Below are 57,671 nucleotides of genomic sequence, written 5' to 3' on the forward strand. Positions count from 1 at the left end.
TCGAAACATAGCTTATGGTTTCTGCGCTATCAGTTAAATCACTACGCCAATCCAGTTGCAATCGCTCAGGTTTACCTTGGATCTGCCACTGGGAGCGAATAACCCCCAATACATTAAGTAACCGATTATGCTCGACTTGAATACTCCGTTGGCCAACTTGATTTACGCCACCAAAGTAACCAAACGCTAAGTAAGATAATACTAACAACAGTATTACTAGCGCAAAGACCCTCTTAAAAAGGGTCAGTAGTTCACTATCTGCCTTCTGTTGACTAAGCACTAGCCACACTCTGTTCAAGCATCAGTTTCCGCCCTTAACGACACTCAACATGTCCCACATAGGCAGGTAAATACCTAACGCTAGCACCAGAACGATACAAGCAACAAAACCGATTAATATCGGTTCTAGTTTAGCGGTTAGGTTTTTAAGATCGTAATCGACTTCGCCTTCGTAAAAATCTGCCGCATCGTTGAGTAGCTGATCAATTTGCCCCGTCTCCTCACCAACTGCAACCATCTGTAGCACCAATGGGGTAAATAGCTGGCTACTATTGTGTACTCTTAACATGGAGTCACCGGATTCGATACCGCGGCGCATAGCCACAATACGGTCATGCATGTAAGCGTTGTCCACCGCATCCGCCACTAGGCTTAGGGCTTGCGTCATAGGCACGCCTGCACTCAGCATCATCGAAAAGCTACGGCAATAGCGAGAAAGCGTTGAACGCTCAATAATACTGCCCACCGCAGGAATATTGAGTTTCCAGCGGTCCCATTGTCGTTCACCTTTGTCAGTGCTGTGCCAGTAACGAATCCCCCCAAAAGATGCAATTAAAATCACGATCATCACTGCCCAATAATTGACAAAAAGGCTCGATGTATTGATAAGCAACTTGGTTGCCCAAGGCAGATCGGCGCCAAAACGTGAGAACATTTCCGCAAACTTTGGGATCACCATAATATTGAGGATCACCATCGCGATAGCGATAGCGATAAGTACGAATATTGGATAGCGCATGGCCGCTTTAATCCGCCGCCGCGTCTCCTGCTCGCGCTCTATATAGCCAGATAGCTGAATAAATGCATCTTCTAATTTACCGGTGTTTTCACCCACATGGATCATCGATATAAACAGTGCATCAAATACATCAGGGTGTTGGTTCATCGCTGATGAAAGCGGCCTGCCAGAGGTGAGCTGCTCTGATATATCGTTTAGTGCATCTTTCATACGCTGTGAATGGGTAGTCTCAGAAAGACCCGCTATCGCGCGTAACATTGGAATACCAGAGCGTGTTAATGAATACATTTGCCGGGTAAAAATTTGTAATTCATCAAGTGCTACCTTGCCTCTAAATAGCGACTTAAGATTAAACTCCTTCACCTCTTTTGCAGGAGAAAGCTCAAGTGGGATCACGCCGCGAGACATCAGTTGATCAGCCGCAGCGCTTTCTGAACTAGCATCTAACTGCCCAGTAACTTGCTCTCCTTGCGCACTGCGTCCGCGATACTGATAGCTAGGCATTATGAGCCCTCACCAACATTAAGCGTGTCATCGCTGACATCTTCAACCAGCTTGGCCACCTCTTCGATAGTCGTCATACCTTGCGCTAAATACGCTAAGGCAGAATCTGCTAACGGGGTAAAGTTAGGGCTACTGTAAGCTGCGCGAGTAAACTCCTGCGGATTACCTGAACGCATCGCTTCAACCATAGGTTCATCTAACTCTAGGATCTCAAACACGCCGATACGGCCGCGATAACCACTACCGTTGCAACTTTGACAGCCTGTTCCTGCTCTAAATGTCGCCTTTGAGATATCAATTTTACTGACGGTTGTAAGCCATACCTTATCCTGCGCAGTTAACGTATAAGGGCTGGCGCAGTTTTGACAGACCCGGCGCACCAACCGCTGGGCGATAATCACTCTTAAGGCACTTGCGACTAAGTAAGCCGCAGCGCCCATGTCTAACAGTCGTAACGCACTGGTTACCGCATCGTTGGTATGCAGTGTTGAAAGTACAAAGTGACCCGTTAAGGCACCACGTAGACCAATCTCAACCGTCTCTTGGTCTCGCATCTCACCCACCATGATTATATCGGGATCTTGACGCAAGGTAGTTCGTAGCACATTAGAAAAGTCGAGGCCAATCTTGTGATTAACTTGCACCTGATTTATACGCGGTAGTTGGTACTCGACAGGATCTTCGACGGTGATAATTTTTCTGTCAGCTGTATTGAGCTCACTAAGCACACCATACAAGGTGGTGGTTTTACCGCTACCCGTTGGCCCAGTGACTAGAAGCATCCCGTGAGGACGCTTAATTTGCCGACGAATACGTGCCAGCATTTCAGCTGGCATACCCGTTTCGTTCAGGGTCAGTAAGCCGGCAGACTGATCAAGCAGACGCATTACCACCGACTCACCATGGTAAATAGGCATAGTCGACATACGCACATCGATCTTATGACCCTTGATCTCCATATGAAAACGACCATCCTGTGGCAAACGCTTTTCAGATATATCGAGTCCTGCCATCAGTTTCAAACGCAACACCAAGGCTGCGGCGATATTCACTTCGGGGAGTATATTTTCATGCAGTTGACCATCAATACGCTGGCGGATCCGTAATGCATTCTCACCAGGTTCGATATGGATATCTGATGCTCGCATCTGCACTGCATCTTCAAATATTGACTGCAATAACTTGACCACGGTGGTTTCATTGTCACCGTCACCGTCAGTTAAGCTTGCGAGATCGAACAGCTCGTCAGCCGCATACTCCTCCTCTAACTTACCGGCTATTTCCGCGATCTCGTCAGTACGACGATAAAGATTATCAAAAGCATCAAGCAGTTGATTTTCAGTCACTACCGCGATGCTAATACGTTTAGGAACAAGCAGCCCCTCTAGCGTATCCATTGCCTGTAGATCGGCTGGATCGCTCATAGCCACTAAGACCGAATCACCATTATCTTCAACCACTAGGGCACGATAACGTCGGGCCTGTACCTCAGGCAGAAGTCCGACAACCTTTGATGCAATTGCACGTTTACTGATATCTAAAAAAGGGATATTGAGCTGCTGGGACAAGAACTTGAGCAACTGCTCTTCTGTGATCGATGAAAGATCGATTAACGTACGTCCAAGCTTTTTGCCGCTATTACGCTGCTCACTCAGCGCCTGGCCGAGCTGGTCATCGGTAATAATGTGCTCTTGAACGAGAAGATCACCTAAACGCATTTTTAACTTAGGTTTCACTGGAATGCTCCTAACTGCACCAATCGATTATCAACATAGGCTTGCGCTTGAGAAGAGAGATTCCCTTGTGCCAAAGCTTGCTTGTAGGCATTTTTGGCCTCTGTATAGTTTTTCTGAGCATCGAGTGCATAACCGAGCCCCATCCACCATCGCCCCTGGCTAGGCTCATTTTTGGCGAGTTGTCTAAAGCTTTGCTCCGCAACGGCAAAGTCTTGCTCTTTTTGTGCTAAATCACTTTGTTGATGCCACTTTTTTAAAGCCAATACACTCGTGTCGGGAATTAGCGCCAAGCTGGCCAACGCTTGCTGGTTCTGCCCTGCCGCCTGCTGTACACGCGCTAATAGCAGTGAATACTCATACTCTTCAGGGAATAAGAGTTGCCCTTGCTTTAATAGTTGAGCTGATTCTGACAACTTGTTTTGCCCATAATAAAGCGCTGCAGCCTGCTTTCTGGCTTGATGTAGAGCGGGGTTATAAGACAAAGCAGCCTTATAGTAAGTGAGTGCATCGCTATGCAGCCCCTGCTGCTGCGCATCATTTGCCAATATCATCTGCTTCTGTGCCAACTGCGCGGGAGTTAACTTGACCTCTTTTATCGCCATATTACTGCCGCTATAAGAAGCTCTAGTCGCCCGCTTCGTCGCTTCAATACTCATTGAGCCAGCGCCTTTGCTAACCGGCGAACTAGCAGGGTTTTTAGTGGCGGTCACTGTGTTCACATCAATGTTAGTTTGGCTACTAGCGAGCGCACTGTCAGCAGGGCCTGTGGTACTTTCGTCAGTCAGGCCTTCAGCTAACACTTGCACAGGGCTAACCGCTTGCGGCGTCAATTCAGGTGGTGCGGATTGCTCATCATTACTGATACTGACGGCACTGGTCACTGCAGTCTCGCCTATTACCACTGGCTCTGTTAGTTGATCAGCAATCTGCTTACTTGGCACTTTACTTTGCTGAGCCGCTACCGCATCATCTTTGGCGCTTAGATTGCCGAGCTCAATAACAAAAAAGACAATCAAACCACCAATCAGCAATGACAGCAAACTGGTCACGACGATAGGTAGCTTAGATTGACGCTGAGGTAACAGCGTACTTTGTGGCTTTGCCATTCTCTCGATGCCGTGAGGTTGTTGTCGCTTGTCTAAATCTTTGAGCATTTTATTGATTACGCTCATACAACACCTCCTTTAAGCCAATATAGAGCCGCTAACACCGTGCTCGTTAATACAGCTGCAGCCAATGCCCAACCCGCTAATGATTGCTTCTGAGCGGATGCATCTTCAGTATCAGCAATAGCGGCATCAACATGATGCTTTGAAATTTTTATCACCCCTTCACCAAAACAAACCAGTAGCGCTTTATGAGACAAAATATTGATCAAACGTGGGATCCCTCGCGCCGCTTTCGCGATACGCTTAGCATTGAAGTCTGTAAACAATGCCTCATCTTTACTTCCTGCCACTTTTAATCGATGTTGAATATAAGCGGAGGACTCATTTAATGTGAGGGAGCGAAGACAGTAACTGAAGGTAATTCGTTGCCTAAGCTGCCTGAATTTGCTCATGGCAAGACGTTCATCTAACTCTGGCTGAGCAAATAACACCACTTGCAATAGTTTTCGACTCTCTGTTTCTAGGTTAGTAAATAACCGTAATGCCTCTAAACTATCATCAGGTAGTGCTTGGGCTTCATCCAGTACTAAAATAATTGAGTGGCCATGCGCACTTAGCGCCATTAACTGTTGCTGAATTAAGCCGGTGAGCTGCTGCTGCCCCATCTGGCTAGAGTGCTTAAGTCCAAGTTCCATCGCTACTGCCCACCGAAGTTCGGCGGGGGTAAGATACGGGTTAGGCAAATAAGCACAGTGAAAACGCTCTGGCAGCTCATTAATGAGCTTTCGACAAATCAAGGTTTTTCCAGTACCAACTTCGCCGGTAACCTTGATAAAACCTTCACCTGTCTGTAACGCCGTTTGCAGCACTTGCAGGGCTTCCACGTGCGGTGCTAAGCCAAAAAAGAACTCTGTGTTCGGTGTCAGTGAAAACGGTGTTTCAGTTAACCGAAAGTGCTGCAGATACAAACCTACTCCTCCTCAGGATACCAACGGTCGAGTAGGTCTTGCGAGCGCTTAAGCTCGCTCTCCCAGGTATCAGCACCAACAACGATAGGTTTCAAGAGGATAACCAATTCAGTCTTTACGGTGGAGTTAGCGCGGTTAGTAAATGCCTCACCAATAAATGGAATATCCCCAAGTAACGGTACCTTAGAAACCAGCTCAATGTTCTCACTCTTCATCAAGCCACCGATGACGACGACATCGCCACTTGCAGCTCGGATGACAGTATCGGACTCACGGATCTCACTTTGCGCCAATGGGAGCTCCAGGGTGCTATCGGAGATCTTAATCGTTTTAGTCTGCTCTTTAATATTAATGACCGATGGGTGGATATGTAATAGCACATTCCCTTCTGCATCGATTTGCGGAGTAACATCGAGTGCAATGCCTGAGAAAAATGGCGTAAGCTCAACTTCAGGGCTAGTGACAGGTGTGGTGCCAGCAATCGTCGTCGAAGAAACATCGGTGACAAAGTATTCGTCGGTACCCACTTTAATCACGGCTTTTTGATTATTTGACGCGGTAACACGTGGGCTCGATAGCACGTCAACATCACCTTGCGTATCAAGTAAGCTAATCATGGTGCTAAAATCAGAGCCTTTAAGCTGAATAGAGGTAACCCCACCGAGTGCACCAGTGATAGGATCCGTTAAGCCGGTTGATGGACTGGTCCCAAAGGTAATATCTGTACTACCTGCATGACCCAATACACTTTCCCAGTGGATCCCTTGCTGGTAACCATCAGACAGTGTCACTTCAAGTACTTTTGCTTCGATAATAACTTGGCGCTGCAAGTGACTTTCAGCCGTTTTGATAAAATTACGCACTTGTCTTATTTCATTAGGATAGGCACGAACGGTGACGAGTCCAGCCTGTGGGCTAATGACCACCTGACGACCGCCGCCACTTTCACCCACTATCGAGACCAATGTTTCTTTTAACTCGCCCCAAAAATCAGATTTAGTTTTTGAGCGGATAAAAGTACCGTTGGTTTGTTCGCTGCTACTGTTGCTAGAATTTGAATCACTATTGGAACTGTTACTCGAATTATTATTGCCGCTATTGCTGTTATTGCTGTTATTGCTGCCACTGGAGCTGTTGTTATCATCAGAAATACGCCCAGAATTAACTGAGGTCAACGACAATCCTTGACGCTCCATATAGAGGTAGTTGAGTGAAAAGGTTTCGGTACGCATACCGGCAGGGTAAATACGTAAAATCCGTCCCTCTCGACTCACTTCATAACCGTAAATATCTTCAACAACCTGCAAAGTTTCGTTAAGGGTAACCCCTTTTAATGAAAGAGAAATCAGTCCAGAGACATCGGGATGCACTGCCACACTTAATGGTGTGCCCTGCACTAGGCTGGGGAAAAATATTTTCGCATCGACTTCATGGGCAGACACGTCAAAACGACGCTCAGCTCTTTTAGCTGGCGTAAAGCCAGCCAGTAAACTGTCTGATGCGAGCTCTCTTTGCACATCTTCAGGTAACACTGCAGGCGGTGGCGCTAAAGTGGCCGTGCCAGCAGTAGTGATGGACTCAGCCAAAGCTTGTTTTGACTCTACTGGGTTCGGCCGGTCAACAGTTTGGCAAGCCACTAATAGCAATGTCAGTAAAGGGGTTATATATCGTGTTGAGCGCATCTGTTTATTGTCCCTTAATCTCTGTAATCGCTTTAAACATTGTCAGTTTACGGCCATCCGCTAACGACACTGTATCCTTGCCAATATGCACAATCTTTACACCTTGCACTCGTTGACCCTGCTTAAAGATTTTATTATTAATCACTGCTAAAGAGCCATCTTGTTTAATTAAAACACTGTTCAATGTCAATGACTTATTCACTGACACTGTTGCGGTATTGCTTATACTTGCACCTGCACCAGGTAACGTTGGATCACGTAAACTAGCGGCACTTAAGTTAAAACAATAACTGCCTGCGACGATTAGCAGTACTAAGCGACTAATTTGTTTTAGCAACACTAATAAAGTCCTTATTTATGCTTAGGGTATACAGCTCTAACGTGATTGCAGCTTTGGGATAGGCATCCACTTTATAATCCATGCTGCGCCAATAGAGTTTATTTGGCATGTTCTCAACAGCTTCAACAAAGCGTAATACCGAAAAATAATCGCCAGTAAACTCCAGCCGGATCCCATGGCTATACAAATTCATTTTTCTCTCTTCACCGACTTCCAATAATGCGGTCGGTGCGATTGAAGTAAAGCCAATCAATTTAATGCCTTTTACATTTGAAAGTAGCCCAGCGAGTAGAGCCGGCATATGATCTGCTGGCACCATATCTACCATTTGAAAAGACAGTTCTTCATCTATTTGATTCGTTTGCTGAATAATATTAGCTAAGCGCTGGCGATACTCGGTGTCAGGGTCGGTCGCCAAACTTTGCTCATAGAGCGCTATCTGCTGCTGTGAAATATTGTTGTCACTCTTTAAAGAGGAGATCTGCTGGCTTAACTGAGTATGCTTGGTTAACAGTGACTCCAATGGCAGATAAAAAAGCAATCCCGCAACGATAAGCACCGCTGCCGCAACTAACACCCTCTCGCGTTGGCTAAGCGGATCAAACTTATTAGCTACATCATACCAGCGCTGCTTCATTGTTGAGTCTCCACGGCATTGGTGCCCGTTTCGGCATCACTGGTTAATTTAAATGCCAGCGGCTGGTTTTCACCTAGGCTCATGGTCATTGATGCAAATGCATGACCTTTCAATGTTGTGGTGGTTTTAAGTCTATCAATCCAATTAGGAACACTTTGTGGGCTAGAGGTGTAGCCTTCGAAGATATAGCGATTCTCGTTAACCTGAATACGCTTCAGCCAAATGCTGCGATCAGCCACGCTGGCTAAATCTGTCATCAACGGCGAGTAACCAAAACTTGTCAGCGCTTCTTGTTGACTCAATTTACCCATTAACATCTGCTTGAGTTCTAACTGTTGCGCTTTTAATTCAACTTCAGCAACCAGCGCTGCACTTGGCTGTCTTTTGGCAAGTTCACCTTCGAGCTCAGTTTTCTGTCTATCTAAAGTGGTTTTAGTTTGTTGCAATGCACCTTTTTCAGACTGCAAGCTCGACACCAATCCATAGGCAACAGCACTGCTCAGTAGCAACACTAAAACCAAGCCTGCAAGTAGTTGGTTCAATCGTAAAAAAGATAAACGTATTTCAGCTGGAAATAGGGACTCCGAGTAGAGGTTAACTCTTAATTTCATATCGTTTCACCTCGCGAAAACTCGGCCAACGCCATCTGAGAGAAAACACCTTCTACCGACTCAGCTTGGAAAGGCGTCACACTTTGACTGAAGTTTTCACTCACTAACGCAGCTAATTTGTCACGGGCACCCAACATCAGCAAGTCAATTGAGGCGACGGGGGCCTCACGCAGTTGGCTTTCAAAAAAGTCCATTGAACGCTGGATCTCTAAACTCAAATTGTCAGCATGACCGAAAGCTAGGTCATCAGCGGCTATGCTATCGAGCTGTAAAAACCCTCTGACTCTGCGCTGCATAAATAGCTCGCCATTCTTTACCACAGCAAGCAAAAGCTCGCCGCCAGCTCGGTGACTGAGTAACAGCCTTGCTTGGCTATCATTAAACAGATTGGTAATAGCCATCTCTTCAATCGTTACGCCGCACGTTTCAATACCCGCCACTCTTGCGGCTAGTAGTAAGCTTGTGAGTTGTTTTTTTCCAGCAACAACAACACTGACTTTGTTAGTCGTTTGCTTAGATGATTCGAAGTAATCTAAATGGATGTCGGTTACCGGTTGGCTAACCAGATCTTTTACCGACCATAACAACGCAGCATTCATCTCTTCTGGTTCGACATTTGGCCTGTCGACCTGCATCACTTGATAAAACTCAGCAGATAAAACGATCTGAATTTTTGCTGTACCGAGCGATTTTACGATCTGCTCGAAGGCATCAGTCCAATCAAATTTTTTGAATGTGAAAGCGAATGAATTGGCGGCGAACTTTTCAGTTGCCTCTTGATATACATATATTTTCTCGGCACAAACATATAATCCCAACTCTATTGTTGGAACGGCTTTCCGCCAAAACTGGAGTTTACTTAACAAGCTACCTTCCATTCATCCATGCCTTAAATACTGTCAATTTCTACCGAAAAAATATCACATTGCCGCATTATTGATAACGACTTGTTAATTAAATACTAATGGCACACATTCAAGTTATGAACAATAGTCTTCTTATGACATTAGTGTAACCACTAATAGCTGAATATTATAGAAAAACATCCATTATACCGTTAGATTATCTGCTTTGATGGAAATCAAAACTGTTTATGTCTCCTCTACCGGCTCACTAAAGAAACTTCCCTGCCCCGCACTCACCCCTAGGATTTGTAATGTCTGCCACTCTTCAAAAACTTCAACACCTTCAGCGCAAATCTGTACATCAAGACGATACAGACCAGCAATGAGGCTTCGTACAAAGAGTTGATTCTCCGCTCGCAAGTGGATTTGATTGACAATAGAGCGATGCAGTTTAATTAGAGATATGGGGTAGCGTTGAAAGTACTCAGTACTAACAACCTGTTGTCCAACCCTATCAACACAGATCCCCGCACCCATTTTACTGAGCATGTCGAGTGGCTCATTGAGCACATCTTGATTATTCACTAAGATATCTTCATTTACCTCAAAGATAATCCGTGGCACTAAATGTCGATACTCCAATAATGTGGTTTTTAACCAGCGTACAAATGCGCGGCTGGTTAATGTATCTAAACTCAGGTTTATACTGAACTTAAGGCTAGTATCCTTTTGTTTTGGTAACACATCAAACAACACCATCTCGATAACTTGTCTCTCAATTTGAGGAGTGAGGCCGCATTTAATTGCCATCGGTAAAAAAAGTGTCGCACGGACCAGATTGCCTTGAGTATCCCGCAGTCGGCAAGATACCTCCTGATGATGCGCATTGAAATCACCATCAACAACTGGCTGCGAGAATAAGTACACGCGCTTGCTTACCAGCACACTCTCCAAAAAGCTGCGCCAACGCACTGAGCCTTTGGACAAGTCACCATCAACAGCGCCCTTATCATACATAAACCAACTACTACCGCCCTGGAATTGAGCAGATCGCAGAGCGAGTTCAGCCTCTTCGACTAACGCATCTTTATCATCACCCACCTTGAAATAGGCACCACCTAGATGCAGAAAATCATCTGGCGTGTCGAGCAAACTATCAATCTGGCCCAAACTTGCCCGTAATAGCTTAGCCGCTAATTGGTCCGCTTCTTTTTGTGAAATTTGTGGCACAACGACCGCGAACTGGTTATAAGATCGGCGCGAAAAAATGCTATTCGCTTTACTCAGCAAAATTTGATTTATGGTGGCGATGACTTGTGAAAGTGTCTCATTGACCTCCTCTTCACCAATCTCTCGGGTTAACAGGTCTAGATCTTCCATCTCAAACAGATACAACACCCCCGGTGTCATCATGCCGCTATTATTACTTAGCGCATCCAATCGATTTTTAAGGAACAGACGGTTACCAACGCCCGTTTCAGCATCAAGAAAAGTGTTGGCACGAATAAACTGATCAAATCTTGCGCGCTCTTTATGCGCATCATGCAATTCAAGCAATAACTGCGTTATGGCACGATTTATCATTCTAGGCCTGCCATGCCCCTTCTCAGCTAAGGCCTTATCACGCTTGCCACTTAAGATGAGGTTGGCTCGTTGTGCCAAATCTTCAATACCATTAAGTTCGTCCGACAACCACCTAAAGCCAAACCGAACAAATAGTATTACAGCAATACAGCCGACCAATATAATCAACCATTCATAAGCCCCCATCTCATGCTTATTAAATGGCTGTGGCAACACCAGTTCCATGACTAAACCATCGCCAAGCTCACTGCTGTAGCGCACCCCTGCCGACTGCGGATTTTCAGACTGGAACTCAAAAAAGGTAGCCTCATCTTTAGTCAGAATAAATGACTGCGCTTGGTATGCGTGCAGCAGTGGCGGCAACCAATTATTAAGCTGCCACTTAGCTTCAGGTGCTACAGATACCGCTAACTGCTGTTGCAACATACTCTCAAGTTCCGACACTTTTTGCTGTTGAAATGCATAGGTCAACTGAAAGAAACTGAACATAGCGGTTAAAAAGCCGATAAAGGCAACTCCAGCTAACGACATTAGCCAAAAGCTAGTGAGTTTCTTAGTAAGAATTCGAGTAAGTATCATATGTCCGCTTCCTGCAGGATCTTATTTTGATTTAGATATCCCGCATGTAGCGGCTTATTGAGGATTATTAAACAGCGGATGGTAAAAGGCAAAATAAAAACGATAGAAAGCAAAAAAGGGCCCTAAGGCCCTTTCATTAATCAGTGTAACAATACCTGATTACGACTCCATATAACCGACAGGTAGCGTCGTAATATGGGCAACACCTGATTCAATAGCTGCAATCGCTACGGCTTTGGCAACATTCGGCAGTAAGCGTGGATCCATTGGTTTTGGAATAACGTACTCAGCACCAAACTCAAGCGAGTGAACATCTGGATAGGCAGCAAGCACTGATGCTGGAACAGCTTCTTTTGCTAAGCTTGCAATTGCATGCACTGCGGCAATTTTCATCTCATCATTAATCTTTGATGCACGCACATCTAATGCACCACGGAAAATGAATGGAAAACACAATACGTTATTAACTTGGTTTGGATAGTCACTGCGACCCGTTCCCATAATTAAGTCTTTACGTGTTTCATGCGCAATTTCGGGTCTAATCTCAGGGTCTGGATTTGAACAAGCAAAAATCACTGGCTTTTCAGCCATCAAAGCAACATCTTCAGCGCCTAGGACATCTGGTCCAGACAAGCCTAAGAAAGCATCTGCACCTTTAATTACATCTTGTAGCGTGCGCTTATCAGTGTTGTTCGCAAACAACGCCTTATACTCGTTAATGTCTTCGCGACGGGTATGGATAACGCCTTTTCTATCTAACATGTAGATATTTTCGCGTTGCGCACCACACTTAACGATCATGGTCATACAGGCGATGGCAGCTGCGCCAGCGCCCATACACACAAATACAGCCTCTTCAATCGACTTACCTTGGATCTCTAACGCATTGATCATGCCGGCGGCAGTCACAATCGCTGTACCATGCTGGTCATCGTGAAAAACTGGCACATTGCAGCGCTCAATCAATATTTTTTCGATCTCAAAACACTCTGGCGCTTTAATATCTTCAAGGTTGATACCACCGAATGTATCGGCAATCGCTTCAACGGTATTTATAAACTCTTCAGAAGTTCTGTGCTTCACTTCGATATCTGTCGCATCAATATTGGCAAAGTGCTTAAACAAAAGCGCTTTACCTTCCATGACAGGCTTAGAGGCCAACGGACCTAGATTACCTAAACCTAAAATGGCGGTACCGTTAGAGATCACAGCAACTGTGTTTCCTTTACCGGTATAGCGATATGCATTTTCAGGGTTTGCCGCAATTTCACGAACAGGTTCAGCCACACCGGGGCTATATGCCAGTGCAAGATCCATGCTAGTTTCTGCGGGTTTTGTTAGGCAAACTGCTGTTTTACCTGGAACGGGTAATTCATGATAATCGAGGGCTTGTTGACGAAGATCGGCCATTTTTCTAATCCTGAGTGCGACTAATAATATCCAAAGCGAAAGGTCGACAGCTAAACGGTTATTAAGGATTGTTTAGATTAAGGTCAGTATGATGTAAACCTAAACAAAAAAACCTAAGCTGATAGACGCTAAGATACTCGAATATAGGAGCATTTCAAATAAGATCTTTGAAAATTCCGACTTTATCGCTATATATTATTTCAAGTTGTCTTTTTCGACGGTTATCTGTGACAAATCAGTGCCATTTACGCACCACTTTCTGTAAGAAAAGTACACGTTACGCCCTACTACTAGCTGGCCTTGGGGCAGACCAAGATTCAAAATATTGCTAAACTTACTAATATCTTGCTTAGGTATCATCAAAAGCAACTTATTATCGATTAACCGCGCAAAAACCTGACCTTTTCTTTCACATCCACTCACCACCCTTTGATCTATCGTCATCGGTTGGCATTATCTGCCGGAGGCCTTTCTGCTGAGTTGACTTGATAATCGATATGACGCCAAAAATTGGTCTTATTTGGCCAAACATCTTGTCTATTTCCACGAATCATAGCCAAATAAGTCATTTTGATAAACCCTTGCTTTAGCAAAGCGAGTCGCTACTCAATGGCAGGTTATTAACAGAGGGGATGTCGATAGTAAGAATAAAGGACTGAGGGTTAAACCCTATTGCCGTGTTATTAGTCGAGCAATTAAGAAAGGCCAAGTTCAAGATAGCAAAAAGGCGCCATAAGGCGCCTTTTTTAAATTCATTGCAGAAGTAATTACTTCTTGCCAAGTGCACCAAAGCGCTTGTTGAACTTATCGATACGTCCGCCGGTATCCGTAACTTTCTGGGTACCAGTGTAGAATGGGTGACATGCACCACAAACGTCTAAATGTAAGTTTTTACCTACAGTAGAGTTAATTTTGATGATGTTACCACAAGTACAAGTTGCAGTGATTTCTGCATAATCAGGATGAATGCCTGCTTTCATTGGAATTACCTCAAGTTTAAGGCCATGTCGCTCTTCCAACCCGAAGTCGGACACCACATGCAGTTAATAATAGTTTAAGGCGCAGGATGGTACAGCATCTAACCAATAGATTCAATAGATCCGCAGTCTATAATCACTATATATAAACACAGCGGACGCACTATTTTAGCCTAAATTGCCATATATCTAGTACATTGAGTCAAATAATTTCTCGGCAGCCCTAGCATCGGCATATTTATCCAGTATCGTTATAGAGGGACATTTCAATGATGCATCCGACTTTAAGCCATTGATGTTGTTATTTTTAAAAGCCGCTGAATTAGCCTCATAAATGGCAAGTATTGCACCATAAGTGTTGATGCCCCACACTTTAGACTGACGCACACCAATACGCCAAAGCGTTTCGCTGCCATTAAAATCGATCTTGCAGTTATCTTCGATATTGGCTGCAATAGTCGTCGTACTAACCGGTAATCCCTCAAGCGCACCACTATTGGCCTTCTCATCCACTTTTACTGGCATTGGAGAGGGTTCAGCATATGCCGTTTTTGGCAAATTGTTCACAGCGTTGTCACCGAATAAACTGAGTACAGTCACTTCTCGCCAACGGTTTATTTTATGCTCTTTCACCACCAATACCGCCTCACTATCAACCACATCGTCAACGCCCGTGACTAATACCAGAAAGTTATTTAGCGGCGAACTAACAAGGCGCTCTTCTCCTGTCGACTGGCGTAAGAAGTACTGCACTTTATTAGGGTTAGTATGGCTTGAAACGATATTCAGTTTCAGTTTGGGATACTCTCCCAGCTCAGATAATCGTTGATTTATGCTGACATGAGATACTTCGGCAGTAACAGCTGTGCAAAACAGAGCTAACGTCGTTAATGCTAAAATTACTATTCTTTTCATCGTTTCCCTTCCTAGCTCTCAGGCTTAGCAGTTGAATCGCGATATAAGTTAAATCTGACTAGCTCTCCAAGACCCGCCTCGGTACACTACAGGCTTATCTTCTATCGAAATAGAGTTTTATGCCTTTGTTTGTTGAGGTCGCACTGCCTGTTCCAATGCGGCAAACCTTTAGTTATCAAGTTCCGGATCATATCGTCATCGCTCCTGTAAAGGGTATGCGAGTACAAGTGCAGTTTGGCCGTCAGCAGCTTATTGGCCTTATTACGGCCATAACGGATACTTGTAAACTAACCCCTAAGCAAATAAAGCCTATTATTAGCATTTTAGACGATGCACCGCTATTACCTGATTCACTCTATAAATTAACTGCTTGGGCTGCAAGATATTACTTCTGTAGCTTAGGACAAATGCTCTCACAAGCAATACCTGTTGCCCTTAGAAAAGGCGCAGAAGCCAAAGCCGCAACTGTATGCTATTGGAGTCTAACTGATGCTGGACGTGAGGCAGATGTCAACCAACTTAACCGCGCCCCCGCTCAACGAAAGCTGTTTAATACTCTAATTGAACGAGAGCTCGAGCAACACGAAATAACAACGTTAGAACTGAGTAAAGCAGCGCTAAAGGCGCTCGAAGACAAGGGCTGGATAATAAAGAAGTCACGCATAGGTACTGTTGATCTAAGCTGGCGCACCGCTCTTGAAATGACCGAGGAGCCTCACCGACTCAACCCTGAGCAAGCCATTGCCGTCGCGACACTCACCCAGCAATCAGGCTATAACTGTACTCTACTCGAAGGTGTTACCGGTTCAGGTAAAACAGAAGTCTACTTAGCTTTATTAGAAACAATATTAAAGCAGGGCAAACAAGCGCTAATTCTGGTACCAGAAATTGGTTTAACCCCACAGACCATTAGTCGCTTCAGACGGCGCTTTAATGTAAAAGTGGCAGTCATTCATTCAGGTTTAACCGACAATCAACGCTTAGATGCATGGCGTAACGCCAAAACAGGTGAAGCGGCAATTATTATCGGCACCCGCTCTGCACTATTTACCCCGATGGCTTATCCTGGGGTGATCATTTTAGATGAAGAGCATGATTCCAGCTTTAAGCAACAAGAGGGTGTGGGTTACCATGCGCGCGATCTTGCTGTCATGCGTGGTCATTTAGAAGCAATCCCAGTACTTTTGGGCACAGCAACACCGTCACTTGAAACCTTACAGAATGCCCTTAGTGGCCGATATCATCATCTACAGCTAGGTAAGCGCGCAGGCAATGCGGAAAAAGTACGTCAAGGCATTGTCGATATTCGCAATCAACCACTGCGCTCAGGGATGTCGCATGCATTATTAAATGAGATGCGTATTCACCTTGATGCCGGCAACCAAGTCATTTTGTTTCTTAACCGACGTGGCTTTGCACCTGCGCTTATTTGCCATGAATGCGGCCATCTGCATGAATGCGATCGCTGTGATGCTTTCTTTACTGTACATCAAGCCTTAGGTGAGATCCGCTGTCATCACTGCAGTAACCAGTATGCTATCCCTAAGCAGTGCCATCAATGTGGTAGCACCATGCTCGCGGGCCAAGGTGTCGGTACAGAGCAACTCGCCACCTTCCTTGAAAAAGAGTTTCCTAACCACCCAGTGGTGCGCATTGATCGCGATACCACCCGTAATAAAGGCTCACTCGAGGGGCATCTCAACGCGATCCATAAAGGTGAATACAAAATTTTAGTCGGCACCCAAATGCTAGCCAAGGGACATCATTTCCCCGATGTCACCTTGGTTGGTCTGCTCGATGTCGACGGCGCTCTGTTTAGCGCTGACTTTAGAGCACCAGAGCGTTTCGGCCAACTTTATACTCAGGTATCAGGTCGTGCTGGTCGTGCGAATAAGCCCGGCACAGTGTTACTGCAGACGCACCAAAGTGACAATGCCATGCTACGAGAGCTGATGCATAAAGGTTACGGCGAATTTTCACGTAATCAGCTAAATGAACGCAAGCAAGCGTTACTGCCACCCGCTTGGCATATGCTCCTCATCCGCGCCGAAGCTCACCTTGCAAGCGACGCCGATGCACTGCTCAGCCAAATAGCTGCACTACTGCCGCAAAACGAAGAGTGTGAAGTGATTGGCCCTATGCCAGCGCCGCTCGATAGAAAAGCCGGTAAATATCGTCGCCAACTACTGTTTCAGACTAAAAACCGCAATCAACTACAGCAAGCGTTTGAACAAGCGTTGCCACAAATTGAGCAACTACCTCTGGCTAAAAAATGCCGTTGGAGTCTAGATCGTGACCCACAAGATCTGCTTTAAATCGACTTTATTATAACTAAAGCAGAAAAAGTTCATTAGAGGATAGTAATTGGGCACGACAAACGGCTAAAATAGTCGGTTAGCCCCTATTATTTTTCTCTACTTGTAAGTGCCGATTAAACGCCAATGAAATCACATACTGAATCTTTACTCGCTGAATCGTTAAATGCCCTTAAACAACAAGGTGTTGTTCCTGCTGATTTTGAAGCTCGCATTCAAGTAGACCGAACAAAAGATAAGAGCCACGGTGATTTTGCCACCAACTTAGCGATGATGTTAACCAAAGCAGCGCGTAAGAACCCACGTGAGATCGCTCAACTGATCATCGACAACCTGCCAACATCTAGCCATGTTGAAAAGGTTGAGATCGCAGGCCCTGGTTTTATCAACTTCTTTATCGATGACAATGCCCTTGCTAATCAGCTGATGCAAGCACTGGCAAGCGACACTTTAGGTGTTACCTTGCCTGAGTCGCAAACAGTTGTGGTTGACTACTCGTCACCAAACCTTGCCAAAGAGATGCATGTTGGTCACCTTAGATCGACTATTATCGGTGACAGTATCGTACGCTCACTTGAATTTATGGGTCATAAGGTTATCCGTCAAAACCACGTCGGTGATTGGGGAACCCAGTTCGGTATGTTACTCGCCTATATGGAAGAGTTGCGTGCAGCCAATGGCGAACAAGCGCAGATGGAGCTTTCAGATCTTGAAAACTTCTACCGCGCCGCAAAAGTCCGCTTCGATGAATCGACAGATTTTGCCAATCGTGCCCGCAAGCTTGTAGTTTCACTACAGTCAGGCGATGAATACTGCAATAAGTTATGGCGTGAATTTAACGACATTTCACTAAGCCATTGTCACGAAATTTATCAGCGTTTGGGTGTGAGTTTAACTCGTGAAGATGTTCGCGGTGAAAGCTCATATAACGCTGACCTAGAGCAAGTGGTTGCTGAACTTGATGCACAAGGCTTATTGTCAGAAAGTAACGGCGCTAAAGTTGTTTTCCAGGAAGAGTTTAAAAACAAAGAGGGTGAGCCACTACCTGTTATTATTCAAAAAGCAGATGGCGGTTACCTATATGCGACCAGTGATATGGCAGCAATGCGCTATCGTTCAAACGTATTAAAAGCCGACAGAGCACTGTACTTTGTTGATCTGCGCCAAGCACTGCACTTCCAGCAAGTGTTTAAATTGGCTAAAACAGCCAAGTTTGTTCGCGAAGAGATGAGCTTCGAACATATGGGCTTTGGCACAATGAACGGTGCTGATGGTCGTCCCTTTAAGACTCGCTCAGGTGGCGTGGTTAAGCTGATTGATCTGCTTAAAGAAGCTGATATTCGCGCACTTGATTTAGTTCGCAGTAAAAATCCAGATATGGATGAAGCCGAGTTGGCAGAAATTGCGCGTGTAGTCGGTATTGCTTCTGTTAAATATGCTGACTTATCTAAAAACCGTACTAGCGATTATATCTTCAGCTTTGAGCAGATGCTGAGCTTCGAAGGTAATACAGCACCCTACTTACTCTACGCCTACACGCGTGTAGCTGGCATCTTCAAGCGGGCACAAGACGTCGACTTGAGCGATGCGACTATCGTACTTGAGCACGAGAGAGAGAAAGCACTTGGCACCAAGTTAGCCCAGTTTGGTGAAGTGATGAACCGCGTTATCGGTAAAGGCCAACCACATGCACTCTGTGCTTACCTATTTGAACTGGCGGGTGCGTTCTCTAGCTTTTATGAAGCATGCCCAGTATTGGCTGCTGACACCGAAGCACAGAAGAAGAGCCGTTTACTGCTGGCGAAGCTGACAGCGAAAACACTCAAGCAAGGGCTTAACTTGCTAGGACTTGAAACTCTAGAGCGGATGTAATCATAACCCCATGACGAGTCGTGACTACGCAAACCGTAAACCCACGCGTAAAGGCAATGCCAACAAGCGTGGTTCTAAAGGGAATCAGCCTAAGCGTTTTCCCTATTTAGTACTACTGATAACCATCGCTGGTGTAGCTGGCTTTGGTTATTTGTTGTGGTTGTTAAACAGCACTGATGAAGCAGTTACAACGCCTGTGGTAGTTGAAACACCAAAGAAAACAACGGTTAAAAAAGATCCAAACGCGCTACCACCAGCTCCACAAGAGGAGTGGACCTATCTTGAAGAGCTGGAAAATAAAAAGGTAGAAGTGGATCTGCCAGAGGTTTCAACCAAACCTAAACGACCTTACCAGATGCAATGCGGTTCATTTAGAAAGGAATCTCAAGCAAACTCGCTCAAGGCGATGATTGCTTTCCAAGGGTTAGAAGCCCAGGTACGTAAAGTTAAAGGCACCAGCGGGATCTGGTACAAGGTTGTACTCGGGCCTTACGACAAAAAGCGTGACGCAGAAAGACAGCGCCACGTACTGCAAAACTCTGGTACTAACGGTTGCCAAATCTGGTTCTGGGAAAGTTCGTAGAACTTAATCTCAACAGGGCTAACTCTATAAAGCGCTGCTCATGCAGCGCTTTTTTATTGGCTGTCGCGGAATAGTCAATTGGGATTTCCACTGAATTTGAATGCAGTGAGCATTAACATGCTAATCGAGTTACTCTATTAGAATTTGAATGCAGTGAGCATTAACATGCTAATCGAGTTACTCTATTCAGTGCGTTGCTTAATTTGGCGTAGTAACATCAAAAACGTTAATACTTTTAATTTTTTCTCTTTCTGAAGCAATAGTTTCTTACTCTAATTAAAAGTTAGGGTAGACTAAATTTAGCATTAAAAATCAACCATTATAGGACTAAATAATGCGCCACTTTTTACACGCGCTTAAATGGATTTTGTTAACGGCACTTGCCATCCCACTCACGCTCTACTGCATTCTGTTGCTTATCAATATACGAGATGTGGCCCCTTCTGAGCAGTCAAAGTACTACCTTGCTCAAATAGAAGAAACTGATCGCACCCTGGCTAATAATCTCAATGATAATGCGTACATTTTTGCATTAGGATTTGGTGCGCCAAAAGGCGAGTTGCCAATGACAACGGGACTAGATCAGCTGCAAAAACTACAGAACAAAGATGTGTCGAGTATTGAGATTACAACCCCTGCCAAGTATTACACACCGCCTAAATTGCCACTAAAAAGTTGTTTGGGTGAAGATGACTTTTTGGCGACCTGTAAAGCCAACATTAAACAAAGCAGCGATCTTAAAACCCTACTATCAAACAACCGTTGGTTAATTGAGCGCTATCAACAGTTGCTGAATATGAGTACTTGGCAAGATAACCCCAACTTCAATAACTTTATGAAAGCGCTGCCGTTTCAAAATCTATTGATTGCACAGAAGCTTTATCTTCTAGAAATTTATGAAAATATAGATAGTTCTTCGCCAAAATTAACAGCTCAGGCAATCGAGCAAGATATGCTTTTTTGGCAAAGACTATCTTTAAACACCTATATACTGAGCAACAAAATGGTTAGTGCAGGTGCGATGTCTGTAAACATGAAACTTGGCGAAGTCATTCTGAACCAGCAGAAGCTAGAACAGGACGCTGTACAGATACCGACTAGCTGGACAAAGTCCGTGCCAGCCAATGTGCTATCACTAAGCAATGTTAAATTAGGGGAGTGGCTATATTTCACCAGAATAACCAAGACGACTCAAGTCGATGATGGCAGCGACGACACAATAACCAAAATAGCCACCTCCTTGCTACACCCTCTTATGCAAAACCAAGATACAGCCAACCGCTATGCTGAGTATCTGGTTGGACCAAAATCCCAAACAGAGTGCCTAAGCAGTGTATCCATTGATACCATTAGCAGCTATATCTACAACCCCATTGGAAAGTACATTCTCTGCACTGGAGTTCCTTCATTTAACGCTTATCAACTAAACCTAGATAAACTTGAGCGGCAAAGAGCAAATCTCATGGGTCGACTAGAGCGCTAGACTCTCAATTATGACTTTGTCTTCTTATAAAAGTGAATGCGAAGCTTGATAAACCTAACGAGCTTTGGGGCATAAATGAGCTAGTCCCTATCCTGTCTGTGGACAAAAGTGAGTTACCTTCAGGCAAAGGTGGTTCCAATGACCTGCGGTCGGTGCTGGACAGGATATCCGAATGTCGTGATCACATGGATGTGAATAAACGACCTTATGTGCAGGCGCTACTGAGGCACGCTGCAGCTCTTTATATAAAGAAAGGGTCCCTGTAAGCTCTGCGATGGCGCCCATGCCACCGACGGCCTCTGCCGCATCTCCACAGGGTTATAAAAGCGCAAACTCTCAGCATTTTAGTTTTTAATTTAAAACCAAAAAAGTCACCACTCCGCATAGCCAGCAGAACACACCCATCTTCCCCGTTGGAAATTTCGCTGTTTAAATTTCGCCGGGGCGCTGAGGGTTAGCTAAGGGGCGCAAGCGCTTTGCCCCTTGGCTCGGGTGTGGGCGAAGCGCCACGACTTTGGTCAAGCATAACTTGATAAAACTAATAGATAACTAAAACATTTTGGGGCATAAATGCTTTAGCTGCTGACCAAAGTGCTTCCAATTGCCTGCGGCAGGCGTATGTGCAGACGCGGCTGAGACTCGCCGCGAGCACGTCCTTGTGGGCTCAACGAAAACGTCCTGTTTTCGAAGGCCGCAGCTCTAACCTAGAAACCTATAGCTTTAGGCGAAGCAATACTCATACCCCTTGATATTTACTCAACCACCCCCATATATCTATTATCACCAACCAGAAGACGCATTGTCGCTGGCTAGAGAAGAGGATTTATCGTGACCACTATCGTATCAGTACGCCGTAATAACCAAGTGGTTATCGCCGGTGATGGCCAAGTTTCTCTCGGTAACACCGTGATGAAAAGCAACGCTAAAAAAGTTCGTCGTCTATATCACAATAAGGTATTGGCAGGCTTTGCGGGCGGTACAGCCGATGCATTCACCCTATTCGAGCGTTTCGAAGCCAAACTCGAAATGCATCAAGGCCATCTTATGCGCGCCGCGGTTGAAATGGCCAAAGACTGGCGTTCAGACAAGGTGCTCCGCAAACTTGAAGCGCTGTTAGCCGTTGCTGATGGTGAGTCTTCATTGATTATTACCGGTAACGGTGATGTGGTTCAGCCAGAAAATGACTTAATTGCCATTGGTTCTGGCGGCAACTTTGCCCAATCAGCAGCCACAGCACTGCTTGAAAACACCGATCTTAGCGCGTTAGAAATTGCAGAAAAGTCATTGACTATTGCCGGCGGCATCTGTGTTTTCACTAACCAATTTAAGACCATCGAAGAGTTAAAGTACTAAACGAACTGTCGTTTATACCTAAGACTGATGCTTAAGCATGAGGAAAGAATATGTCTGAAATGACACCCCGTGAAATTGTTCATGAACTTGATAGCCACATTATTGGCCAGCAAAAAGCCAAACGTTCAGTTGCGATAGCACTGCGTAACCGCTGGCGCCGGATGCAGTTAGCGGCTGACCTTCGTCAAGAGGTCACGCCTAAAAACATTCTAATGATTGGCCCGACTGGTGTGGGAAAAACTGAAATAGCCCGCCGCCTGGCGCGCCTTGCAAAAGCACCATTCATTAAAGTGGAAGCGACTAAGTTCACTGAAGTGGGCTATGTCGGTAAAGAAGTTGACCAGATCATTCGCGATCTCACCGACTCAGCGATTAAGCTGACACGTGAAGAGCAGATGGCTAAGTGTAAATATAGAGCCGAAGAAGCTGCTGAAGAGCGTATTCTCGATGCGCTACTGCCGAAGCCAAAGGAAGACTGGGACAGCGAAAAGCCAAGCGATAGTAGCACTCGCCAAGTTTTCCGTAAGAAGCTACGCGAAGGCCAGCTAGATGACAAAGAGATTGAAATTGACGTCTCTGCGCCACAGGCAGGTATCGAAATCATGTCACCTCCAGGCATGGAAGAGATGACCAATCAGCTACAAAGCATGTTCCAAAACATGGGGCCGGGTGCTAGCAAGCGCCGTAAAATGCCGATTAAAGAAGCCTATAAACTGCTTATTGAAGAGGAAGCGGCCAAGCTTGTTAATCCTGATGATCTTAAAGAGCAAGCGATCGAACTGGTTGAGCAACACGGTATCGTGTTCTTAGATGAGATTGATAAAATTTGTAAGCGCGGTGACTCTTCAGGCCCAGACGTTTCTCGTGAGGGGGTGCAGCGTGATCTACTACCACTTGTCGAAGGTTGTACGGTTAATACTAAGCACGGCATGGTCAAAACTGACCACATTCTGTTTATTGCATCGGGTGCATTCCAGATGTGTAAGCCATCAGATTTAATCCCTGAGCTGCAAGGTCGCTTGCCGATCCGTGTCGAGCTCGACGCATTGTCAGCTAGTGATTTTAAGCGTATTTTGACTGAGCCGTTCGCATCACTCACAGAGCAATATGTTGCCCTTATGGGAACCGAAGGCGTTAACGTTAAGTTTACCGAATCAGGTATCGACTCTATCGCAGAGGCCGCATGGCAGGTCAACGAGCGCACAGAAAATATTGGTGCCCGCCGCCTACACACTGTGATGGAACGTTTGATGGAAGAGCTATCTTACGAAGCGTCTGACAAATCAGGTTCTGAAACCATCATCGATGCTGATTACGTCAGCGCTCACCTCGATAACTTGGTTAAAGATGAAGATTTGAGTCGCTTTATTCTCTAGCTCAAATGCTAATATAGTGATGGCGGTTAAGGACAACTCTGTGCTTAACCGCTATTGTGTTTTATGAATCGCGACTTTCTCTAATTGGCAGACCTATGACCCAAGATAATACCCCTAATGTTGAATCCTTAAAGCTTAAGCGCAAATCTCGCCAGCTAGAGATGCACTTCGATAATGGCGACACTTATCAACTTAGCTGCGAAATGCTACGCGTTTACTCGCCATCAGCAGAAGTGCATGGCCATGGTAACCCTGTGCTGGTTACCCATAAGAAAAATGTCAATATCTCAGCCATTGAGCCTGTCGGCAATTACGCCGTTAAAATCGTCTTCGATGATGGCCATGATACCGGGCTTTTCTCATGGAAGGTGCTGCATGACTTAGCCACCCACCAAGTCGAGTTGTGGGAAAAATACTTAGCGCGTTTGCGAGCAGCAAAAGCCAGCCGCGAACCGCTTATCGATATGGCAGTTAAGTACCACAAATAGCAGTGTACTTATTTGAAATGCTCCGCCAGCAAAAGTGATTCGAGTCACACTTCAAGTTATGACAAAAAACACTCCATCACAAAATGACGCAGATAAGCGTCATTTTTTGTGATCAAACAACAGATCTACTGTATATATCAGCCGAGGCGGACTTATGTCCTCCACGGATCATAAATAGACAATTACTATCGAGAGTAATCAAAATAGAGGATTACTCATGACTGCACATATTAATGGTAAAGCCGGTGATTTTGCCGAAACCATCATCATGCCTGGCGACCCGCTTCGCGCTAAGTATATCGCTGAAAACTTTTTAGATGATGCGGTGGAAGTGACCAATATTCGCAATATGTTTGGCTATACCGGTTTTTATAAAGGCCAACGTATTTCCGTTATGGGTCATGGTATGGGTATTCCATCTATGGTGTTATACGCCCATGAACTTGTAACTGACTTTAATGTTAAACGTATCATTCGCGTCGGTAGCCTTGGTGCAACCCAGCACAACGTAAAGATCAACGATGTCATTTTGGCCCAAGCTGCGGGTACTGATTCCCCCACTAACGCCAAGCGCAGTAGTGGTTACCAGATGGCGACCTCAGCCACATTCGAGTTACTACATAAAGCCTACACCATTGCTCAACAGAAACAGATAAACGTTAAAGTCGGTAATGTGTTCAGTGGTGACATGTACTACGATCCAGATGAAGACATGATCCCAGCATTAGAACGCTTTGGTGTATTAGGTGTAGATATGGAAGTCGCTGGCTTATATGGCCTAGCGCATCACAAAGGTTTTGAATCCTTAGCGATTCTTACCGTTTCAGACCATTGCTTAACTGGCGAAGAGACCAGTGCAGAAGCCCGACAATTAACCTTTAATCAGATGATAGAGCTGGCATTAGAAACAGCTTGTCAGTAACTCTTTATTAGGCCGCTCGAAGCTCCCCTTTGCGCGGCTTAACTTTAGCACTTGATACAGCAATACTAGGAACAGATGATGAAAAATAAAATATCCTTAACCTTGCTTAGCTTTTTAGCCAACTTTGTGATGGCAGGCTTTGCGACACAGTTCGGCATGTTAATAGAACCTATAGCAGAGAAGTTTTCCGCTAACGTCAATGAAGTCGCCTCAATATTCTCGCTACTCAATGGCGGCGCCCTAGCGGGTACGATTGCGGCCTTTTTCTTAATTGAAAAAATTGGCGTAAAACGCATGACCCTGATTAGCTACGTGAGCATAGCGCTCAGTGCTGCGGCATTACATTTCACAGGTTCACTTACCGTAGTGATGATCGCAATGACCATTATCGGGCTTTGTGGCGGCGTTGGATTGTGTATCGCAGGTACAATTGTAGTATCGGTATGGAAAGACAAAATCCAAAGCACCATGCTAGTGGTACAAGATGCCACCTTTAACGTTGCCGGCGTTGTATTCCCACTGATAACCACCTATGCATTAAGCCACGCGCTATCTTGGAGCTACAGCTACCTTGCTGTTGGTATTGTTGCATTAGCGACGGCCGCCATCGCACTTGCGACCAACTTTGAACTGGTTGAAACTCAAACATCAGCAGAGAGTGGTAAAGATGAGTCAGAGTGGAACTTAGGGATCATTAGCGGCGGAGTGGGTTTATTCCTTGGCATGCTAGCGCTTTATACCTTCCTGACTTGGGCGCCGATGTTCGTTAAAACCAAGTTCGACATTCCATTTGAAGACGCGGGTAATATTATCACCCAGTACTGGTCTGCCGCGCTAATTGGTGCGCTGGTATCGACAGTTATCGTGTCGAGAGTTAAGATCCAGCACTTTATCATGGGGATGATTTCACTCGCATTTGTCATCACAAGTTTGATTGTTACTACAGATAACTTGGCTTGGATTGGTTACCTAACCTATGGTTATGGCTTTGCTTGTGCCGCGCTTTATAATGCCTTTATTGCTTACGGTGTGTCATTTGTAAAAAATGCCAGTAGCCGAAATGTATCTTATATATTGATTAGTGGTAGTGCTGGTGCAATGTTCAGCCCAGCAATTAGCTCACTATTTGAGAGCGTCATAGGCCTACAAACAGTGATGTATGCAATCCCTGTTATCTACGGCCTGATTATTGCGATGTTGCTGATCTCTAATAAACAAAAAGCGACTATTACGGCTCAAACAGCGTAAATGAGTCAAGCAGATAAACCCCAAACGGCATGTTTGGGGTTTATTCTATAAAGGATTTAAGCCCTTCAAGATCGCAAATAGTCAGCCCCTCTTTCTCTCGCTTAATCAGCGCTAAATCTTCCAGCTTTTTAATGGCTCGGCGATAGACTCTATCGGTTGTGGCAAAGCGTTCAGCCTCTAAATAGCACTTAGTAAAACCCTCGACAGGCTGATCTTTTAGATACTGATGATAGAGATCGTAAGCAATATTATAGGCGATGGGATATAGCATTCTGCGGGTAAAAATATCCACCGTATCTTGATAATCAATAGCTATCGCACTGGCAAAAAACAGTGCAAACTGAGGTGTCTTTAGTAGGGCTTGCTGTAACTTATCGCCATTGATCACTGAGATCTCCAATGGCTCTTCGGCAATGATATCTAACTGGCACAGGTAGTCGGTAAAAAACTCCATCTCACCAAACAACTGTGAGTCGCACGTCATGGTGCCCAACTGAAAACAACGACCATTTCTCGCAGTATAACCCATTGAAATACGCCCTTGAGGCACCAGTATTAGGTCATTTACCTGCTGACCTTGTTCCATCAATCGATGTTGTGCGCTAACAGATTTTGTCTCGGTGATGCACTCACGCATTATCTGCTCAATAGCATCATGCTCTTGCTGCCATAATGAATGGAAACGCCCTTTCTCAAGTGGTTTTAGCTGCATAATAGTGTCGTTTTTATTTACATTAGGCGAAAGACATAAACATTATACCTCTTTTAAAGCCAGTGGTAATAATGCGAGCTCAGGTTTACAGCGACCGAATCAGCACTTGCTATCGTTGATAGAACAAATGCAACGCCTCAGCCCTCATAGTCTCCGTTAACCTAAGGACTCTTTTTTTGCCAACTTAACGGCAAATTGACTTGCGACCATAGTGACTGACATAACACCTCAGGTTGACTCCAATCGCCCTTAAGTAACCAAGCAACGAGTGCATCCCCCACTTGAGGGTAGTGAATAGCTTCAGGAGTTGGTGACTTCAGCCATCGGCGCAGCACTTCAGGGTCTAAGCATGTTTTCATGCATTCAGCAGCGCCCAGTAACTCAAGAGCGGCGACATTTGATAACTGTTCAAACTGCCCAAGCAGCGGCTTAATCAGCAATTTTTTACCTAAGGTTAGCGCTTCACTGGCAAGCTCAAAACCAGCATTACCAATAACTCCTCCACAACTTGCCATCGCCGCTTTAAAACCATCGCGGTCAAATCCATGCCATTTGATATGCGCTGGCATTGGCTTAATCGAGTTGCCAGCGTGATATACCAAAAACGTGTAATCAGTAAAAGGCGCTAGAAAATCGATAATGGCATCTGCGGATTCAAAAGGCAGGTAGACCAAGACTTGATGTGCCAACTCTTTGTCAACTTTATCAACCTCAACAAAAGGCGGTAAAATCGGAAAACCAAAGTGATGCCAGTGACAGCCTAACGCTATATCCACTGGAGCAAAATAGTTCAACACGGTCTCATTAAACCAACTGTCAGCCACTTTAGGCACCGGAAAATTAAGCGCAGCTTGATGGCTTATGCCAATCGAAGGCACACCTTGATTTTTAGCGGCCCAAGCGGAAACTGGCTCGAAATCATTAAGCAGCAGATCATATCCACTTAAATCTAAGTTTTTGACATCTTTAAGGAAGCCAAACCAAGCGTTCATCTTCGCGGTTTGGGCTACATTCACACGACCATCTTTGGTTGCAAACGTCAGCCCTGATTGCACTCTGTATTGCCCAAAACATTGCATATCAAAAAACTGTTCAGCTGAACGCCCTGAAAAGAAAAAGTCGACATCGACGCCTTGCTTCTGCATCGCTTTAGCCATCACTCTAGCTCGGCTCAAATGACCGTTGCCAGTGCCTTGTACCCCATAGAGGATCTTCAATGCTCTCTCCTAAATAATGTGCTGACTAAGTACAACAGATGCAACTCCCAATAACGCGCCTGCGATAATATCCAACGGGTAGTGAACCCCGAGGATAACCCGCGATAGACCAACGCTTATCGCCCAACAACTAGCAATATAAAATAGTGCTGGATAGGTAAAGTAGATGCTAGTTGCCATAACGAATGCAGCGGCGGTGTGACCTGAGGGTAGACTAAATTTGTCGGCGGGTTCAAAGCGGGCAATCCCATCAGCAAGCGCATGACACGGGCGTTGTCGACGGATGATATTTTTAAGTAGGAAATAAAGTGGTAACTCGACCAAGTAAGCTGCTAACAACATATTGATTAGTGATTCGCCATGACTATCTAGCAGTATAAACAGCACTGCGACGTACAAATAAACAGGTCCATTTCCAGAGGCTGAGATTGATAAAGCCAATGGTTGCAAGCCATGCTCTTGGCCCTGCTTAACCACGAATCGATAACCGTTCTGATCTAATTTTGATATTGAGGTGATCATTGCAAACTCCCAATGTGTTATTGGTTAGCAAGCTATGAAAAGTCCATGACGTGAACGTGACAACGAGCCTAAAGTTTTATGACACAAAGAAAATAACAGGGAGAGTCAAACAAAGAAAAGAGAAAATTATCGAGTTAGAGTCAATCTACTAGCCCAATCATCGGTTGATAATCAGGCTAGCGCATACCTGCAGCTTAGTCGGCAGCAAGCTCAACATTATTGCGGTTGCGGTAGATCTTTTGCAGATGGTAAATATTAATACACGCAACAAAGGCATTCATGCCTGCAACAGGCCATGCTTCGATTGATGCACCGTAAATAACGAACAGTGAACAACCGGTAAAGTTCAAACATCTCAACCAGATAATGTCTTTCATCATTAGCGAAATTGCGACCATAACTGACGCAGCGTAACCGATGATTTCAATAGTATTAATAGCTTCCATAAGGCACCTTTTAGGCCCTCTGCCTTCCCTAAGCTAACTGGGGGATCCGTGCCCCTAAAGCGACTCAAAAATTAAGTTAAGTTAATATTTCTACGCTTATGCTAACAAAAACAAACCATCTTGGTAATAAAAAAACGTTATATAATGACCTGGGTCATGTTTTCGCCGAATTAGTAATCGGGATGTAGAAATATTACCACAACACTATTGAACGGTGCCTTTATCAGCAATTGCGTGATTGATAACACTTTTCTTTTCAAGAATCCCTTATATACTGGGATGAATGACTAACTTGCTCAAATTACTGAGCTACGCCTATTTACCAGGAGCGCTCCTATGGAATACAACACCTCGGCACTTTGTGACACTTATATCGATGTAGTTGATGTTGTCGAACCCATGTTCAGTAATTTCGGTGGTTGTAACTCTTTCGGTGGCTCAATTAGCACCATCAAATGTTTCGAAGATAATGGCCTCATCATTGAGACCCTTCAAGAAGATGGTGAAGGTAAAGTATTACTGGTAGACGGTGGTGGCTCGCTACGTCGCGGCCTACTCGACTCGACGATTGCCCAAACAGCTGTAGACAATAATTGGGAAGGGATCATCATCTATGGATCAGTTCGTGATGTTGATGCTTTAGAAGATTTAGACATTGGTGTGCAAGCATTAGCTTCTATCCCCGTTGGCGCCGATAGCAACGCTGTTGGTGAACTTGAAATTCCCGTCAACTTTGGTGGTGTCACCTTCTTACCAGGTGACCATGTTTATGCCGACAATACCGGCATTATTTTATCGCCTGAACCACTCGATATTGATTAATTAGCACATGAGAATCAAATTTCGATTTGATTCTGCCAGTTAAGCCAGCCAATAGTGCTGGCTTTTTTGTGGCTGATTTTTGGATTAGTTTTTCAGCAAGGCTTGAGTTGTAGACCTAAGGGCTTACACTATCGCTAATGAGTTTAAAATATAAGAATAACTAAATGACGCAGTATCTCAGCCCTTTCACTACCACTAAGCTTGAGAGCCTTCTCGTCTCGAGAGCAGGCGAAACAAAGCTCGGACAACGAGTGCAACTCCCTACAGCCACTGATGATCTCTCAACAGTGCTCACCCAAGCTAAAGCCGCCAATGTTCGCTTTGCCATTATTGGCATTGGCGAGGATATCGGCCCCCGTGCAAATTTGGGTCGCGGTGGCTCTACAGATGCTTTTGACAGCGCGATGAAACAGTTTCTCAATTTTCAATCCAACCGTTTTTTAAGTGGCGATCAATGTTTAGTGTTAGGTCAAATAGCAACGGCAGACTTACAACTGCCAAACAATAGCAGCGCGGAGCAGCTACGTCACAATGTAGAGCGATTAGATGTAAGAGTGATTGAATTGTTATCTAGCGTAATGCAAGCGGGGTTAGAACCCATTGTCATTGGTGGTGGCCATAACAATGCATACGGCCTATTAATGGCCGCTAAAGCCAGTCATAAACGTGCTGTCGCAGCAGTTAACCTTGACCCTCATTCCGATTTCAGGCCAAGAGAGGGGCGCCACAGTGGTAATGGCTTTAGTTACGCAGCAGCTTCTGGTGCACTAGGTATTTACCATGTGCTTGGTCTACATGAATTAAAAAATAGCGAAGCGACATTAGAGCAACTCAAAGCATTTGGTGGCCACTGGCATAGTTTCCAGCAAATTTGGGTACGCCGAGAATTAAGCTTAGAAACCGCATTAAAATCAATTACTCAAGAGCTCAACAACAGCTCGCTTCCTGTCGCGGTAGAACTCGATTTAGACGCCATCACCAATATGCCAAGTAGTGCGTCAACCGCAGCCGGAGTCCCCTTGATCGATGCATTACACTACGTTAGTTATGTGGCTAAGCATTGCCCCTGTGCCTATTTACATATAGCTGAGGCAGCCCCTAGTTGCCATGTTGCCGGTATCGATGCGGGTTACCGTGAAACAGGACAAAGTATTGCCGAATTAATCTATAGCTATATTAACGGACGTATTAATGCACTTTAGCAAATAATAACGATTCAACATTGGCAAATATTATGGTGTAATGCGCAGTCAATTTTGCGAAACCCTGTGTCATCACTCATTTTTACACTGTCCAGCGGCTGATAAATAACATACATCACATAGTGATAGATGAAAGATTCAGCAATCTGGCTCGATGACTTACAATCGTAATAATTCAATTGTTAACGTATAGGAATAGATAGATGTCAGAGGACACTCCAAAGAACACTCACTTCGGTTACAAGACGGTTGAAGCTGAGCAAAAGGCCGATATGGTCGCTGGCGTATTCCATTCTGTCGCCGCTAAATATGACATCATGAATGACGTCATGTCTTTCGGGATCCACCGCATGTGGAAACGTTTTACTATCGAAAGTGCGGGTGCACGTCCAGGCATGAAAGTGCTTGACTTAGCGGGCGGCACTGGCGATTTAACGGCTAAATTTTCTCACCTTGTCGGTGAAAAAGGCCAAGTCACTTTAGCCGATATTAATGACTCTATGCTAAAGGTCGGCCGTGAGAAGTTGAGAGACAAAGGCATTGTAGGCAATGTGAACTATGTGCAAGCTAACGCTGAAGCTCTGCCGTTTCCTGACAATCACTTCGATATTATTACCATCGCATTTGGCCTACGTAATGTCACCAATAAAGATGCCGCTATCGCTTCAATGCTGAGAGTGTTAAAACCAGGCGGAAAATTATTAGTGCTGGAGTTTTCTAAACCAAAGCACGATGTGATGCGTAAAATATATGACCTATACAGCTTTAAAGTGATGCCTAAAATGGGTGCGTTAATCACTCAAGATGCTGATAGCTACGCCTACCTCGCAGAATCAATCCGCATGCATCCAGATCAAGAAACCTTGAAACAAATGATGGAAGATGCAGGTTTTGAGCAGGTGAACTATACCAACATGACTGACGGTATTGTGGCCTTGCATAAAGGGTACAAATTCTGATTGGACTCACTATGGCTCGTGACATGTCACTACTTACGTGTGCAGCGATTGAGGTTGGCTTCAACAAGCTGATAGCCCAATCGCCTGAAGACTACGCTGCCTTGCGCAGTCTTCATGGTAAAGTGTTATGCATTCAACTGACTCAGCTTAATTGGCCACTTTATCTCTTGTTTGCCAAAGAGATCCAAGTTTTTAGCCAATACGAAGGCGATGTTAACACCCAAGTGAATGCCGATATCACCACGCTATATCAACTCACTGAAGGTGCCAACCTCACCGAATTGATCAAACAAGATAAACTTAGCCTCGAAGGCGATCTCAGTTTATTGCAGACGTTTAGTCACTATCTACAAGGTGTTGAATTCGACTTTGCCGAGCCACTATCGCGCTATATAGGTGACGCTCCGACTCACTTTGTCAGCCAAGGTGTTAAGCGAGCAAAACAAGATATCAGTCAACTATTGCTAAAAACACGCTCCCACTTAGGTCAATTAACGACCGAAGAGTATCGACTTGCACCGCATAAACTCGAATATATTCACTTAAGTGATACTATCGAAGATATCGCGGTCGATGTCGACGCCTTAGAAACACGGATTGAGCAATTACTAAATAGGGCAAGAGTTAAACAATGACAGTAAAAAGTATCAGCCGCGCTTATCAAGTCATCCGCACCTCATTGAATTACGGATTAGATGATTTACTCCCCTCAAAGGTAACGCCTTGGTACTTTAAGCTATTAAGAGGTTGTCTCTTCTGGCTCAGAAACCAACACAAAGACAAAGTCGGTGGCGAACGCTTAAAGCTGGCGATGCAAGAGCTTGGGCCTGTCTATATTAAGTTTGGCCAAATGCTCTCGACCCGCCGCGATCTGCTCAGCGACGAATGGGCCGAAGAGCTGGCGATGCTGCAAGACCGAGTGCCTCCGTTTGATTCTGCCATTGCTCGTGCCTCCATTGAATTAGAACTTAATGCCCCCATTGAAGATTACTTCGATGACTTCGATGACATTCCACTGGCATCAGCCTCTATCTCGCAAGTGCATACTGCAACGCTAAAATCTAACGGTGCTAGAGTCGTATTGAAGGTACTACGCCCAGATGTAGAACAAAAAGTGCACGCCGACATTCAACTAATGTCACAAGCGGCAGGTTTTTTAGAATATCTACTAGGGAGCAACAATCGCCTTCGTCCAGCCGAAGTCGTCGAGGATTACCGCACCACCATCGAAGGTGAGCTCAACTTAAAACTTGAAGCCCTGAACGCCATAAAGTTACGCAATAACTTCTTGGATTCTAATTCACTTTATATCCCTTTTATGTATGAAGAGCTCTGCTTTACTCGACTGATAGTAATGGAACGCATTAACGGTATACCAGTATCAGATAAGGCTGCACTTGAAGCGCAAGGCACCAATTTAAAGCTGCTGGCTGAACGCGGTGTAGAGCTGTTTTTCACTCAGGTTTTTCGCGATAATTTTTTCCATGCAGATATGCATCCAGGCAACATTTTTGTCAGCCGCGAACATCCGAATGACCCATTCTATATTGGCTTAGACTGCGGCATCATGGGCACGCTTACCGATGAAGACAAACGCTATTTGGCTGAAAATTTCCTCGCCTTCTTCAATCGTGATTACCGCCGTATAGCTCAGCTTTATATTGAATCGGGTTGGGTTTCAGCCGATACAGATATCGCTGCATTTGAACAAGCTGTTAAAGTTGTTTGTGAGCCGATGTTTAATAAACCATTGGATGAAATTTCATTTGGTCACGTTTTACTTGAGCTATTTCGAACCGCACGTCGATTCGACATGGTGGTGCAACCACAATTGGTATTGCTGGAGAAGACCTTACTCTATATTGAAGGTTTAGGGCGTCAGCTATATCCACAACTGGATTTGTGGAAAACAGCAAAACCCTTCTTAGAAGGCTGGATGGCAGAGCAAGTTGGCCCAAAAGCCATGGCAGGTAAAATTAAACAACAGTTGCCTTATTGGGCTGAACAACTGCCCGAACTGCCTGAACTCATTTACGATAATCTAAAAATGGGGCGCAACCTAGCAAAGACGCACAACAAATTACTCGATCGGTATCTAAAACATCAGCAAAAAGCCCATAAAAGTAACTATCTTTTGATCACATCCGCTATTTTAGTGATCTGTGGCACTATTTTGTTAAATCAAGACGCTACACTATGGGCTTCTTACGGCAGTATCGGCGTAGGCGCCACATTGTGGCTGCTCGGATGGCGATCTAGGCCAAAGAACCTAAAACTTTAGCTAGACCTAAATAACCAAAGGTTCATAATAGAACCAGTATCTAAATTAAGAGGATTCGTACATGGGTGGCATTAGCATTTGGCAACTTCTTATTGTTGCATTGATTGTCGTATTATTGTTTGGAACAAAGAAATTACGCTCTTTAGGCGGCGATTTAGGCGGTGCAGTTAAAGGCTTCAAGAACGCCATGTCTTCTGAAGAAGAGAAGAAAGCGCTAGAAGACAGTGCAGCTGAAAAAACAGCTCAGGGCACTGAGACAGCCGAAAAAAAGGCTGAATCTAAGGACAAAGAACAGGCGTAATCGACTATGTTCGACGGTATCGGCTTTATGGAGTTGCTGTTGATTGGAGTTTTGGGGCTAGTGGTACTTGGCCCTGAAAGACTTCCTGTCGCCGTGCGCTCAATCTCAGGCTGGATCCGCGCCATGAAAAAGATGGCAAACTCAGTTAAAGACGAATTGGAGCAAGAGCTTAAAATTGAGCAGTTGCATACTGATTTGAAAAAAGCAGAAAGCCAAGGCTTAAAAAACCTTGCGCCTGAGTTACAGGATTCAATCGATCAACTAAAACAAGCAGCGCAATCTGTTAATCGTCCTTATCAAGTAGAAGATGTTCCTTCGGCGACAGAAACTCCAGCCAAAGACAGCCCTACTACTGAGACATCTTCGACAGAGAGTGCTAAGTCAGACAAACCTAACGGGTAGTCCATGTCACAACAACAGCCATTAATAAGCCATTTGCTTGAACTGCGTAATAAGCTGCTTCGAGCCATTGGTAGTGTTCTCTTGGTGTTTATCTGTTTGGTCTATTGGGCCAATGATATCTACCATTATATGGCCATACCTTTGATGCAAGCACTGCCCGAATCGAGCAGCATGATTGCAACGGATGTCGCCGCACCTTTTTTTGCGCCTTTCAAACTGACATTAGTGCTGTCGTTTTTTATTGCCATCCCTTATGTTCTGTTTCAAATATGGTCATTTGTAGCCCCAGGGCTGTATAAGCATGAAAAACGCCTGATGATGCCCTTGCTTGCCAGTAGCACGCTGCTGTTCTACCTCGGTATTGCATTTGCTTATTACGTGGTATTCCCAGTGGTATTTGGCTTCTTCACTAGTGTGGCACCTGATGGTGTGGAAGTTGCGACGGATATCAGTAGCTATTTGAGCTTTATTCTCAAGCTATTTTTTGCTTTTGGTTTAGCGTTTGAAATACCAGTGGCTGTGGTTCTTTTATGCTGGGCGGGTGTTACCACACCTGAAGAGCTGAAAAAGAAACGTCCATATATCGTGGTTGGTGCCTTTATTGTAGGGATGTTCTTAACACCTCCGGACATTATTTCGCAGACCATGCTCGCGGTTCCAATGCTAATCTTGTTTGAAGGTGGGCTCATCGCAGCACGTTTCTACAGTAAAGCTGCTGATGACGAAGACGAAGAAGATAGCTCGGAAGAGACTGAACAGAAGTAGCTAAGTAATTTTTGAACGATACAAAAGGTATTGCCATTCAGTTGATGAAGGCAGTACCTTTTTTGTTTTTGGCTTAAATTCTCAACCTAGCCTCTCATACCAACATCAATGCCTAACATGATCAGCCGTGACACTGCATGCTCTGTATGTCAACAGCCATAGACATTAGAAACTTTACACTTCTTAATCGCGTTAACAGCAAAATCTGGTATTGATTACATGTATGATGAAATTGATATAAAATCATGCAATAGCCTGCTTTCTAAAAATAAAAGGAAATTTTGATGATTAAGCCAACTCTGTTATTACTTACAACCGCGGCGGTTTCGCTATCGACATTGGCGAATACCTCTGTTGAAGCACAGCTAACGCAATGCGCTGCGGTACAAGACAAACTTGATCGTCTTATCTGTTACGACAATCTATCAGCTTCCTTGGTAACAAAAAGCGCAGCAAGTAGCTCCCCCACCTCTGAAGTTATTGCGGTTGCTTCATCTGCAGCAGTTATCACCAGTACCGTCAATACACAAGCAGATGCGGTAGAAGAGTTTGGTAACCTCAAGAAAGATAAAGATGAGCAAGTGGTTACGACCATCAACCTAACGGTTAGTAAGGTCACAAAAGATCCTTACGGAGCTCTCAAAATCCAATTCGATAATGGTCAGCTTTGGAAGCAAACAGATTCACGTACTTTTAAGCTTAAGCCTGAACAAGAGGTCTATATCGAAAAAGCCGCCCTTGGCTCTTTTATATTAGGTACAAAAGATCGCAACACTACGATTCGTGTTAAACGTCTTAAATAATGCCGCTATTTATGGATATTGCTGTCAATCTCATTGGCAGCAGCTTAGAGAAAAGTATGCAACGTGTTGTTGAGGAAGCCAACAATGTAGGCGTCTCCTCAATGATTGTGATTGGTAGTCAGATTGAGGAGAGCGAACTCGCAATTGACTTGTGTCGCTCATTTCCGGAGCAACTCTATAGCACAGCAGGAGTCCATCCGCACCACGCCAGTGAATGGACCTCTCAAAGCAGCCATCAAATTAGACAGCTAAGCTTAGCTCAATGTGTCGTTGCCATTGGCGAGTGTGGTTTGGACTATAATCGAGACTTCTCACCAAGACTTAAACAGAGACAAGCTTTTGCCCAGCAGCTTGAGCTGGCAATAGAGCTAAAGCTACCAGTATTAATGCATGAGCGAGATGCCCATAGTGATTTTCTAGCCATATTAAAAGAGTACCGCTCGGCATTACCTGCTGCCCTACTACACTGCTTTACCGGAAACCGTGAAAGCCTAGAGGCTTATTTAGAGCTAGACCTGCATTTAGGGATAACGGGCTGGGTTTGCGATGAACGTAGAGGCCAGGAGCTCGCAGAGTTGGTGCCACTTATTCCAGATAACCGTATTTTGATTGAGACTGACAGCCCTTACTTGCTGCCTCGAAGTATGCGACCAAAACCTAAGTCGAGTAAGAACGAGCCTAAGTACTTACCTTACATTGCTGAATATATTGCCAATATTCGTGGGCAAACAGTTGACGACTTTGCACTGAAAACCTATCAAAACAGCCGCTCATTTTTTGGTTTGCCTTACTAATGCTGCTACTTAACCGTTTTTTATTCATCGCTATGATGTTTATTTCAAGCGCTGCCTACGCCGAAAATATGCTTACGATCGACAGCAATACTCCGACAGATTTGGCACTAAAGGAGTGGACTTATTACACACCAGCAACACAGACTAGCGACATAATTCAAGTCAGCCAGTTAGCATCCAGCAACTGGAATAAACTCACAGCAGATGTCGTTCGCGGTCTGAGTGACAAGCACTTTTGGATAAAATTTAGCGTACAAAGTAGCGGTTCAGTTGCCACAAAAAGAATACTGTCGATCACCAATCCACACCTAGACCTAATAGAGTTATACCACTTCAATCAACAGCGTTTAATAAATAAAGTGATTATGGGCGACAGTATCCCCTTCTCGCAAAGACCGATTATCAGTAATGACTTTGCCTACCCATTTAGCTGTAAAAATGAGGATTTACATACATTTTACTTAAAAATTAGCACCACAGGATCTTCGAGCCTCCCCATCACACTTTGGACCGATGACGCCTATTACCAAAATGCTGAGCAGCAATCACTGTTATATGGTTTTCAAATTGGTGTCTTAACAGCAATTGGTATTTTTAGTCTCTTTATTGCCATAACCTCACACTCATTTAGCTATACCTATTATGCAGGTTATGTGCTCTCTCTGACCCTTTTTGTCGCGACACTGCATGGTATCGCCTTTCGTTTCATTTGGCCTAACTGGCCTATTATTCAAGCGTTTATAACACCAGCTCTATTGTGTTTATCGATGGCATTTGCCTTTCTTTTTTCAGAAAAAGTGATGCAACTGAAATACCACAGCCAACCTATGCTACGGATCTGCCGACTCGGTGCTGCTATTTCAATCGCTCTGCTCTTTCTTGGATTACTGCTTGATTACAATCTAGCGCTAAAATTGGATATCTGCGCCGTCATGTTCGCCAGTCTACTACTGATGTATATCGCACTCGTTCAGGGGTTTCGTGGCCATAAACTGGCTAAGCTATTCGCCATAGGCTGGGCAGGAATGATGTTAGGAGCCTTAATTTCTGGCATGTTGTACTTGGGCTATATTGAACTTCAACTGCAGGCAAAGACCCCATTTACGCTTGGATTAAGTTTCGAAATCCTTTTTATGGCGGCGCTACTGGCTATACGCTATAACGATGAACGTCTGTCTAAACTACAGATCCAACAAGAAGCATTAATTCAAGCCCAAAGAGTGAAAACGACCCGAGAAGATGCACTACGAATAGAGGCCAGAAGTAGCGAACAACTTGGGCAGATGGTGCAAGAACGGACCTTAGAGTTAGAGATCGCGCTAAGAGAGCTCAATGAAGCGAATCAAAAACTGACAGAGCAATCTACCATTGATAGCCTTACCGGTGTAAAAAATAGAAATTCATTTGATAAGCGTATCCTCGCAGAGGGCCGCATTAGTCGCCGACAACAAACCCCGATGGCGGTGCTCATGCTAGATATAGACCACTTTAAATCGATTAATGACACCCATGGGCACCTCGCCGGAGACCAAGCTTTACGGGTCATTGCCGGCGAATTAAAGCGAATATTAAAGCGACCAACCGATCTAGTATCACGTTTTGGTGGTGAAGAGTTTGCTATTATATTACCGAATACAAATCAAGAAGGCGCCTTGCAAGTTGCTGAGTCAATAAGGAAAGCTATTTTTGAATTACCGATCCATTGGGGGGAGATTACCATCCCTCTTACGGTCAGTATTGGAGTGAGCGTTGAAATCGTCTCCTCTGAACAACATACAACCTTGTTATTAGGGCAAGCCGATAAAGCACTTTATCGCGCCAAAAACGAAGGGCGTAATCGCATCATGCTGTACAGCCCTGAGCAAAATTGAGCCCTGAGCAAAATTGACATCACCAAAAAGTCTGGAGTCGAATGTGAATATTATAACTAGTGCCTACCCACAGCGTAGAATGCGTCGTATGCGTAAACATGAGTTTAGCCGCCGTCTCATGTCTGAAAACCAGCTCTCGGTAAATGACTTAATTTATCCGATGTTTGTGCTAGAAGGAAACAATCGCACTGAACAAGTAGCCTCAATGCCTGGTGTAGAACGCCTCTCTATTGATCTGCTGCTTAAAGAAGCGGCTGAATTAGTTGAGCTTGGGATCCCACTTATTGCACTATTTCCAGTGACGCCTTCAGAGAAGAAAACTCTGATGGCAGAGGAAGCCTATAATGCCGATGCGTTAGCTCAACGTGCCGTTCGCGCCTTAAAAGAAGCTTTCCCACAATTAGGTGTTATGACCGACGTCGCCCTTGACCCGTTTACCACTCATGGTCAAGACGGCATCATTGATGACACTGGCTATATCATGAATGACATCACCACCGACATTTTGGTGAAGCAGGCACTGTCTCATGCTGAAGCGGGAGCTGATATTGTTGCCCCATCAGATATGATGGACGGTCGTATCGGTGCCATTCGCGAAGCGCTTGAAGCAGCTGGTCATGTCAACACTCAGATCATGGCATATTCAGCTAAGTATTCATCGAGCTACTACGGACCTTTCCGTGATGCTGTCGGTTCCGCTGGTAACCTTAAAGGTGGCAATAAGCACAGCTACCAAATGGATCCTGCTAACAGTGATGAAGCACTGCATGAAGTTGCCCTTGATATTCAAGAAGGCGCCGACATGGTGATGGTCAAACCTGGTATGCCATACCTTGATATCGTCCGCCGCGTTAAGACCGAACTAGCAGTGCCCACTTTTGCCTACCAAGTGAGTGGTGAATATGCGATGCATATGGCCGCTATACAAAATGGCTGGCTGGCGGAAAAAGCAATCGTGATGGAGTCTCTACTTTGCTTTAAACGTGCCGGTGCAGATGGCGTGCTAACATACTTTGCCAAGCGCGCAGCCCAGTGGTTAAAAGAAGAGAAATAGCCGTTTATACCTATGTGTAGGATGGATATAGATACAAGAGTGCCACTCATTTGAGTGGCATTTTTTCTCAATAGAAAAAATCCCCCCCCTCCGCCTCCTTTGCAAATAAAGTTCAATGCGCCGACTCATTTCATTGAGCTAAGTGGCTATTGTGTGAACCCTGCCACTAAATCAACAATCATGCCGTGATCGCTATAACAGTCCTTCTAGAGCATGCTTCACCCCGTAGTTAAGACATGATTGAATAAAGCCGAATTCATTTCTTCTTGCTCGAGGTATAATCATGCACAATAACGTTAAAGCATTGCTTGCCACCACAGTATTATTTTTTAGCAGCCAGAGCGTGGCTAGTGGCGGCTGTGCATTCGAAGGACAACAAGAGGGCTTTATGGCCACTTGTACTGAGGAGAAACAAGAAGTGATCTTAACCGGTAGCGTAACCACCGAACAACTCAACGTGCTTGATTGGTTCAGTCAAGAATATACTGACTATAAAGCTGACCAAGCAACAATCGCGCAGTTACAAGCCGTAACAGAGCCGACTGAAATCACCGTAATTATTGGTACCTGGTGCCCTGATTGCCATCGTGAAACGCCGCGATTAATTCGCATCATTGAGCAGGTGAATAACCCGCTGATTACGGTTAAATACATTGGTGTTGATAGAGCGAAAGAAGATCCGCAAGGGCTTGCAAAAAACTATGAGTTCTCACGTATTCCAACGATTATTGTTGAACAAAAAGGCGCTGAGATTGGTCGTATTATCGAAAAGCCAGCAGTGACGTTAGAGAAAAATTTAGCGGCTATTTTAAAAGCTTCATAATTTTTACACTTAGCATGAAAAGGCCGCTAAATATCAGCGGCCTTTAACTTTATATACTACTAGTCTTTTTGTAATTAAAACTCATAACGAGCAACAAAAGAGACAAAACGTGCATCTTGTCTATCAGTTGTTAGCCCATAGTCTGGGTTGAAATCACCATTATATTGCGTGCGTTCTTCATTAATATTAGTTGCCGTATCTGAGTTAAATACATTATAAACAGTTGCTTTTACACTAAACTGATTATCAAATATTTCAGCTAAATAAGTTAATGAAAGGTCTAAGTTCGTTACCCAAGGAAGGTTACCCTGTGAGCCACGTGGCGTAGGGTTACCATTTTCATCATAGAAACTCTCAGCACCATACCATTTACTCACGCAATCGTCCCAAGGATTTCCAGCAGTACAGCTGTCTACACCTTCAGGGTGTCTACCGAAAGCATTTTGTGGACGACCAGAACTAATGCTACCTACAAAACCAAGAATCAAATCTTCAGTAATGCTATAAGCGCCATTCAACTTAAATACGTGAGTGTGATCGTTTGGTAAGTCTCCATAACTATGGTCCATTAAATCACCATAATCATACGAGGTAGTCCAACCTGGATCAGCCTGATTATTATCAGTTTTAACTAGTCCTTCAGTATTTCCCCAGTTGTGAGAGAAAGTATAAGAGGAATTAATTCGCAGATCATCAGTTACATTTCCATCAAGCGTTAATTCAAGTGCCAAATAGTGACGCTGCATTGATTTTAGCGCTAACTCTTCTGCTGTCAGTACAATATTGTCGACTTGACCATCACCGTCAAAATCATAAGACAATGTAGTATCAGATCCAGGGTTATGTAGGACATAGTAGCTGCTTTGACCTACATTATCTTCAATGTCCATCTCTTTAAGTTTTTTCTGTAATATTGGATCCATATCAGTATCTTCAGTACCACGACCTAGGTCACGCCAAATCACGCGCGCACCCGCAGACATAGTTTCAAATACTTCTTGTTGGTAGCCGACTGTAAATTCATCTGAGTACATCGGCTTAAGGTTTGCTGATGCAATCAATCCAGGATCGGTGATACCGACTTGTCGCACGCGGGTCTCTCTGAATGTATCACCACGGCTCGGTGAACCATCAGCTGTTATTACTGGGTGCCCATTAACATCGAGTTCATTCAAAGCGTAATACTCAAAATCTTCTTTTTGAGAGCCGCCCTGCTTAATGTTCATGTTGACAGAAACTGGCTGAAAGTATCGACCATAAGTTGCAAAAACTTTTGATGTCCCATCACCGTGGATATCATAGATAGCCTGTAGGCGCGGTGCGATTTCATTGTCAAAATCAACATATGCACGCCCATCTGATACGGTATTTTTAAAGCTATTAATCCTAACACCAGCATTAATGACTAAGTTATCGGTCGCCTGCCATGAATCATTGATATAGTAAGCTAACTGCTCAACAGATGAGTCTTGATTCGAGAAAGTCGAACGACGACGGCGCTCGATATAATCAGTCCCTTCTGGCGCACCTGAGATTGAATTTTCTCCCGCAGTACTAACACTCCACCAACCCCGAGCTTCACCAAGACCATTTTGGTCTTCGAAAAAATCGACCGAAATATTACTATAATCAACACCAAAGCTTATCGCGTGCTCATCCAAGTCCCAAGTGAAATCAATACGAGCCTGATCACGCGTATAATGCTGCTCAACAAGGGTCGCGTCAGTATGATTACTTAATGTTATGGAACCACCACCCCGTTTATCGACCACTGAAGGATCCGTTGAAGCAACAAGGCTTTCTACATCTTCTTTTACCTGCCCTACTACTGCAGAAACTGCAAAATTATCAGTTATGTAGCCGTTATAATTAATACTGTATAGAGCGCCACCGTCTTCACCAGGCACCGTTAGACCTTTTCTATCACCAACATCATCGGTTTCCCAATTATATTCGTAACGCTCAATATCCCAAGTTCGTTTGTTATTCATCGCCATAAAACCAATCGAATGGTTTTCTGTCATATACCAATCAAGCTTGGCAAACCAACGGTCTGACTTACGCTCTTTTTCACTATAAGTCTTTTGCGAAGCCCAGCTTTCATCCTCTCTACTAGGTTCATACAAACCGTAATAGAACAGCTCATCCTCAATAATGGCGCCACTGACCCATATCTTAGCTTTTTTATAATCATACTCATCTCGCTCATTATAATTATAGTTCACAGTATCCGGAACACCGTTAGCTTGATAAATGGTGTCATGAGTTTCGTTAAGAGCGCTAGGATCCCAACGACCTTCAACGCCAAAATGAAATTCATTATCACCGGACTTAGACACTGCGTTAACAATACCACCAATCGCACCACCAAAATCAGGACTAATAGCGCCTGTTTTAACCTGTGTTTCAGCGATTGCTTCCCACGGAAGTCGTAATGAACCTAAACCAGTACGGATCTCAGTTACATTCAAGCCATTTAAGTAGTACGCATTTTCTGCTGATGATGAACCACCAAAACTTGAAGCACCTTTGAAGTTTGACCCACCTGCTGCTGCAGTCCCTGGAGCAAGTAATGCAATATTCTCAAAGCCTGTGTCAACCGGCATTAGATCTAATTCATCTTGCCCAAATGTAACTCCCGAGGTTGAAGAGGAAGTATCAATACGACGGATCATGGAGCCTGTAACTTGAATGCGCTCTACATCACTAATGCCCTCAGCAAATAACTCACCATCTAGAATAACTGGCTGACCAACACTGACTCGAACGCCACTTTCTTTGTTAGACGTAAAACCGTTTTTAGTAATACTTACATCGTACATTCCCACTGGAATATTACGTAAAAAATAATTACCTTTTGCATCAGTCTCTACGGTATACACTAAACCTTTAGATTGATGCTTTAGTGTGATGGTTGCATTAGATAGAGACATCCCTTTACTAGATGACACCTGTCCTTTTACAACACTTGAGTCAGCCGCAATTGCAGCTGGAGCACTCATCATTAAAACTGATCCAACAGCAATCGCTGCTAATGTTTTTCTCGGCGCAAATCGCTTTATAGCGTTATTTCCGTTCATAACCAAATTTCCCTTTAATTCTATCTATAGTTATTGTGCAAATTTTCTTTATTTTTTCAGTGTTGTTTACCAACAATTGAGCTTGTTAAAACTCGCAACAGCACATTAACATCATATACATACTGTATACAATTTATTTTATTCTGTAGATTTTATGTTCGGAATTAATGCCGATATAAAGGGATTGCTTTCAGTGAATAGTTCGAGAGAAACTTGCGAGGTGAGTCTATAAAACCATCATTTACGTGTTAAAAAGCAGCAAGTATAGCTAAGAACAGTTAGGAATAGCATACAATATAAAGTTATATGGATTACAGTGACGCTTCAAAGAGATGGTTACAACTTGAATATTACTTTTTTTTGGGGGCGGGAGATTTAACTGCTGCGGCGAGCTAGTTGATGCAGCAGTCCTTCACGTAACGCGCCACCAGAAAGATGTAACGTTTCAATATTAAGTAGCTCAAAAAGTGCCAGTAAAATGGCTACGCCGGCGGCGAAAGTGGGGGCTCGTTCTGGCTTTAGGCCATTAATCTCTAGCATTGATGCTGAGTTTTGCATGAGCGTTTCTTGCTTTAATCTTTGTAAAACATCAAGGGTGATAACGGTGGACTCTCCTCGTGCGCAGAGTAGCTCAACAACAGACTGTACACTGCCTGAAGCACCCACAACACTCTGCCAACCTAAACTGCTCAGCTCTTGCTGATAATCACCCAGTATACTTTCAACATTCCGTCTCGCATGATCAAAATCAGTCGATTTAAAAGGGAATTGGTCAAAGAAACGGTTATTAAAAGTGACGCAGCCCATAGGCAGACTGGTTTTAAACAGCACTTTATTACCATTGCCAATGATAAATTCTGTACTGGCACCGCCGATATCGATCACCAAGCGTTGCCCAGAGCCTGATGTAGTCGCAGCCATGCCTTGATAGATTAATTCAGCTTCTTCTATACCGGAAATAATACCGATGGGATGAGGTAATACTTTGATGGCTTGCTGGCAAAAATCATCAGAATTGCTGATTTTTCTTAAAGTAGCAGTGGCGATTACCTCTACATTATCCGCTGATACCCCCTCTTTTTGGAGCATATCAGCGAACATCGCGAGGCAATCGATACCCCGCGTCATTGCAGACAGGTTCAAAGAACCGTCAGCCTCAATACCTTCCGCTAGCCTTACTTTACGCTTGTATTTAGCAATAATTGTTGGCTGCTTATCAATAGTCTTCGCCACCAACATATTAAAACTATTTGAGCCTAACGTAATCGCTGCATAAAGCTGTGCCGTCATTTACCGCTATCTCTCTTACGAGTGTCTACGAGTCTTGTCGTGGCGACGTGGCGCGTTGCTGCGATGTCCGCCTTGTGGACGAGATCCATTGCGGTCACGTGAATTACGCGAATGACTGCTTGGCTTACGATGAATACGCTTTGGCGCAGGAATATCATCAAGTAATGCTTCACTATCGTATGACGTTACTGGAATTGAATGCTGAATGTAGGTCTCAATTGCCGGCAGATTCAATGCATACTCTTCACACGCAAAGCTAACTGACACGCCACTTTTACCAGCTCGACCAGTACGACCAATACGGTGCACATAATCTTCACAGTCATCCGGTAGATCATAGTTATAGACGTGTGACACATCAGCGATATGCAAACCACGGGCAGCAACGTCTGTCGCGACCAAAATATCAATTTCACCGTTAGTGAACTGCTCTAGAATACGTAAACGCTTTTTCTGTGGCACGTCACCTGTCAGCAGACCGACACGGTGTCCATCACCTTCAAGCCATGACCACACTTTTTCACAGCTATGTTTAGTGTTTGAAAAAACAATCGCCTTCTCAGGCCAATCTTCTTCAAGCAGTGATAGTAGCAGTGGCATCTTCTCTGCCATTGATGGATAGAAGATCTCCTCTTTAATATTTTTCGAGGTTTTCTCATCAGGTGCAATTTCAACTTTAACAGGCTCATTCATATGATCATAAGCCAGCTCTTGCACTTTCATTGAAAGCGTCGCTGAAAACAACATGTTTAAGCGTGACTTGGCATCAGGCATACGTCTAAACAAGAAACGAATATCTTTAATGAAGCCTAAGTCGAACATACGATCCGCTTCATCAAGTACTACCGCTTGAATCGCACTGACGTTAATAACACCTTGGCGAACATAATCGATGATACGACCCGTGGTACCAATGAGGATATCAACACCCTTATCGAGCACTTTACGCTGCGCATCATAACCTTCCCCGCCATAAACAATACCGACTTTTAGTCCGGTATGTTTAGCCAGCAAGTTGGCATCTTTAGCAATTTGAATCGCAAGCTCACGTGTAGGCGCCATAATGATGGCTCGTGGCTGACTGATTTGACGCTCAGCAGGAACTGGTTGAGTCAATAGATGGTTAAACGTGGCAACTAAAAAGGCCAGAGTCTTACCTGTACCCGTTTGTGCTTGTCCTGCTATATCTTTTTTCTCTAATAATATTGGCAATGATAACGCTTGAATAGGCGTGCAAAACTCAAAGCCCACTTCGTTAAGTGCTTGTTGAACTTCTTTTTGTAGCGGGAAGTCGGCAAACTTTTTTGTAGATAAATGTGTATCGCTCATAGCGCAGGTTTACCTGTAAAAGGTTGCAATAAGAAACTCGATCGTTTGAAATAACGGTAGAATTGTTATCGCTGAAAATTGGTGCTCACTCAGAGAAACGGTTTTCACGGTATTATTAGCATCGGTGACGGAATCACTATTCCCTCTTTTCATTATGATGCTTGAAATTTTAGCGTGTATTAAACGTTCTCTTAAGGCGAACTAAATACGCTTTTAGGCGTTAGTCGTCGTCGACTTAGGCTCACTATGCCTATAATTCACCGACTTGTCTAAAGCGTTTTACGATCACTTCAAGTGGCGTCTTTAATAAATGATTAACTTAATAGCTTGAAAAGCTATTTTACCGGCCCAATATACAGGTTAAGCCATTAACAAACCAGCAATGGCAACCAAACTGGAGAACAACATGAGCGACAAGATTGTATACTTAAGCGACGATAGCTTCGAGAATGACGTAATTAACTCTGAACTACCAGTTCTGGTTGATTTTTGGGCTGAGTGGTGTGGTCCTTGTAAAATGATTGCTCCAATCTTAGATGACGTAGCAGATGAGTATGCAGGCAAGATCACTGTTGCTAAGTTAAATGTTGACCAAAACAACGTGTCACCCGCTAAGTATGGTGTTCGCGGCATCCCAACTCTGCTTTTATTCAAAGCGGGTGAGTTAGCAGCGACCAAAGTAGGCGCACTTTCAAAAACTCAGCTTAGAGAGTTTATTGACGGACAACTGTAAGACTTTAGAGGTGAAATCCCCCACTAAAGTGAGATAGAGTGACTCCCGACACAGCTTCAACAAGAAAATGTGTCGGGTTTAACTAAATTTCTAGACGCCCTGCCTTGTTAGTGCTACTTTAATAACCAAAGAGATTCTAACTAACACACTTCCCGCTATCCGATCGATATTCAATAAGCTTCATACCCATTGATCTAAGATGGCATAGTCACGTGAAAACAAGACCCCCCAAGATGAATTTATCAGAATTAAAAGACACACCGATTTCAGATTTAGTACAACTAGCCCAAGACATGAAGCTAGAAAATATGGCCCGCGCTCGCAAGCAGGACATCATTTTCTCGATCCTAAAGGCCCACGCCAAAAGCGGTGAAGATATTTTCGGTGGTGGTGTATTAGAGATTTTGCAGGATGGTTTTGGTTTCCTACGTAGCTCTGATGGGTCGTACTTAGCGGGTCCTGATGATATTTATATCTCACCTAGCCAAATCCGTCGCTTTAATATGCGTACTGGTGATACCATTTTTGGTAAAATCCGTCCGCCAAAAGAGGGCGAACGTTATTTTGCTCTGCTTAAAGTTACCGAAGTTAACTTCGACAGACCTGAAAACTCTCGCAACAAGATCCTTTTTGAAAACCTAACACCACTGCATGCAGAAGAACGTATGCGTATGGAACGTGGTAATGGTTCTACTGAAGACATCACTTCACGTATTTTGGATCTATGTTCTCCTATCGGTAAAGGTCAACGTGGCTTGATTGTTGCTCCGCCAAAAGCGGGTAAAACACTATTACTGCAAAACATGGCGCAAAGCATTGCATACAACAACCCAGATGTTGTGTTAATGGTGCTACTCATCGACGAACGTCCTGAAGAAGTCACCGAAATGCAGCGCATGGTGAAAGGTGAAGTGATTGCTTCTACTTTCGATGAGCCAGCTAGCCGTCACGTACAAGTGGCAGAGATGGTTATTGAAAAAGCTAAGCGTCTTGTAGAGCATAAGAAAGATGTTGTTATCTTACTTGACTCAATCACTCGTCTTGCTCGAGCGTACAACACTGTTATCCCATCATCTGGTAAAGTTCTTACCGGTGGTGTTGATGCTAACGCACTACACCGTCCTAAGCGCTTCTTTGGTGCTGCGCGTAACATCGAACATGGCGGTAGCTTAACCATTATCGCTACTGCGTTGGTTGATACTGGCTCTAAGATGGACGAAGTTATTTACGAAGAGTTTAAAGGTACTGGTAACCAAGAGTTACACCTTTCTCGTAAAGCCGCTGAAAAACGTGTATTCCCAGCGATTGATTTCAACCGTTCTGGTACTCGTCGCGAAGAAAAACTAACGACACCAGATGAACTTCAAAAAATGTGGATCTTGCGTAAAATCTTGAACCCTATGGATGAAGTCACTGGCATGGAGTTCCTTATCGATAAATTGGCTATGACCAAAACCAACGATGAGTTTTTCACAGCAATGAAACGCGCTAAGACCTAAATCTACTAAGAGCTAGCTCTAGTGTCATCAGATGCAAAAAAACCGCATTTATGCGGTTTTTTTATGTCTGTTATTTAAGGGCTGCTAACTTATCTTTAAAATCAATTCAGTATTTTACGCATACAAACTCTGACAAACCCAAATGATTCATCGTGCTCTTCCGTCGCAATCGACCAGCCCTGTTTCTGATAGAAATTAAGCGCTTGGTCATTACCTTTAAACGTTTCTAACCGCAGATGCTCATAACCTTCTGTTTGTTGCATAGCCTCAACTTGTGCCAATAAGTACCCGCCCAAACCCGTTCGTTGCAACTGAGGAGTTATCATTAAACTATGGATAAAGCCCTCTTCTGCTGCGCAGTAGCCTTGTATTTTGCCTTCAACCTCAAGCACCATGGTGTTTTCTAAGTGCTCGTTAACCTCCCTGTCGGAACCACCACCATTGATAAACCAGTCAACGCCGTCATCACCTAAGAAGGAGCGGTAACACTTGTCTATTGTCTCCTTCGCTAATATCTTAATCGTGTCTGAATCGCTGCTGTTAGCTTGTCTCACTTTCTTCATTGGTTGCCTGTTTGGAATATCTTTAATCAATCTATTATTTGTCCGCGCCATCCACGCTTTTGAGCGCGTCCTTAACATGTCTCTCAGTAGCAATACCACTGGGGTTACATGCTCGCGACCAGGACAAACAAGATAGAGGTCAGCCTCTTCACCCACATAGTCTGTTAGCATCGGAATGAGTCGCCCAGCTTCAATGTCATCAGTTAAATCAAGCCAAGACTTAAACACAACCCCCTGACCCGCTACCGCCCAACGGCGTGCTATATCAGCATCATTACAGGTGCGGTTAGAGGTCACTCTTACTTTATATTGCTGACCATCTTTACTGAAAAACCATTGATCATGGGTACGTTCGTCTAACATAAAAAACAAGCAATTATGTTGCTGCAACTGCTCTAAGGAATTAACCATCCCCATACGCTCAATGTACTCAGGTGAGGCACACAGCACTCGCTTAGCGTCACAGATTTTAAAGGCCACCAGCGATGAATCTTTTGGCTTGCCTGATCGCAAAGCAACATCAATTTTGTCTCGATAAAAGTCCGACAAATTATCACCAATGTGCAGCCTTAGATTAAGCTCAGGATACTCAGTGAGAAACTCATCCAGCCAAGGCAGTACGACATTACGACCAACATCAGAGGGCACGGCCAGACTCACAGTGCCGGAGATCTGCGTCAAGCTTGAGTTTATTGCTCGTTGTCCCATATCAAGATCGGCTAATGCCGAACGACAATGGATCAAATACCGCTCACCTGCATCCGTTAATCTTAGGCTTCGAGTACTGCGAATAAATAGGGTGGTACCTAGCTCCTTCTCTAACCTTTTAAGCCCTGCACTTGCCACCGCCGAAGAGATATCCAGCTCCACTGCTGCACCCGTTAAGCTGCCACAATCAGCAACTCTCACAAAAAGGGTTAAATCGTTAAGCTGCATACTAAGCCTTCCCCGCTAAATGAGTTTATAGCTTGCCATTCTACAACCATAGCAAACAAAAAAACCTGCATATGCAGGCTTTTTATGTCTGGAATATTTATGCCACGCCCCATGGATGGATAGGCGTGGTACTCGCTTCTATTTTATGGCTAAACCAAAGTGATGGCCATCTTACGCCTAAGATAAGCAATCTGCTGCATATGCGGCAGATCCTTTGGGCAGTTATCTTGGCAACCCAACAGAGTCATACAGCCAAAGACACCATCTTGATTACCAATCACATGGTAAAAATCTTCAAGCTCACGACCATCTCGGCTATCAAGCTCAAAGCGTGCTAGTTTCATCATGCCTACCGCGCCAACAAAAGTGTCTCGCATCTGCGCTGTAGCACAGGCAGATACACAAACACCACACTCGACACAACGTTCTAGCTCATACAATTTAGCGGCTTCTGCTGGGTCCATCGGCGCTTCTAGGCGATGCACGTCAATGTCATCACTAATTGGATGTAGCCACAGCTTCAAGCGTTCCGCTAACTCACGCATAAACTTACCAGTATTAACCGACAGGTCACCAATCAGTTCAAAGCCTGGTAGCGGCATCAACATAATATCGCCTTTAGGATATTTACTGGTTAGCGTACGGCAAGCCAGCGTTGGAAAACCATTGATCACCACCGCACAGCTACCGCAGATCCCTGCTCGACAAACAAAGTCAAACTGCAGCGAGGTATCTTGTTCTTCACGCAAACGGTTAAGCGCTATAAATACCGTCATACCCGGTGTTTCTTCGAGCTGGTACTTCACCATTTTCGGCTTGTCGCCCGGCTCTTGTGGATCATAGCGGAATATATTAAAGGTTAACATGCGGCCTTTTGTGGCTTGTTGGCTCATTTGGCCTCTCCTGCAACTTGCTGTTGTAACATTTCACTCAAACGTTCATTCTTAGGTGTTAACGCCTCTGGAACCTCGAAAGGCATTAGCGCATTTTGTCTTTCGTGCCGGTCAGCATCATCACCTAGTTGACTCAACACTGCAGTGATCTGCTGCTCGCGTTTTTCGGTATCGGGATGCGCTATCGCATTGTCAATTCCGTAACCACGATAGCCTGGTGGTAGCTCCATCTTCATCACATCAAGCTGTTCATATTCCAGCGTTGGCAATAGCGCTTCTGCATTTGGCCAGCTCGCCAAAGTGCGGTTTAGCCAGTCTTTATCGTTACGCTGCGGAAAATCTTCACGAGCGTGTGCACCGCGGCTCTCAGTACGTGCTGCCGCGCCAGCAGCAACCGTTAGTGCCACTTTCAGCATACGTTTAACCCGTAGTGCTTCTACAAGCTCTGGATTAGCATGGCGCTTTTTACATTTAAGCCCTAACGCATTAGCGCGCTTAAGCAACTCTTGTAGTTCATTAACCGCTTTTTCAAGCTCAGGGCCGTTACGGAAAATGCCCACGTAATCCATCATGATCCGTTGCATCTGCTTTTTCAACTCAAATGGGCTTTCAGTGCCGTCACCGTCAACGAGTTCATCAATTTCGCTTTGCACTTTACCGACAAAGGACTCAACCAAACCAGTATCAATCTCTAAGGTGTTCAGCTGGCAGAAATCAGCAACGTACTTACCAATTATCATGCCGCCAACAACGGTTTCAGCAAGCGAATTACCACCGAGTCGGTTAAAACCGTGCATATCCCAACAAGCAGCCTCACCTACACTAAATAGACCCTTTAACTGCGGGTTCTGCCCTGTTGAATCGGTGCGGATACCACCCATAGAGTAATGCTGAGTTGGCCGTACTGGGATCCAATCTTTAGCGGGATCTATGCCTAAAAAGTTCTCACAGATCTCCTTGACCTCACGCAGGTTAGTTTCTACATGCTTTCGACCAAGCAGAGTAATATCAAGCCACAGGTGCGGCCCATAAGGACTATCTACCCCCTTACCCTTGCGCATATGTTCGGTCATACGGCGTGAGACCACATCACGGGATGCCAGCTCTTTCTTTTCAGGCTCATAATCTGGCATAAAGCGGTGACCATCTTTATCTCGCAATAGGCCGCCATCACCACGACAACCCTCTGTTGTTAAGATCCCAACCGGCACGATGGCGGTTGGGTGGAACTGTACCGCTTCCATGTTACCCAGCTTGGCGACGCCGGTTTCTAACGCAAGTGCTTGACCAATTCCTTCACAGATAATGGCATTGGTAGATACTTCATAAATTCGGCCGTAACCACCAGTGGCAATTGTGGTTGACTTAGCAACGTAAGCACGTAGCTCACCGGTCACTAAACAGCGGGCAACCACGCCATGGCAGCGCTCACCATCATGGATAAGCGATAGCGCTTCCATACGCTCGTGCACCGGTATATCCATCGATATCGCTTTGTTATCGACAGCGTATAATAACGAGTGGCCTGTACCATCTGCGGTATAGCAGGTACGCCATTTCTTAGTTCCACCAAAGTCACGGGCATTAATCAAGCCGTGCGCCGCTTCCGCTTCCTCAATGGTGACCTTCTCAGCGTTAACCACAACTTGCCGTGGTCCTTTAGTTACACGGGTCCAAGGAACGCCCCAGTTCGCTAGCTCACGTACCGCTTTGGGTGCACAATGGGCGAACATACGTGCCACATCTTGATCGCAACCCCAATCCGATCCTTTTACCGTATCCTGGAAATGCACATCTTCATCATCTCCCATACCTTTGACGGTATTGCCCAGACTTGCTTGCATGCCACCTTGCGCTGCCGCCGAATGGGACCGTTTGGCTGGGATAAGTGACAACACAACAGTATCTAGCCCACGCTCTTTAGACGCGATAGCTACTCGTAATCCAGCAAGTCCGGCGCCGATCACTAACGAATCGGTATATATCAGTTTCACACGTGCTCCTTAAGCGGGTGCAGAGTCAGTTTATGGTTATAACGTACAATTTTTTTTACTCAGCTTTGATGGCTGAGCTTCGATTGTTAAGTATTGTGCTAATCCGTTTTTCTACTAAACATTTGCGTAAGGCAAGAACGCCAGCAGTGAAGCAATGCCCACCACGATAAAAATGGCGCTAACAATACTCTTAATCTTTTTCAGTCTGCTACGGCTATTGAGATCTCTAACTGCGCCCCACTTAACGGCAACTCGATAGACACCTATCGCCGCATGTAGCTCAACACAAAACAGTAACGGCAAATACAGCAGCAATACGCCCTGTTGCCAAATTCTATCGGCGCTGCCATGAGGGCCTATCGTTTCCGGTGCAGATCCAATGAGCCACAAATGTACTGGCAGCATTAATAAGATCAACACTCCAGTGACAGCCTGCCAGACCCACAGACGAGTATCGCCGTGGTTAACAATATTGAGTTGCTGCTGCAGCGCCTTTTGCTGACGAAGGTTGAGCGGCATTTTGTGCGCCGCAACCAGTACATGAACCAAAACGATCGCAGCAATAATCACTGCTATGACCGTCACAACCCAAGGGTACCCATGGCCGTCAGCCGATAAAAAACTCAGTTCCATGGTTTTGGCGACCCATGTCATCGCCTGTTCACCCAATAATATCGATGCCACTAATAACAGATGCGTCCACAGAAACACGGCCAGCACGACACCACTTGCACTTTGGCTGATATCAAGCCAGCCACTTAGTTTTTCGCGATTTTTTATTATTCTCATTCGCTTCCCTATTCATGTTGTTGATTTTTCGCTTAACGACATTGATACCAATGTCGCTCACAAATAACTTTTCAACAGTGAGATAGATCAACAAAAAAGTGATTAATCCAGCTGCAGCTAATTTATCTATTAAGGGAATAGAAACAGCTTTTAACTTGGTCGAAAAGCTTCAACGGGTAAGCTCAAATCGCTGCCAATGATTAAGTATGAAATCAAACTAAGAAGGCCAATAACGATGAGATAGATGATCAAGCCTTTAGCCAGCTTACGCAGTCCCGCACGTTTAGTGGTTAAACCCCACTTAACCGCGACGCGGTAGAGCCCTATCATCGCGTGGATCACCACGGCAGGTAGCAGTAGGGCGTATAACAACCACGCATTTTGGTTGTAAACTCTGTCGGCCGAAAGGTGAGGACCAATTTCAGGGTTAGCTATCATAGTAAAGAGATGGACTGGCACCAGGAAGAACAATACAAAACCGGTCACCAACTGCCAGAACCATGCGTGGCTGTCTTTATGGTTAATCACCGACATATGGCGTCTAAGAGCGCGCCACTGTCCTAGTTGAGCAGGAAAACGACGTAATGCCACTGCTGCATGCGCCATCACCACTAGCAACATAAATACTGAAAAAACCTTAGTAACAATCGGGAAGCCATGTCCGGTTGAACTAAACATGCCCCCTTCAAGAAATTGCACTACCGTATAAAATGCCTCTTTCCCCAGCAAGATGCTAGATTCAAAATGCAGATGCGCTAACAGAAAGCAGCCCATCAATACCCCGGTGATGCTTTGTATTTTATCCGCTTTAGCTGATGCGGGGTGTCCGGTTGTGCTTACGTAGGATGCTAACATGGTAGTTATCTTGTTTATCTTGTGCATAGTCGTGGGATTTACACTCTAGCAAGTTGTTAATCACCTCGTTGCAGTAGCATTTTCAATCGTGACCTTGCTCACTCTTTTTTGGGTAGCTATTAGAGTTAGATCACAAACAAAGCATCTAATTAAGAACGGTGGTAATACCTTTTAACCAAATATTTTCAGCAACTTGAATCAACATTTCAAACAGAACAAGCTAGCGAAGGTTTGCTAGAGAAAAGCGGCAATGAGTTAGTGATAAGTCTCTAATTGCGTGGATGAAACAGTGATTAATTACCATAGGGTTCTGCATCTTCAGGTAGATGGGTATACAATACGCCGATATATCTAGCAAACGAGAATTCTCATGCCTTGGATCCAACTAAGAATTGATACCGACGGTCCACACGCAGACACGCTTAGCGATCAGCTGATGGAAGAAGGGTCAATCTCTATTACCTTCGAAGACGGTAAAGACACCCCAATCTATGAACCGACTTTAGGTGAGACACCACTGTGGAATCACACGGTGATCATTGCACTATTTGAGGCAGACCACGATCTAGCTCCTGTAGTTGAGCGTCTGAAGCTGCTGCCTTATCTAGGTGAAAACTTCGGCCACAAGATAGAGCAAGTTGAAGACAAAGATTGGGAACGCGAATGGATGGATAACTTCCACCCAATAAAATTTGGCGACAGATTATGGATCTGCCCAAGCTGGCGAGAGATCCCCGATCCTACTGCAGTCAACGTGATACTCGATCCCGGACTTGCCTTCGGTACAGGTACCCACCCAACGACGGCGCTGTGTTTAGAGTGGCTAGATGGGCTCGACTACCGCAATAAAGAGGTCATCGACTTTGGTTGTGGTTCAGGCATTCTTGCTGTCGCTGCACTCAAACTAGGTGCAGAGCGTGTAACAGGCATCGATATCGATTACCAAGCGATTGACGCGTCTAAAGCCAATGCAGAACGCAATGGTGTACAAGATCGACTTTCACTGTATCTGCCAGAAGACCAACCAACAGATCTAAAAGCTGACATCTTAGTCGCCAACATACTTGCTGGCCCACTACGTGAATTAGCGCCACTAATTGCCGAAAAAGTTAAATCTGGCGGCCAACTTGCTCTTTCTGGCCTGCTAAAAGAGCAAGCTGAAGAAGTTTCAGCATTTTATAGCCAATGGTTCAACATGGACGAGCCTGCTCACAAAGACGACTGGAGTCGCTTGACAGGGATACGCAAATAGCGGTAATACGCGGCGCACTCTGCGCCGCGACAGACTTCGCACCTCACAAAAGTCAAGCAAAAAAGTTGCCCTCAGGTCATTTATTGACCTTTCCACAGGCTTGAAAAAGGCGTACTATAGCGCCCCTTTGACGAGCAAGGTGATTTGATAAATGCAGATTGGACCCTATCGACTGAAAAATCAGCTGATCGTGGCCCCAATGGCAGGTGTCACGGACCAGCCTTTTAGAAATCTTTGTATTCGTTATGGCGCAGCCATGGCGGTTTCTGAGATGCTTTCATCAAATCCTGATGTTTGGGACACAGATAAAAGCCGCTTGCGCATGACACACGCAGGTGAAGACGGGATACGTTCGGTTCAAATAGCAGGTTCAGACCCTGAGTTAATGGCGAATGCCGCCGCTGTGAATGTACAGCAAGGCGCTCAGATCATTGATATCAATATGGGCTGTCCAGCAAAGAAAGTGAATAAGAAGCTAGCAGGCTCAGCCTTGCTGCAAGATCCACAGCTAGTAGAAGAGATTCTAAAAGCCGTAGTAGCAGCAGTTGATGTACCAGTTACGCTAAAAATTCGAACGGGTTGGGTTCCAGAGCACAGGAATGGTGTTCATATCGCCCAGATTGCGGAAGATTGTGGCATTGCTTCGTTAGCCGTTCACGGTAGAACGCGGCAGTGCATGTATAAAGGCGAAGCCGAGTACGACACGATTAAAGCAATTAAAAAACAGATCTCGATACCTGTTGTCGCAAACGGAGATATTTTAACGCCAGAGAAAGCGCGTTTTGTGCTGGATTATACTGGTGTGGATGCTTTGATGATAGGACGGGGCGCTCAAGGACGGCCTTGGATATTTAGGGAGATCCAACATTATCTGGAGACAGGTAATAAGCTAGCGCCCGTTGAGACGGATGAAAAGCGTCAATTGATGC

General features: G+C 44.7%; 52 protein-coding genes and 1 pseudogene (2 of these 53 cut by a window edge). 26 read left to right on the forward strand and 27 right to left on the reverse strand.

Annotation, left to right across the window (positions count from 1 at the left end; translation table 11 throughout):
• The 14 genes from JK628_RS19755 to JK628_RS19820 all read right to left on the reverse strand — a co-directional run.
• Nucleotides 1–208, reverse strand: partial view of a hypothetical protein gene (locus tag JK628_RS19755; RefSeq protein ID WP_237524070.1) — the 5' end (the start) only. Its footprint begins 215 nt before the window's first position; 208 of the gene's 423 nt are visible here — the first part of the coding sequence; its start codon is at nt 206–208; its stop codon lies beyond the left edge, outside the window.
• Between the two features lie 93 nt (nt 209–301).
• Nucleotides 302–1,522, reverse strand: coding sequence for a type II secretion system F family protein (locus JK628_RS19760; protein WP_202286623.1), 1,221 nt, complete (start codon nt 1,520–1,522; stop codon nt 302–304).
• On the reverse strand, nt 1,522–3,258 hold the full coding sequence (locus tag JK628_RS19765; RefSeq protein ID WP_202286624.1) for a GspE/PulE family protein: 1,737 nt from the start codon (nt 3,256–3,258) through the stop codon (nt 1,522–1,524). The genes JK628_RS19760 and JK628_RS19765 overlap by 1 nt, the downstream gene beginning before the upstream one ends.
• Entirely contained in the window at nt 3,255–4,430 is a 1,176-nt protein-coding gene (locus JK628_RS19770; protein WP_202286625.1) for a tetratricopeptide repeat protein, read from the reverse strand. Before JK628_RS19770 ends, JK628_RS19765 begins: the two co-directional genes overlap by 4 nt.
• Nucleotides 4,427–5,335: an ExeA family protein gene (locus JK628_RS19775; RefSeq protein ID WP_202286626.1), complete on the reverse strand. Its 909-nt coding sequence runs from the start codon at nt 5,333–5,335 to the stop codon at nt 4,427–4,429. Before JK628_RS19775 ends, JK628_RS19770 begins: the two co-directional genes overlap by 4 nt.
• Nucleotides 5,336–5,337: 2 nt before the next feature.
• Nucleotides 5,338–7,017 carry a pilus (MSHA type) biogenesis protein MshL gene (mshL, locus tag JK628_RS19780; RefSeq protein WP_202286627.1) on the reverse strand — a complete coding sequence of 560 codons (1,680 nt, stop codon included), beginning with the start codon at nt 7,015–7,017 and terminating at the stop codon, nt 5,338–5,340.
• A 4-nt stretch (nt 7,018–7,021) separates the two neighbouring features.
• On the reverse strand, nt 7,022–7,357 hold the full coding sequence (locus tag JK628_RS19785) for an MSHA biogenesis protein MshK (protein ID WP_237524071.1): 336 nt from the start codon (nt 7,355–7,357) through the stop codon (nt 7,022–7,024).
• The gene (locus JK628_RS19790) at nt 7,338–7,994 is read right to left on the reverse strand and encodes a type II secretion system protein M (RefSeq protein ID WP_202286628.1); all 657 of its coding nucleotides are present in this window, start codon (nt 7,992–7,994) and stop codon (nt 7,338–7,340) included. The genes JK628_RS19785 and JK628_RS19790 overlap by 20 nt, the downstream gene beginning before the upstream one ends.
• Nucleotides 7,991–8,605 (reverse strand): PilN domain-containing protein, encoded by a 615-nt coding sequence (locus JK628_RS19795; protein WP_202286629.1) that lies wholly within the window; start codon nt 8,603–8,605, stop codon nt 7,991–7,993. Before JK628_RS19795 ends, JK628_RS19790 begins: the two co-directional genes overlap by 4 nt.
• Nucleotides 8,602–9,483 (reverse strand): MSHA biogenesis protein MshI, encoded by an 882-nt coding sequence (locus JK628_RS19800; RefSeq protein ID WP_202286630.1) that lies wholly within the window; start codon nt 9,481–9,483, stop codon nt 8,602–8,604. The genes JK628_RS19795 and JK628_RS19800 overlap by 4 nt, the downstream gene beginning before the upstream one ends.
• Nucleotides 9,484–9,696: 213 nt before the next feature.
• A complete protein-coding gene (csrD, locus tag JK628_RS19805; protein WP_202286631.1) occupies nt 9,697–11,613 on the reverse strand; it encodes an RNase E specificity factor CsrD in 1,917 nt (638 codons plus the stop codon).
• 159 nt (nt 11,614–11,772) lie between these two features.
• Nucleotides 11,773–13,023, reverse strand: coding sequence for a malic enzyme-like NAD(P)-binding protein (locus tag JK628_RS19810; protein WP_202286632.1), 1,251 nt, complete (start codon nt 13,021–13,023; stop codon nt 11,773–11,775).
• A 767-nt stretch (nt 13,024–13,790) separates the two neighbouring features.
• Entirely contained in the window at nt 13,791–14,003 is a 213-nt protein-coding gene (rpmE, locus tag JK628_RS19815; protein ID WP_202286633.1) for a 50S ribosomal protein L31, read from the reverse strand.
• A 186-nt stretch (nt 14,004–14,189) separates the two neighbouring features.
• Nucleotides 14,190–14,915: a FimV/HubP family polar landmark protein gene (locus JK628_RS19820; RefSeq protein WP_202286634.1), complete on the reverse strand. Its 726-nt coding sequence runs from the start codon at nt 14,913–14,915 to the stop codon at nt 14,190–14,192.
• Between the two features lie 119 nt (nt 14,916–15,034).
• On the opposite strand from JK628_RS19820, the gene priA reads away from it, so the two are divergent.
• The 9 genes from priA (at nt 15,035) to tsgA (ending at nt 26,555) form a co-directional block, all read left to right on the forward strand.
• Nucleotides 15,035–17,230 carry a primosomal protein N' gene (priA, locus tag JK628_RS19825; protein WP_202286635.1) on the forward strand — a complete coding sequence of 732 codons (2,196 nt, stop codon included), beginning with the start codon at nt 15,035–15,037 and terminating at the stop codon, nt 17,228–17,230.
• Between the two features lie 126 nt (nt 17,231–17,356).
• Complete coding sequence (argS, locus tag JK628_RS19830; RefSeq protein WP_202286636.1) at nt 17,357–19,102, forward strand: arginine--tRNA ligase; 1,746 nt, start codon at nt 17,357–17,359, stop codon at nt 19,100–19,102.
• Between the two features lie 10 nt (nt 19,103–19,112).
• Nucleotides 19,113–19,685 carry an SPOR domain-containing protein gene (locus JK628_RS19835; protein ID WP_202286637.1) on the forward strand — a complete coding sequence of 191 codons (573 nt, stop codon included), beginning with the start codon at nt 19,113–19,115 and terminating at the stop codon, nt 19,683–19,685.
• Between the two features lie 334 nt (nt 19,686–20,019).
• Nucleotides 20,020–21,168, forward strand: a complete 1,149-nt coding sequence (locus tag JK628_RS19840; RefSeq protein WP_202286638.1) for a hypothetical protein — start codon at nt 20,020–20,022, stop codon at nt 21,166–21,168.
• Between the two features lie 828 nt (nt 21,169–21,996).
• Nucleotides 21,997–22,521, forward strand: a complete 525-nt coding sequence (hslV, locus tag JK628_RS19845; RefSeq protein ID WP_202286639.1) for an ATP-dependent protease subunit HslV — start codon at nt 21,997–21,999, stop codon at nt 22,519–22,521.
• 50 nt (nt 22,522–22,571) lie between these two features.
• The gene (gene hslU / locus JK628_RS19850) at nt 22,572–23,897 is read left to right on the forward strand and encodes an HslU--HslV peptidase ATPase subunit (RefSeq protein ID WP_202286640.1); all 1,326 of its coding nucleotides are present in this window, start codon (nt 22,572–22,574) and stop codon (nt 23,895–23,897) included.
• Between the two features lie 95 nt (nt 23,898–23,992).
• Nucleotides 23,993–24,385, forward strand: a complete 393-nt coding sequence (locus tag JK628_RS19855; protein WP_202286641.1) for a gamma-butyrobetaine hydroxylase-like domain-containing protein — start codon at nt 23,993–23,995, stop codon at nt 24,383–24,385.
• Nucleotides 24,386–24,602: 217 nt separating this feature from the next.
• A complete protein-coding gene (gene deoD / locus JK628_RS19860; protein WP_102038899.1) occupies nt 24,603–25,307 on the forward strand; it encodes a purine-nucleoside phosphorylase in 705 nt (234 codons plus the stop codon).
• Between the two features lie 78 nt (nt 25,308–25,385).
• On the forward strand, nt 25,386–26,555 hold the full coding sequence (gene tsgA, locus JK628_RS19865; protein ID WP_202289903.1) for an MFS transporter TsgA: 1,170 nt from the start codon (nt 25,386–25,388) through the stop codon (nt 26,553–26,555).
• A gap of 40 nt (nt 26,556–26,595) precedes the next feature.
• Here tsgA and JK628_RS19870 read toward each other — a convergent pair whose 3' ends face one another.
• The 4 genes from JK628_RS19870 to JK628_RS19885 form a co-directional block, all read right to left on the reverse strand.
• Nucleotides 26,596–27,267 carry a Crp/Fnr family transcriptional regulator gene (locus JK628_RS19870; RefSeq protein WP_202286642.1) on the reverse strand — a complete coding sequence of 224 codons (672 nt, stop codon included), beginning with the start codon at nt 27,265–27,267 and terminating at the stop codon, nt 26,596–26,598.
• Between the two features lie 161 nt (nt 27,268–27,428).
• On the reverse strand, nt 27,429–28,484 hold the full coding sequence (locus tag JK628_RS19875) for an MJ1255/VC2487 family glycosyltransferase (protein ID WP_202286643.1): 1,056 nt from the start codon (nt 28,482–28,484) through the stop codon (nt 27,429–27,431).
• A 9-nt stretch (nt 28,485–28,493) separates the two neighbouring features.
• Nucleotides 28,494–29,006: a phosphatase PAP2 family protein gene (locus JK628_RS19880; protein ID WP_202286644.1), complete on the reverse strand. Its 513-nt coding sequence runs from the start codon at nt 29,004–29,006 to the stop codon at nt 28,494–28,496.
• Nucleotides 29,007–29,200: 194 nt separating this feature from the next.
• Complete coding sequence (locus JK628_RS19885; protein ID WP_202286645.1) at nt 29,201–29,452, reverse strand: YgjV family protein; 252 nt, start codon at nt 29,450–29,452, stop codon at nt 29,201–29,203.
• Between the two features lie 336 nt (nt 29,453–29,788).
• Here JK628_RS19885 and rraA point away from each other — a divergent pair, with 336 nt between their 5' ends.
• The 13 genes from rraA (at nt 29,789) to JK628_RS19950 (ending at nt 41,529) form a co-directional block, all read left to right on the forward strand.
• Nucleotides 29,789–30,274 (forward strand): ribonuclease E activity regulator RraA, encoded by a 486-nt coding sequence (gene rraA / locus JK628_RS19890; protein ID WP_202286646.1) that lies wholly within the window; start codon nt 29,789–29,791, stop codon nt 30,272–30,274.
• Nucleotides 30,275–30,438: 164 nt separating this feature from the next.
• Nucleotides 30,439–31,476 carry a formimidoylglutamase gene (locus JK628_RS19895; protein ID WP_202286647.1) on the forward strand — a complete coding sequence of 346 codons (1,038 nt, stop codon included), beginning with the start codon at nt 30,439–30,441 and terminating at the stop codon, nt 31,474–31,476.
• 203 nt (nt 31,477–31,679) lie between these two features.
• Nucleotides 31,680–32,435: a bifunctional demethylmenaquinone methyltransferase/2-methoxy-6-polyprenyl-1,4-benzoquinol methylase UbiE gene (gene ubiE, locus JK628_RS19900; protein WP_202286648.1), complete on the forward strand. Its 756-nt coding sequence runs from the start codon at nt 31,680–31,682 to the stop codon at nt 32,433–32,435.
• Between the two features lie 11 nt (nt 32,436–32,446).
• Nucleotides 32,447–33,070 carry a ubiquinone biosynthesis accessory factor UbiJ gene (locus JK628_RS19905; RefSeq protein WP_202286649.1) on the forward strand — a complete coding sequence of 208 codons (624 nt, stop codon included), beginning with the start codon at nt 32,447–32,449 and terminating at the stop codon, nt 33,068–33,070.
• Entirely contained in the window at nt 33,067–34,716 is a 1,650-nt protein-coding gene (gene ubiB, locus JK628_RS19910) for a ubiquinone biosynthesis regulatory protein kinase UbiB (protein ID WP_202286650.1), read from the forward strand. The genes JK628_RS19905 and ubiB overlap by 4 nt, the downstream gene beginning before the upstream one ends.
• 61 nt (nt 34,717–34,777) lie before the next feature.
• The gene (tatA, locus tag JK628_RS19915; RefSeq protein ID WP_202286651.1) at nt 34,778–35,017 is read left to right on the forward strand and encodes a Sec-independent protein translocase subunit TatA; all 240 of its coding nucleotides are present in this window, start codon (nt 34,778–34,780) and stop codon (nt 35,015–35,017) included.
• Nucleotides 35,018–35,023: 6 nt separating this feature from the next.
• A complete protein-coding gene (gene tatB / locus JK628_RS19920; protein WP_202286652.1) occupies nt 35,024–35,419 on the forward strand; it encodes a Sec-independent protein translocase protein TatB in 396 nt (131 codons plus the stop codon).
• A 3-nt stretch (nt 35,420–35,422) separates the two neighbouring features.
• Nucleotides 35,423–36,184 (forward strand): twin-arginine translocase subunit TatC, encoded by a 762-nt coding sequence (tatC, locus tag JK628_RS19925; protein WP_202286653.1) that lies wholly within the window; start codon nt 35,423–35,425, stop codon nt 36,182–36,184.
• Between the two features lie 284 nt (nt 36,185–36,468).
• Nucleotides 36,469–36,987, forward strand: a complete 519-nt coding sequence (locus JK628_RS19930; protein ID WP_202286654.1) for a hypothetical protein — start codon at nt 36,469–36,471, stop codon at nt 36,985–36,987.
• Nucleotides 36,987–37,781, forward strand: coding sequence for a TatD family hydrolase (locus JK628_RS19935; protein WP_202286655.1), 795 nt, complete (start codon nt 36,987–36,989; stop codon nt 37,779–37,781). The genes JK628_RS19930 and JK628_RS19935 overlap by 1 nt, the downstream gene beginning before the upstream one ends.
• On the forward strand, nt 37,781–39,652 hold the full coding sequence (locus JK628_RS19940; protein ID WP_202286656.1) for a sensor domain-containing diguanylate cyclase: 1,872 nt from the start codon (nt 37,781–37,783) through the stop codon (nt 39,650–39,652). The genes JK628_RS19935 and JK628_RS19940 overlap by 1 nt, the downstream gene beginning before the upstream one ends.
• A 43-nt stretch (nt 39,653–39,695) precedes the next feature.
• A complete protein-coding gene (gene hemB / locus JK628_RS19945) occupies nt 39,696–40,706 on the forward strand; it encodes a porphobilinogen synthase (RefSeq protein ID WP_202286657.1) in 1,011 nt (336 codons plus the stop codon).
• A gap of 283 nt (nt 40,707–40,989) precedes the next feature.
• Nucleotides 40,990–41,529: a thioredoxin family protein gene (locus JK628_RS19950; protein ID WP_202286658.1), complete on the forward strand. Its 540-nt coding sequence runs from the start codon at nt 40,990–40,992 to the stop codon at nt 41,527–41,529.
• A 74-nt stretch (nt 41,530–41,603) separates the two neighbouring features.
• Here JK628_RS19950 and JK628_RS19955 read toward each other — a convergent pair whose 3' ends face one another.
• The 3 genes from JK628_RS19955 to rhlB form a co-directional block, all read right to left on the reverse strand.
• Nucleotides 41,604–44,609 carry a TonB-dependent receptor domain-containing protein gene (locus JK628_RS19955; RefSeq protein WP_202286659.1) on the reverse strand — a complete coding sequence of 1,002 codons (3,006 nt, stop codon included), beginning with the start codon at nt 44,607–44,609 and terminating at the stop codon, nt 41,604–41,606.
• A 375-nt stretch (nt 44,610–44,984) separates the two neighbouring features.
• A complete protein-coding gene (locus tag JK628_RS19960) occupies nt 44,985–45,899 on the reverse strand; it encodes a Ppx/GppA phosphatase family protein (protein ID WP_202286660.1) in 915 nt (304 codons plus the stop codon).
• A 15-nt stretch (nt 45,900–45,914) separates the two neighbouring features.
• Nucleotides 45,915–47,228, reverse strand: a complete 1,314-nt coding sequence (gene rhlB, locus JK628_RS19965) for an ATP-dependent RNA helicase RhlB (RefSeq protein WP_202286661.1) — start codon at nt 47,226–47,228, stop codon at nt 45,915–45,917.
• 406 nt (nt 47,229–47,634) lie between these two features.
• Between rhlB and trxA the strand changes: the two genes are divergently transcribed.
• Nucleotides 47,635–47,961 carry a thioredoxin TrxA gene (gene trxA / locus JK628_RS19970; protein WP_202286662.1) on the forward strand — a complete coding sequence of 109 codons (327 nt, stop codon included), beginning with the start codon at nt 47,635–47,637 and terminating at the stop codon, nt 47,959–47,961.
• A 233-nt stretch (nt 47,962–48,194) separates the two neighbouring features.
• Nucleotides 48,195–49,460, forward strand: coding sequence for a transcription termination factor Rho (gene rho, locus JK628_RS19975; RefSeq protein ID WP_202286663.1), 1,266 nt, complete (start codon nt 48,195–48,197; stop codon nt 49,458–49,460).
• 101 nt (nt 49,461–49,561) lie between these two features.
• On the opposite strand, the gene JK628_RS23490 is transcribed toward rho, so the two are convergent.
• From JK628_RS23490 to JK628_RS20000, 6 genes and pseudogenes are all read right to left on the reverse strand, one after another.
• Nucleotides 49,562–50,101 (reverse strand): GNAT family N-acetyltransferase, encoded by a 540-nt coding sequence (locus JK628_RS23490; protein WP_337249451.1) that lies wholly within the window; start codon nt 50,099–50,101, stop codon nt 49,562–49,564.
• A pseudogene (locus JK628_RS23370) lies at nt 50,078–50,959 on the reverse strand (LysR family transcriptional regulator); the annotation flags it as partial. The gene JK628_RS23490 and the pseudogene JK628_RS23370, both read right to left, overlap by 24 nt.
• Nucleotides 50,960–51,108: 149 nt before the next feature.
• Nucleotides 51,109–51,852, reverse strand: coding sequence for a fumarate reductase iron-sulfur subunit (locus JK628_RS19985; RefSeq protein WP_202286665.1), 744 nt, complete (start codon nt 51,850–51,852; stop codon nt 51,109–51,111).
• Nucleotides 51,849–53,846: a fumarate reductase flavoprotein subunit gene (locus tag JK628_RS19990; RefSeq protein WP_202286666.1), complete on the reverse strand. Its 1,998-nt coding sequence runs from the start codon at nt 53,844–53,846 to the stop codon at nt 51,849–51,851. The genes JK628_RS19985 and JK628_RS19990 overlap by 4 nt, the downstream gene beginning before the upstream one ends.
• A 114-nt stretch (nt 53,847–53,960) precedes the next feature.
• Nucleotides 53,961–54,635, reverse strand: a complete 675-nt coding sequence (locus JK628_RS19995) for a fumarate reductase cytochrome b subunit (RefSeq protein WP_202286667.1) — start codon at nt 54,633–54,635, stop codon at nt 53,961–53,963.
• Nucleotides 54,636–54,785: 150 nt separating this feature from the next.
• Entirely contained in the window at nt 54,786–55,490 is a 705-nt protein-coding gene (locus JK628_RS20000; RefSeq protein ID WP_202286668.1) for a fumarate reductase cytochrome b subunit, read from the reverse strand.
• A 370-nt stretch (nt 55,491–55,860) separates the two neighbouring features.
• Between JK628_RS20000 and prmA the strand changes: the two genes are divergently transcribed.
• Both prmA and dusB read left to right on the forward strand, forming a co-directional pair.
• Nucleotides 55,861–56,742, forward strand: coding sequence for a 50S ribosomal protein L11 methyltransferase (prmA, locus tag JK628_RS20005; protein WP_202286669.1), 882 nt, complete (start codon nt 55,861–55,863; stop codon nt 56,740–56,742).
• A gap of 151 nt (nt 56,743–56,893) precedes the next feature.
• Nucleotides 56,894–57,671, forward strand: partial view of a tRNA dihydrouridine synthase DusB gene (gene dusB / locus JK628_RS20010; protein WP_202286670.1) — the 5' portion only. Its footprint extends 191 nt past the window's final position; only the first 778 of its 969 coding nucleotides appear in the window; the start codon lies at nt 56,894–56,896; its stop codon lies beyond the right edge, outside the window.

The organism is Shewanella sp. KX20019 (genome assembly GCF_016757755.1).
Lineage (GTDB): Bacteria > Pseudomonadota > Gammaproteobacteria > Enterobacterales > Shewanellaceae > Shewanella.

Bases quoted from the DNA above. Each gene is read 5' to 3' on its own strand.
- rpmE (WP_202286633.1), bottom strand. From the start codon at position 14,003: ATGAAAGCAGGCATTCATCCTGATTATGCAGAAATCACTGCAACTTGT.
- priA (WP_202286635.1), top strand. From the start codon at position 15,035: ATGCCTTTGTTTGTTGAGGTCGCACTGCCTGTTCCAATGCGGCAAACC.
- JK628_RS20000 (WP_202286668.1), bottom strand. From the start codon at position 55,490: ATGTTAGCATCCTACGTAAGCACAACCGGACACCCCGCATCAGCTAAA.
- JK628_RS19835 (WP_202286637.1), top strand. From the start codon at position 19,113: ATGACGAGTCGTGACTACGCAAACCGTAAACCCACGCGTAAAGGCAAT.
- JK628_RS19985 (WP_202286665.1), bottom strand. From the start codon at position 51,852: ATGAGCCAACAAGCCACAAAAGGCCGCATGTTAACCTTTAATATATTC.
- tsgA (WP_202289903.1), top strand. From the start codon at position 25,386: ATGAAAAATAAAATATCCTTAACCTTGCTTAGCTTTTTAGCCAACTTT.
- JK628_RS19880 (WP_202286644.1), bottom strand. From the start codon at position 29,006: ATGATCACCTCAATATCAAAATTAGATCAGAACGGTTATCGATTCGTG.
- JK628_RS19770 (WP_202286625.1), bottom strand. From the start codon at position 4,430: ATGAGCGTAATCAATAAAATGCTCAAAGATTTAGACAAGCGACAACAA.
- JK628_RS19895 (WP_202286647.1), top strand. From the start codon at position 30,439: ATGACGCAGTATCTCAGCCCTTTCACTACCACTAAGCTTGAGAGCCTT.
- tatC (WP_202286653.1), top strand. From the start codon at position 35,423: ATGTCACAACAACAGCCATTAATAAGCCATTTGCTTGAACTGCGTAAT.
- JK628_RS23490 (WP_337249451.1), bottom strand. From the start codon at position 50,101: ATGTTAAGGACGCGCTCAAAAGCGTGGATGGCGCGGACAAATAATAGA.
- JK628_RS19855 (WP_202286641.1), top strand. From the start codon at position 23,993: ATGACCCAAGATAATACCCCTAATGTTGAATCCTTAAAGCTTAAGCGC.
- deoD (WP_102038899.1), top strand. From the start codon at position 24,603: ATGACTGCACATATTAATGGTAAAGCCGGTGATTTTGCCGAAACCATC.
- mshL (WP_202286627.1), bottom strand. From the start codon at position 7,017: ATGCGCTCAACACGATATATAACCCCTTTACTGACATTGCTATTAGTG.
- csrD (WP_202286631.1), bottom strand. From the start codon at position 11,613: ATGATACTTACTCGAATTCTTACTAAGAAACTCACTAGCTTTTGGCTA.
- hslU (WP_202286640.1), top strand. From the start codon at position 22,572: ATGTCTGAAATGACACCCCGTGAAATTGTTCATGAACTTGATAGCCAC.
- ubiE (WP_202286648.1), top strand. From the start codon at position 31,680: ATGTCAGAGGACACTCCAAAGAACACTCACTTCGGTTACAAGACGGTT.
- JK628_RS19940 (WP_202286656.1), top strand. From the start codon at position 37,781: ATGCTGCTACTTAACCGTTTTTTATTCATCGCTATGATGTTTATTTCA.
- JK628_RS19790 (WP_202286628.1), bottom strand. From the start codon at position 7,994: ATGAAGCAGCGCTGGTATGATGTAGCTAATAAGTTTGATCCGCTTAGC.
- JK628_RS19760 (WP_202286623.1), bottom strand. From the start codon at position 1,522: ATGCCTAGCTATCAGTATCGCGGACGCAGTGCGCAAGGAGAGCAAGTT.
- JK628_RS19935 (WP_202286655.1), top strand. From the start codon at position 36,987: ATGCCGCTATTTATGGATATTGCTGTCAATCTCATTGGCAGCAGCTTA.
- JK628_RS19955 (WP_202286659.1), bottom strand. From the start codon at position 44,609: ATGAACGGAAATAACGCTATAAAGCGATTTGCGCCGAGAAAAACATTA.
- JK628_RS19870 (WP_202286642.1), bottom strand. From the start codon at position 27,267: ATGCAGCTAAAACCACTTGAGAAAGGGCGTTTCCATTCATTATGGCAG.
- tatA (WP_202286651.1), top strand. From the start codon at position 34,778: ATGGGTGGCATTAGCATTTGGCAACTTCTTATTGTTGCATTGATTGTC.
- rraA (WP_202286646.1), top strand. From the start codon at position 29,789: ATGGAATACAACACCTCGGCACTTTGTGACACTTATATCGATGTAGTT.
- rho (WP_202286663.1), top strand. From the start codon at position 48,195: ATGAATTTATCAGAATTAAAAGACACACCGATTTCAGATTTAGTACAA.
- JK628_RS19795 (WP_202286629.1), bottom strand. From the start codon at position 8,605: ATGAAATTAAGAGTTAACCTCTACTCGGAGTCCCTATTTCCAGCTGAA.
- JK628_RS19905 (WP_202286649.1), top strand. From the start codon at position 32,447: ATGGCTCGTGACATGTCACTACTTACGTGTGCAGCGATTGAGGTTGGC.
- JK628_RS19930 (WP_202286654.1), top strand. From the start codon at position 36,469: ATGATTAAGCCAACTCTGTTATTACTTACAACCGCGGCGGTTTCGCTA.
- ubiB (WP_202286650.1), top strand. From the start codon at position 33,067: ATGACAGTAAAAAGTATCAGCCGCGCTTATCAAGTCATCCGCACCTCA.
- JK628_RS19950 (WP_202286658.1), top strand. From the start codon at position 40,990: ATGCACAATAACGTTAAAGCATTGCTTGCCACCACAGTATTATTTTTT.
- JK628_RS19800 (WP_202286630.1), bottom strand. From the start codon at position 9,483: ATGGAAGGTAGCTTGTTAAGTAAACTCCAGTTTTGGCGGAAAGCCGTT.
- trxA (WP_202286662.1), top strand. From the start codon at position 47,635: ATGAGCGACAAGATTGTATACTTAAGCGACGATAGCTTCGAGAATGAC.
- JK628_RS19885 (WP_202286645.1), bottom strand. From the start codon at position 29,452: ATGGAAGCTATTAATACTATTGAAATCATCGGTTACGCTGCGTCAGTT.
- JK628_RS19820 (WP_202286634.1), bottom strand. From the start codon at position 14,915: ATGAAAAGAATAGTAATTTTAGCATTAACGACGTTAGCTCTGTTTTGC.
- JK628_RS19960 (WP_202286660.1), bottom strand. From the start codon at position 45,899: ATGACGGCACAGCTTTATGCAGCGATTACGTTAGGCTCAAATAGTTTT.
- rhlB (WP_202286661.1), bottom strand. From the start codon at position 47,228: ATGAGCGATACACATTTATCTACAAAAAAGTTTGCCGACTTCCCGCTA.
- tatB (WP_202286652.1), top strand. From the start codon at position 35,024: ATGTTCGACGGTATCGGCTTTATGGAGTTGCTGTTGATTGGAGTTTTG.
- JK628_RS19995 (WP_202286667.1), bottom strand. From the start codon at position 54,635: ATGAGAATAATAAAAAATCGCGAAAAACTAAGTGGCTGGCTTGATATC.
- argS (WP_202286636.1), top strand. From the start codon at position 17,357: ATGAAATCACATACTGAATCTTTACTCGCTGAATCGTTAAATGCCCTT.
- JK628_RS19810 (WP_202286632.1), bottom strand. From the start codon at position 13,023: ATGGCCGATCTTCGTCAACAAGCCCTCGATTATCATGAATTACCCGTT.
- prmA (WP_202286669.1), top strand. From the start codon at position 55,861: ATGCCTTGGATCCAACTAAGAATTGATACCGACGGTCCACACGCAGAC.
- JK628_RS19840 (WP_202286638.1), top strand. From the start codon at position 20,020: ATGCGCCACTTTTTACACGCGCTTAAATGGATTTTGTTAACGGCACTT.